64 protein-coding genes and 2 other RNA genes (2 of these 66 running past the window's edge) are annotated in these 54,047 nt (G+C 67.1%); 33 read left to right on the plus strand and 33 right to left on the minus strand.

Going from position 1 to position 54,047, the window contains the following annotated elements:
• The 9 genes from QE379_RS08065 to QE379_RS08105 all read left to right on the plus strand — a co-directional run.
• Positions 1-1,425, plus strand: the 3' portion of a protein-coding gene (locus tag QE379_RS08065) for an XrtA system polysaccharide chain length determinant (RefSeq protein WP_306999551.1). The gene continues 87 nt to the left of window position 1, outside the view; the window shows 1,425 of its 1,512 coding nt (coding positions 88-1,512); the start codon falls outside the window, past its left edge; its stop codon occupies positions 1,423-1,425.
• Positions 1,426-1,487: 62 nt separating this feature from the next.
• Positions 1,488-2,456, plus strand: a complete 969-nt coding sequence (locus tag QE379_RS08070) for an AAA family ATPase (protein ID WP_306999553.1) — start codon at positions 1,488-1,490, stop codon at positions 2,454-2,456.
• A complete protein-coding gene (locus QE379_RS08075; RefSeq protein ID WP_306999555.1) occupies positions 2,453-4,171 on the plus strand; it encodes a hypothetical protein in 1,719 nt (572 codons plus the stop codon). The genes QE379_RS08070 and QE379_RS08075 overlap by 4 nt, the downstream gene beginning before the upstream one ends.
• Before the next feature lie 19 nt (positions 4,172-4,190).
• Positions 4,191-5,546: an ExeA family protein gene (locus QE379_RS08080; protein WP_307003136.1), complete on the plus strand. Its 1,356-nt coding sequence runs from the start codon at positions 4,191-4,193 to the stop codon at positions 5,544-5,546.
• A 4-nt stretch (positions 5,547-5,550) separates the two neighbouring features.
• Complete coding sequence (locus tag QE379_RS08085; RefSeq protein ID WP_306999557.1) at positions 5,551-6,408, plus strand: XrtA system polysaccharide deacetylase; 858 nt, start codon at positions 5,551-5,553, stop codon at positions 6,406-6,408.
• Positions 6,405-7,442, plus strand: a complete 1,038-nt coding sequence (locus tag QE379_RS08090) for a FemAB family XrtA/PEP-CTERM system-associated protein (RefSeq protein WP_306999559.1) — start codon at positions 6,405-6,407, stop codon at positions 7,440-7,442. The genes QE379_RS08085 and QE379_RS08090 overlap by 4 nt, the downstream gene beginning before the upstream one ends.
• On the plus strand, positions 7,439-8,599 hold the full coding sequence (locus QE379_RS08095; protein ID WP_306999561.1) for a TIGR03087 family PEP-CTERM/XrtA system glycosyltransferase: 1,161 nt from the start codon (positions 7,439-7,441) through the stop codon (positions 8,597-8,599). Before QE379_RS08090 ends, QE379_RS08095 begins: the two co-directional genes overlap by 4 nt.
• The gene (gene xrtA, locus QE379_RS08100) at positions 8,596-10,101 is read left to right on the plus strand and encodes an exosortase A (RefSeq protein WP_306999563.1); all 1,506 of its coding nucleotides are present in this window, start codon (positions 8,596-8,598) and stop codon (positions 10,099-10,101) included. Before QE379_RS08095 ends, xrtA begins: the two co-directional genes overlap by 4 nt.
• A 6-nt stretch (positions 10,102-10,107) precedes the next feature.
• Entirely contained in the window at positions 10,108-11,991 is a 1,884-nt protein-coding gene (locus tag QE379_RS08105) for an XrtA/PEP-CTERM system amidotransferase (protein ID WP_306999565.1), read from the plus strand.
• A gap of 52 nt (positions 11,992-12,043) precedes the next feature.
• On the opposite strand, the gene QE379_RS08110 is transcribed toward QE379_RS08105, so the two are convergent.
• The 4 genes from QE379_RS08110 to QE379_RS08125 form a co-directional block, all read right to left on the minus strand.
• Positions 12,044-13,030 carry an alpha/beta hydrolase gene (locus QE379_RS08110; RefSeq protein ID WP_306999566.1) on the minus strand — a complete coding sequence of 329 codons (987 nt, stop codon included), beginning with the start codon at positions 13,028-13,030 and terminating at the stop codon, positions 12,044-12,046.
• A gap of 108 nt (positions 13,031-13,138) precedes the next feature.
• The gene (locus QE379_RS08115; protein WP_306999568.1) at positions 13,139-13,285 is read right to left on the minus strand and encodes a hypothetical protein; all 147 of its coding nucleotides are present in this window, start codon (positions 13,283-13,285) and stop codon (positions 13,139-13,141) included.
• Positions 13,285-14,334: a deoxyhypusine synthase gene (locus QE379_RS08120; protein ID WP_306999570.1), complete on the minus strand. Its 1,050-nt coding sequence runs from the start codon at positions 14,332-14,334 to the stop codon at positions 13,285-13,287. The genes QE379_RS08115 and QE379_RS08120 overlap by 1 nt, the downstream gene beginning before the upstream one ends.
• Positions 14,335-14,518: 184 nt before the next feature.
• Entirely contained in the window at positions 14,519-15,754 is a 1,236-nt protein-coding gene (locus tag QE379_RS08125; protein WP_306999572.1) for a type III PLP-dependent enzyme, read from the minus strand.
• A 195-nt stretch (positions 15,755-15,949) separates the two neighbouring features.
• Between QE379_RS08125 and QE379_RS08130 the strand changes: the two genes are divergently transcribed.
• From QE379_RS08130 to QE379_RS08145, 4 genes are all read left to right on the plus strand, one after another.
• Positions 15,950-16,858: a threonine/serine dehydratase gene (locus QE379_RS08130; RefSeq protein WP_373461851.1), complete on the plus strand. Its 909-nt coding sequence runs from the start codon at positions 15,950-15,952 to the stop codon at positions 16,856-16,858.
• Positions 16,858-17,022: a hypothetical protein gene (locus QE379_RS08135; protein WP_306999576.1), complete on the plus strand. Its 165-nt coding sequence runs from the start codon at positions 16,858-16,860 to the stop codon at positions 17,020-17,022. The genes QE379_RS08130 and QE379_RS08135 overlap by 1 nt, the downstream gene beginning before the upstream one ends.
• A gap of 179 nt (positions 17,023-17,201) precedes the next feature.
• A complete protein-coding gene (mtgA, locus tag QE379_RS08140; RefSeq protein ID WP_306999578.1) occupies positions 17,202-17,876 on the plus strand; it encodes a monofunctional biosynthetic peptidoglycan transglycosylase in 675 nt (224 codons plus the stop codon).
• Positions 17,877-18,120: 244 nt separating this feature from the next.
• Complete coding sequence (locus tag QE379_RS08145) at positions 18,121-18,525, plus strand: hypothetical protein (protein ID WP_306999580.1); 405 nt, start codon at positions 18,121-18,123, stop codon at positions 18,523-18,525.
• Between the two features lie 25 nt (positions 18,526-18,550).
• Here QE379_RS08145 and QE379_RS08150 read toward each other — a convergent pair whose 3' ends face one another.
• The 8 genes from QE379_RS08150 to QE379_RS08185 all read right to left on the minus strand — a co-directional run bounded on the left by QE379_RS08150 (position 18,551) and on the right by QE379_RS08185 (position 24,077).
• Positions 18,551-18,802, minus strand: coding sequence for a hypothetical protein (locus tag QE379_RS08150; protein WP_306999582.1), 252 nt, complete (start codon positions 18,800-18,802; stop codon positions 18,551-18,553).
• Between the two features lie 74 nt (positions 18,803-18,876).
• Positions 18,877-19,200 (minus strand): YbaB/EbfC family nucleoid-associated protein, encoded by a 324-nt coding sequence (locus QE379_RS08155; RefSeq protein ID WP_058718319.1) that lies wholly within the window; start codon positions 19,198-19,200, stop codon positions 18,877-18,879.
• A 1-nt stretch (position 19,201) separates the two neighbouring features.
• The gene (locus QE379_RS08160) at positions 19,202-20,878 is read right to left on the minus strand and encodes a DNA polymerase III subunit gamma/tau (protein ID WP_306999585.1); all 1,677 of its coding nucleotides are present in this window, start codon (positions 20,876-20,878) and stop codon (positions 19,202-19,204) included.
• A 230-nt stretch (positions 20,879-21,108) separates the two neighbouring features.
• An RNA gene (gene ffs / locus QE379_RS08165) (signal recognition particle sRNA small type) lies at positions 21,109-21,206 on the minus strand.
• A gap of 70 nt (positions 21,207-21,276) precedes the next feature.
• Positions 21,277-21,573, minus strand: a complete 297-nt coding sequence (locus QE379_RS08170) for a hypothetical protein (RefSeq protein WP_306999587.1) — start codon at positions 21,571-21,573, stop codon at positions 21,277-21,279.
• Positions 21,574-21,670: 97 nt separating this feature from the next.
• Positions 21,671-21,976, minus strand: coding sequence for a 2Fe-2S iron-sulfur cluster-binding protein (locus QE379_RS08175; RefSeq protein WP_306999589.1), 306 nt, complete (start codon positions 21,974-21,976; stop codon positions 21,671-21,673).
• Positions 21,973-23,034, minus strand: coding sequence for a cysteine desulfurase family protein (locus QE379_RS08180; RefSeq protein ID WP_306999591.1), 1,062 nt, complete (start codon positions 23,032-23,034; stop codon positions 21,973-21,975). Before QE379_RS08180 ends, QE379_RS08175 begins: the two co-directional genes overlap by 4 nt.
• On the minus strand, positions 23,031-24,077 hold the full coding sequence (locus QE379_RS08185; protein ID WP_307003137.1) for a cysteine desulfurase family protein: 1,047 nt from the start codon (positions 24,075-24,077) through the stop codon (positions 23,031-23,033). Before QE379_RS08185 ends, QE379_RS08180 begins: the two co-directional genes overlap by 4 nt.
• A 110-nt stretch (positions 24,078-24,187) precedes the next feature.
• On the opposite strand from QE379_RS08185, the gene QE379_RS08190 reads away from it, so the two are divergent.
• Complete coding sequence (locus QE379_RS08190) at positions 24,188-24,844, plus strand: alpha/beta hydrolase (RefSeq protein WP_007404127.1); 657 nt, start codon at positions 24,188-24,190, stop codon at positions 24,842-24,844.
• A gap of 117 nt (positions 24,845-24,961) precedes the next feature.
• On the opposite strand, the gene QE379_RS08195 is transcribed toward QE379_RS08190, so the two are convergent.
• From QE379_RS08195 to QE379_RS08210, 4 genes are all read right to left on the minus strand, one after another.
• Complete coding sequence (locus tag QE379_RS08195) at positions 24,962-25,396, minus strand: GNAT family N-acetyltransferase (protein WP_306999593.1); 435 nt, start codon at positions 25,394-25,396, stop codon at positions 24,962-24,964.
• A gap of 46 nt (positions 25,397-25,442) precedes the next feature.
• A complete protein-coding gene (locus QE379_RS08200) occupies positions 25,443-26,663 on the minus strand; it encodes an NAD(P)/FAD-dependent oxidoreductase (protein WP_306999595.1) in 1,221 nt (406 codons plus the stop codon).
• A 2-nt stretch (positions 26,664-26,665) separates the two neighbouring features.
• Entirely contained in the window at positions 26,666-27,571 is a 906-nt protein-coding gene (gene rpoH / locus QE379_RS08205; RefSeq protein ID WP_007404166.1) for an RNA polymerase sigma factor RpoH, read from the minus strand.
• A 68-nt stretch (positions 27,572-27,639) separates the two neighbouring features.
• Positions 27,640-28,587: an RluA family pseudouridine synthase gene (locus QE379_RS08210; protein ID WP_306999597.1), complete on the minus strand. Its 948-nt coding sequence runs from the start codon at positions 28,585-28,587 to the stop codon at positions 27,640-27,642.
• A gap of 17 nt (positions 28,588-28,604) precedes the next feature.
• Between QE379_RS08210 and QE379_RS08215 the strand changes: the two genes are divergently transcribed.
• The 10 genes from QE379_RS08215 to rnpB all read left to right on the plus strand — a co-directional run bounded on the left by QE379_RS08215 (position 28,605) and on the right by rnpB (position 36,247).
• A complete protein-coding gene (locus QE379_RS08215; RefSeq protein ID WP_306999599.1) occupies positions 28,605-29,060 on the plus strand; it encodes a M67 family metallopeptidase in 456 nt (151 codons plus the stop codon).
• Positions 29,057-29,701: a histidine phosphotransferase family protein gene (locus tag QE379_RS08220; RefSeq protein WP_306999601.1), complete on the plus strand. Its 645-nt coding sequence runs from the start codon at positions 29,057-29,059 to the stop codon at positions 29,699-29,701. The genes QE379_RS08215 and QE379_RS08220 overlap by 4 nt, the downstream gene beginning before the upstream one ends.
• Positions 29,702-29,760: 59 nt before the next feature.
• Positions 29,761-30,084, plus strand: a complete 324-nt coding sequence (locus QE379_RS08225) for an Hpt domain-containing protein (protein ID WP_306999603.1) — start codon at positions 29,761-29,763, stop codon at positions 30,082-30,084.
• A complete protein-coding gene (locus QE379_RS08230; RefSeq protein ID WP_306999606.1) occupies positions 29,981-32,089 on the plus strand; it encodes a chemotaxis protein CheA in 2,109 nt (702 codons plus the stop codon). Before QE379_RS08225 ends, QE379_RS08230 begins: the two co-directional genes overlap by 104 nt.
• Entirely contained in the window at positions 32,086-32,514 is a 429-nt protein-coding gene (locus tag QE379_RS08235) for a chemotaxis protein CheW (protein WP_306999608.1), read from the plus strand. Before QE379_RS08230 ends, QE379_RS08235 begins: the two co-directional genes overlap by 4 nt.
• A gap of 84 nt (positions 32,515-32,598) precedes the next feature.
• On the plus strand, positions 32,599-32,964 hold the full coding sequence (locus tag QE379_RS08240) for a response regulator (RefSeq protein ID WP_230481507.1): 366 nt from the start codon (positions 32,599-32,601) through the stop codon (positions 32,962-32,964).
• A gap of 38 nt (positions 32,965-33,002) precedes the next feature.
• On the plus strand, positions 33,003-34,070 hold the full coding sequence (cheB, locus tag QE379_RS08245) for a chemotaxis-specific protein-glutamate methyltransferase CheB (RefSeq protein ID WP_306999612.1): 1,068 nt from the start codon (positions 33,003-33,005) through the stop codon (positions 34,068-34,070).
• Between the two features lie 2 nt (positions 34,071-34,072).
• Positions 34,073-34,957, plus strand: a complete 885-nt coding sequence (locus QE379_RS08250; protein WP_306999614.1) for a protein-glutamate O-methyltransferase CheR — start codon at positions 34,073-34,075, stop codon at positions 34,955-34,957.
• 66 nt (positions 34,958-35,023) lie between these two features.
• Entirely contained in the window at positions 35,024-35,713 is a 690-nt protein-coding gene (locus QE379_RS08255) for an N-acetylmuramoyl-L-alanine amidase (protein WP_267433998.1), read from the plus strand.
• Between the two features lie 152 nt (positions 35,714-35,865).
• Positions 35,866-36,247, plus strand: an RNA gene (rnpB, locus tag QE379_RS08260) — RNase P RNA component class A.
• Positions 36,248-36,298: 51 nt separating this feature from the next.
• Here rnpB and QE379_RS08265 read toward each other — a convergent pair.
• Both QE379_RS08265 and QE379_RS08270 read right to left on the minus strand, forming a co-directional pair.
• A complete protein-coding gene (locus QE379_RS08265) occupies positions 36,299-36,937 on the minus strand; it encodes a carbonic anhydrase (protein ID WP_306999617.1) in 639 nt (212 codons plus the stop codon).
• Positions 36,934-38,514 (minus strand): SulP family inorganic anion transporter, encoded by a 1,581-nt coding sequence (locus tag QE379_RS08270; protein ID WP_306999619.1) that lies wholly within the window; start codon positions 38,512-38,514, stop codon positions 36,934-36,936. The genes QE379_RS08265 and QE379_RS08270 overlap by 4 nt, the downstream gene beginning before the upstream one ends.
• A gap of 185 nt (positions 38,515-38,699) precedes the next feature.
• On the opposite strand from QE379_RS08270, the gene QE379_RS08275 reads away from it, so the two are divergent.
• Positions 38,700-39,239 (plus strand): J domain-containing protein, encoded by a 540-nt coding sequence (locus tag QE379_RS08275; RefSeq protein WP_306999621.1) that lies wholly within the window; start codon positions 38,700-38,702, stop codon positions 39,237-39,239.
• Complete coding sequence (locus tag QE379_RS08280; protein WP_306999623.1) at positions 39,236-39,532, plus strand: (2Fe-2S) ferredoxin domain-containing protein; 297 nt, start codon at positions 39,236-39,238, stop codon at positions 39,530-39,532. Before QE379_RS08275 ends, QE379_RS08280 begins: the two co-directional genes overlap by 4 nt.
• 219 nt (positions 39,533-39,751) lie before the next feature.
• Here QE379_RS08280 and QE379_RS08285 read toward each other — a convergent pair whose 3' ends face one another.
• From QE379_RS08285 to QE379_RS08330, 10 genes are read right to left on the minus strand one after another with little or no spacing between them, the layout of a single operon-like run.
• Positions 39,752-40,153 carry a SufE family protein gene (locus tag QE379_RS08285; RefSeq protein WP_306999624.1) on the minus strand — a complete coding sequence of 134 codons (402 nt, stop codon included), beginning with the start codon at positions 40,151-40,153 and terminating at the stop codon, positions 39,752-39,754.
• Between the two features lie 40 nt (positions 40,154-40,193).
• The gene (locus QE379_RS08290) at positions 40,194-40,862 is read right to left on the minus strand and encodes a hypothetical protein (RefSeq protein ID WP_306999626.1); all 669 of its coding nucleotides are present in this window, start codon (positions 40,860-40,862) and stop codon (positions 40,194-40,196) included.
• Positions 40,863-40,864: 2 nt separating this feature from the next.
• Positions 40,865-41,104 (minus strand): hypothetical protein, encoded by a 240-nt coding sequence (locus tag QE379_RS08295; RefSeq protein WP_267433991.1) that lies wholly within the window; start codon positions 41,102-41,104, stop codon positions 40,865-40,867.
• A gap of 33 nt (positions 41,105-41,137) precedes the next feature.
• Entirely contained in the window at positions 41,138-41,395 is a 258-nt protein-coding gene (locus QE379_RS08300) for a hypothetical protein (protein ID WP_306999629.1), read from the minus strand.
• Between the two features lie 28 nt (positions 41,396-41,423).
• Positions 41,424-41,711 (minus strand): hypothetical protein, encoded by a 288-nt coding sequence (locus QE379_RS08305; RefSeq protein ID WP_306999631.1) that lies wholly within the window; start codon positions 41,709-41,711, stop codon positions 41,424-41,426.
• A 15-nt stretch (positions 41,712-41,726) separates the two neighbouring features.
• Positions 41,727-42,023 (minus strand): hypothetical protein, encoded by a 297-nt coding sequence (locus QE379_RS08310; RefSeq protein ID WP_306999633.1) that lies wholly within the window; start codon positions 42,021-42,023, stop codon positions 41,727-41,729.
• A 39-nt stretch (positions 42,024-42,062) separates the two neighbouring features.
• Complete coding sequence (gene pspC, locus QE379_RS08315; RefSeq protein WP_306999635.1) at positions 42,063-42,446, minus strand: envelope stress response membrane protein PspC; 384 nt, start codon at positions 42,444-42,446, stop codon at positions 42,063-42,065.
• A 1-nt stretch (position 42,447) separates the two neighbouring features.
• Entirely contained in the window at positions 42,448-42,741 is a 294-nt protein-coding gene (gene pspB / locus QE379_RS08320) for an envelope stress response membrane protein PspB (RefSeq protein ID WP_306999637.1), read from the minus strand.
• 1 nt (position 42,742) lies between these two features.
• On the minus strand, positions 42,743-43,411 hold the full coding sequence (gene pspA, locus QE379_RS08325; protein WP_306999638.1) for a phage shock protein PspA: 669 nt from the start codon (positions 43,409-43,411) through the stop codon (positions 42,743-42,745).
• A gap of 31 nt (positions 43,412-43,442) precedes the next feature.
• Entirely contained in the window at positions 43,443-43,589 is a 147-nt protein-coding gene (locus QE379_RS08330) for a hypothetical protein (RefSeq protein WP_306999639.1), read from the minus strand.
• Between the two features lie 175 nt (positions 43,590-43,764).
• Between QE379_RS08330 and pspF the strand changes: the two genes are divergently transcribed.
• Positions 43,765-44,802, plus strand: coding sequence for a phage shock protein operon transcriptional activator (pspF, locus tag QE379_RS08335; protein ID WP_306999640.1), 1,038 nt, complete (start codon positions 43,765-43,767; stop codon positions 44,800-44,802).
• 66 nt (positions 44,803-44,868) lie between these two features.
• Positions 44,869-45,480 (plus strand): superoxide dismutase, encoded by a 612-nt coding sequence (locus QE379_RS08340; protein ID WP_306999641.1) that lies wholly within the window; start codon positions 44,869-44,871, stop codon positions 45,478-45,480.
• Positions 45,481-45,650: 170 nt separating this feature from the next.
• On the opposite strand, the gene QE379_RS08345 is transcribed toward QE379_RS08340, so the two are convergent.
• From QE379_RS08345 to mtaB, 3 genes are read right to left on the minus strand one after another with little or no spacing between them, the layout of a single operon-like run.
• Entirely contained in the window at positions 45,651-46,265 is a 615-nt protein-coding gene (locus QE379_RS08345; RefSeq protein WP_306999642.1) for a septation protein A, read from the minus strand.
• On the minus strand, positions 46,262-47,197 hold the full coding sequence (gene ftsY / locus QE379_RS08350; protein WP_306999643.1) for a signal recognition particle-docking protein FtsY: 936 nt from the start codon (positions 47,195-47,197) through the stop codon (positions 46,262-46,264). Before ftsY ends, QE379_RS08345 begins: the two co-directional genes overlap by 4 nt.
• Complete coding sequence (mtaB, locus tag QE379_RS08355) at positions 47,194-48,438, minus strand: tRNA (N(6)-L-threonylcarbamoyladenosine(37)-C(2))-methylthiotransferase MtaB (RefSeq protein WP_306999644.1); 1,245 nt, start codon at positions 48,436-48,438, stop codon at positions 47,194-47,196. Before mtaB ends, ftsY begins: the two co-directional genes overlap by 4 nt.
• On the opposite strand from mtaB, the gene QE379_RS08360 reads away from it, so the two are divergent.
• Positions 48,437-49,012 carry a DUF924 family protein gene (locus QE379_RS08360; RefSeq protein WP_306999645.1) on the plus strand — a complete coding sequence of 192 codons (576 nt, stop codon included), beginning with the start codon at positions 48,437-48,439 and terminating at the stop codon, positions 49,010-49,012. The genes mtaB and QE379_RS08360 overlap by 2 nt on opposite strands.
• On the opposite strand, the gene QE379_RS08365 is transcribed toward QE379_RS08360, so the two are convergent.
• Positions 48,987-50,537: a bifunctional diguanylate cyclase/phosphodiesterase gene (locus QE379_RS08365; RefSeq protein ID WP_306999646.1), complete on the minus strand. Its 1,551-nt coding sequence runs from the start codon at positions 50,535-50,537 to the stop codon at positions 48,987-48,989. The genes QE379_RS08360 and QE379_RS08365 overlap by 26 nt on opposite strands.
• A 262-nt stretch (positions 50,538-50,799) precedes the next feature.
• Here QE379_RS08365 and ffh point away from each other — a divergent pair, with 262 nt between their 5' ends.
• The 4 genes from ffh to rimM all read left to right on the plus strand — a co-directional run bounded on the left by ffh (position 50,800) and on the right by rimM (position 53,506).
• Positions 50,800-52,323 carry a signal recognition particle protein gene (ffh, locus tag QE379_RS08370; RefSeq protein ID WP_306999647.1) on the plus strand — a complete coding sequence of 508 codons (1,524 nt, stop codon included), beginning with the start codon at positions 50,800-50,802 and terminating at the stop codon, positions 52,321-52,323.
• A gap of 57 nt (positions 52,324-52,380) precedes the next feature.
• A complete protein-coding gene (rpsP, locus tag QE379_RS08375; RefSeq protein ID WP_007404083.1) occupies positions 52,381-52,767 on the plus strand; it encodes a 30S ribosomal protein S16 in 387 nt (128 codons plus the stop codon).
• 108 nt (positions 52,768-52,875) lie between these two features.
• The gene (locus QE379_RS08380) at positions 52,876-53,040 is read left to right on the plus strand and encodes a hypothetical protein (protein WP_306999648.1); all 165 of its coding nucleotides are present in this window, start codon (positions 52,876-52,878) and stop codon (positions 53,038-53,040) included.
• Positions 53,018-53,506, plus strand: a complete 489-nt coding sequence (gene rimM, locus QE379_RS08385) for a ribosome maturation factor RimM (RefSeq protein ID WP_306999649.1) — start codon at positions 53,018-53,020, stop codon at positions 53,504-53,506. Before QE379_RS08380 ends, rimM begins: the two co-directional genes overlap by 23 nt.
• Here the strand turns inward: rimM and QE379_RS08390 are convergent.
• Positions 53,496-54,047, minus strand: partial view of an NAD(P)/FAD-dependent oxidoreductase gene (locus QE379_RS08390; protein ID WP_306999650.1) — the 3' portion only. It continues 357 nt past the right edge of the window; 552 of the gene's 909 nt are visible here — the last part of the coding sequence; the start codon falls outside the window, past its right edge; the stop codon is at positions 53,496-53,498. The genes rimM and QE379_RS08390 overlap by 11 nt on opposite strands.

The raw sequence follows: 54,047 nt of genomic DNA on the forward strand, positions 1-54,047 counted from the left end.
TGCATCGTGGGATGGCTGTTCGTCGCCCAGATCCCCAGCAAATATGAATCCCGCGCGCGCATCGCGGTCCAGAATTCGCAGATCCTGCCCGACGGCATGACGAACGGCCAGCCGAACGACATGGATTCGGTGGACCGGGTGCGCCAGACGCTGATCTCCGCGATCAATCTGCAAAAGGTGGTGCGCGGCACCGATCTGGCCAGCACGGTGTCGAGCGACGCGGATGTCGCCGCGCGCGTCTCGTCGCTGGCGCAGGCGATCAAGATCGAGAACCAGCAGGACACGATCTTCCAACTGACCGTGACCCAGTCCAGCCCCAAGCTGGCGCAGCAGGTCGCGCAGAAGCTGATCGATATCTTCGTCGAATCCAATCTGGTCGGCGATCGCAACAATACCAACCAGAGCCTCGCCTTTCTCGACAAGCAGTTGAACGACCGGCAGAAACAGCTCCAGATCGCCGAGGCGCGGCGCGCGCAATATCAGAACCAGTTCCTGGGGGGGCTGCCGGGGACCGGCTCGGTCGCGGACCGGATCGGTCTGGCCCGCTCGCAAATGGCGCAGGTGGACAGCGATCTGGCCGCCGCCCAGTCGAGCTTCGCGGCGGTGCAGGGGCAGTTGGCGGGCACCCCGCGCACGGTGAGCGAAGGCGGCGGCGTCGCGGTCAGCCCCGCCCGCGCACGGCTGACGGCCATTCAGGGCCAGCTCTCCGACGCGCGGGCGCGGGGCTATACCGAGAACCATCCCGATGTCGTCGCGCTGAAGAACCAGTTGTCGGCGGCGCAGGCGGCGGTCCGCGCCGAACCGGCGGGCGGCGCGGCGGGGGGGCAGCCCAATCCGCTCTACATGTCGCTTCAGTCGATGGCGGCGGAGAAGCAGTCTCAGCTCGCCAGCCTGAAGATCCGCAAGTCGCAGTTGCAGAACGACCTCGACCGGCTGAACGCCAGCCTGTCGAGCGATCCCGAGGCGGCGGCGGCGCAGGGCGCGAACGACCGCGATTATCAGGTGCTGAAGGACAGCTACGACCAGTTGCTTCGCCAGCGTGAACAGGTCGCGCTGCGCGGACAGGCGCAGAACCAGACGGATGCGATGCGCTTCACCCTGATCGACCCGCCGACCTATTCCCGCGCGCCGACCGCGCCCAACCGCATGTTGCTGCTGAGCATGGTGTTCGCGGCGGGGCTGGGGCTGGGCATCGGATCGGCCTTCGCCCTGTCCAAGCTGCGCCAGACCTTCACCACGCCCCAGTCGCTTCAGCGGACGATGGGCCTGCCGGTGATCGGCGCGATCGGCGAAGTGGTGACGCGCGCACAGGCGACGGCGCGGGCGCAGCGGATGAAACTGTTCCTTGGCGGGACGGCGGCGCTGGGCGGGGCCTATGTCATGGTGCTGGCGATCGAGCTATTACAACGGGGAATGGCCGCGTGAACGGAAGCGTGAAAACCCCCAGACCCCGCCGGGAACCCTCGCTGCTCGAAAGAGCGGCGAACGTGTACGATCTCCGCACCTATATGCGCGGTCCGATCCCGGACGAGTCCAGGGCGGAAGTCGTGGAGGATGCACCGGCGGCGGACGTTGCGCCCCACGAGCCGGTTGCTCCGCCGTCCATGGCGCCGGTCGAATTGCCTGCATCGCTCAGCGCCATTCCCGCCGAGTTCCTGGCCCAGCCGGGCGACGAGGAGTTTCTGGCGAGCGAATATGATCCCGGCTTTTCCGACGTCGCGATGGTCGATCGCGCGATGCTGGCGGAAAACGGGATGATCGTCCCCGGCGCGCCGATCGGTCCGCTGGCCGAGGAGTTCCGGCTGGTCAAACGCCAGCTCATCATCACCAGCCAGCGGCTCGTGGCGGGCGGCGAGGGCGACAGGGCGCGCGTCGTGCTGGTCTGTTCGGCGCGGCCGCAGGACGGCAAGACCTTCTGCTCGGTCAACCTCGCTCTGTCGCTGGCGGCGGAGCGGGATACCGAGGTGCTGCTGGTCGATGCCGATGTGGCCAAGCCCGACGTTCTGGCCCGGCTGGGGCTGGCCGAGGGGCCGGGGCTGCTCGACGCGCTGGACGACGGCAGCATCGATGTCGAGTCGCTGGTGATCCCCACCGACGTCCCGCACCTGTCGGTCCTGCCCTGCGGCACGCGGACCGCCAGCGATACCGAATTGCTGGCCTCCGCCCGGACCCGCACGGTGGTGCAGCGGCTCTTGTCCGCCAATCCGCGTCGCCTCATCATCTTCGACTCGCCGCCCGCGCTGGCCGCGTCGCCCGCCTCGGTGCTGGCGATGCTGGCGGGGCAGGTGATGATGGTCGTCCGCGCCGACCGCACGCCGGAAAGCGAAGTGTCGGCGGCGGTCGCGCTGCTCGATGCGTGCGAGCATATCCAGCTCGTCCTGAACAGCGTGGCCTTCGTCCCCGGCAGCCGCCGGTTCGGCTATTATGGCAAATATGGGAAGGACGGCGCACTGTGATCCTTCGCCGCTTCCTTCTGGCCGGTGTCGCGTGCGGGTTGGCGGCATCGCCGACCGCGCTCGCGGCACAGGTTCGGGATGGAGCGGTCGCGCCCGGCGGGGGAATGGCGGCGGGCGGGGCGGACCCGGCCCAGGCGGGTTCGGCACCTGGCGGTGCCGTCGCCAATGCCGCGCCGTCCGCCCGCCGCGCGCGGATCACCCCCTATGTCGAGGTCGGGCAACTGCTGAGCGCCGATCTCAATCGCGGCGATGTCGTGACCTATACGACGCTGGCCGCCGGGGTGAATGCGGCGGTGCAGACCGCGCGGGCAGAGGGGCAGATCAGCTATCGCTACGAACATCGCATCGGCTGGAGCGACCGCGCGGGTAGCGGCGATGTGCATAGCGGGCTGGCGCGTGGCAGCTATCGCCTGACCCGCGATCTCAGCGTCGAAGGCGGCGCACTGGCGACCCGCAGCCGCGCCGATATCCGGGGTGCAGCGCCCGGCGTGCTGGTCGGCGATATCGGCAATATCTCGCAAATCTACACCGCCTATATCGGCCCGTCTCTGGTGACGCAGGCGGGGCCGGTGCAGATCGGGGCCAATTACCGGCTGGGCTATACCCGGGTCGATACGCCGGGGCTGAGCGGCCTCGCTCCGGGCCAGCCGCGGCTCGACTATTTCAGCGACAGCGTGAACCAGCTTGCGACGTTCAGCGCGACGGCGCGGCCCGGTGCGGTCGCCCCTGTCGGCCTGTCGTTCAACGCCGCCTATGACCGCGACGATGCCGGGCAACTGGCCCAGCGTTACGAGGGGTGGTTCGTGCGCGGCGACGTGCTGAAGCCGATCTCACCCTATGTCGCGCTGACGACGGGGGTCGGCTATGAACGCATCGAGACCAGCCAGCGCGACCCCGAACGCGACGCCGCCGGTCGTCCGCTGGTCGACAGCCGGGGCCGTTTCATCACCGATCCCGACGGCCCCCGCCGCATCGCCTATCGCACCGACGGCGTCTATTACGACGCGGGCGTGATCTGGCGGCCTGATCGCCGTACCTCGGTGGAGGGGCATGTCGGCGAGCGTTACGGATCGCTCAGCCTCACCGGGCTGGCGCGCTATCAGGCGTCGCGCGGTGTCGTGATCCAGGCGGCGGTCTATGACGGTATCCAGACCTTCGGGCGGCAGCTTCGCAACGGCCTGTCCAATCTGCCGACCGACTTCATCGAGACGCGCGACGCCTTTGGCCAGCAGTTCAACGGATGCGTCTTCTCCGCCACCGGCACGACGCCGGGCGGGTGCCTGAACGACGTGCTGCAATCGGTGCAGACCTCCGTCTACCGCGCGCGGGGGGCGGATGCGACGATCGCCATGTCGCGCGGGCGCTCGACGCTGGGCTTCGGCATCGGCTATGCCAATCGGCGGCTGTTCGCGCCCGAAGGATCGCCCGGCATCATCGTCTATGGCGCCGAGGACGAGAGTTATTACGCACAGATTTTCTTCGCCCATGCGCTCGGCCTCCATTCGGGGCTTAACGTGAATGGCTTCGTTAACTATTACGCCAGTAGGTTGGCGGGGGCCGAGGACGTGGTATCGCTGGGAACGACCGCCAGCTATTACCGCAACTTCGGTCGGCTCGGAACAACCGCGTCGGTAGGATTGTATCATTTCACGGTCGGCGACCTGACCAATGCCCTGTCGGCACAGGCCCTGATCGCCGCGAGATATCAATTCTGACCGGCCGAAAGGCACGATGATGTACGAGACCCATTTCGGTCTGGGCGAACGCCCGTTTCAACTGACGCCGGACCCGCGTTTCTGGTACGAGACCACGACCCACGGCAAGGCGATGGCCTATCTGGGCTATGGCCTTGCGCAGGGTGAGGGCTTCATCGTCATCACCGGCGATGTCGGCGCGGGCAAGACGACGTTGGTCGGCCATCTGATCGAAACGCTCGACCCCCGGCGGTTGAAGGTGCTGCACATCGTGTCGACGGCGGTCGAGCCGCACGATCTGCTCCGCGTCCTGGCCGAACAGCTCAACGTCGATGCGCAGGGGCTGACCAAGGCGTCGCTGCTGTCCGGTATCGAGCGCGCGTTGCACGGCGTGGCGCGCGACGGTCGCCGCATCCTGCTGATCGTCGACGAGGCGCAGGCGCTGCCACTCGGCTCGCTCGAAGAATTGCGCATGTTGTCCAACTTCCAGGCGGGCGGCCATGCGCTGCTCCAGATCCTGCTGGTCGGACAGCCCGAATTTCGCGAACGCCTGCTGGGGTCGGCGGCGGTCGAACAGCTTCGCCAGCGGGTCATCGCCATCCACCATCTGGACCCGATGGAGGCGGACGAGGTCCCCGATTACATCGCCCATCGCCTGGCGGTCGCGGGCTGGACCGGCCGCCCCGATTTCGCCGCCGATGCCTTTGACGCGCTGTACGCCGCGTCGAACGGCGTGCCGCGCCGCCTGAACGTGCTGGCGGGGCGCGTGCTGCTGCAAGCCGCGATCGAGGGGATCGAACTGATCGGCCAGGACACGGTCGAGAGCGTCGCCGCCGACATGGCTGCCGATCTGGGCCGCGATCGCCTTTCCACGCTTCCCCCAACCGATGCCACTATCCCTGCGATCGAGGAACGTCCGATGAATGGCGCGTCGACGATGAAGTCCTTCAAGCTCAATGGTGCCACCGTTCATGTCGCGACGGACGGCAGCATGCGGTCGGCGATATTCGGCAATGGTCATGCGGCGATGCCTGTCCGCGCGGGCGACCCGATCCAGCGCACGCCCGTCACGCCGCAGGCCGAAGCGCCGCGCCACCGCGTCGTCGCGCCGCCGCCCGCACCGGAACCCGTCTCGCTTCGCCCCAAGCCCCAGGTTCAGGCAGAGCCCGAACCTCAGGTCGAGCCTGTCGCCGAAACCCCTGCCGCTACTTCGTCGGTCGCCGCGCTGGAAGACCGTGTCGCACAACTGGAAACGCGGTTGGCGCAGCAGGAGGCGGCGCTACGCCGGGTTCTGACCCTGCTGGTCGAATGGTCGGAGATCGACAATCGGGGCGGTGACGCCCGCCGGGAAGACGTCTCCACCATCCGACCGGGGGCGTGGGGCCATGCCGCCTGAGGGCATGACCGACACCCGTCGACCGATCAACGGCATGTCGGTGGATGTCGAGGAATGGTTTCAGGTCGGCGCGTTCGAAAAGACGATCGACAAGGCCGACTGGGATCGCCTCGACAGCCGGGTCGAGGCGAATACCGATGCCGTGCTGTCGCTGTTCGCGGAGACGGGCACGCGCGCGACCTTCTTCACCTTGGGTTGGGTCGCGCATCGCCACCCTTCGCTGATCCGCCGCATCGTCGATGCCGGGCATGAGATGGCGAGCCATGGCTGGGACCATCAGCGCGTCTTCACCATGACCGCCGACCAGTTTCGCGCCGACCTGGCCCGCGCGCAGGTGGCGATCGAGGATGCGAGTGGGCAGGCCGTCACCGGCTATCGCGCGCCCAGCTTCTCGATCGACCGCCGCACGCCATGGGCGCATCCGGTGCTGGCCGAGGCGGGTTATCGTTATTCCTCCAGCGTCGCGCCGCTTCGCCACGACCATTATGGCTGGGCGGAGTCGCCGCGCTATGCGTGGCGACCGGTGGCCGATTCCGACCTGATCGAGCTGCCGGTGACGGTCGCGCAGTTCGGCCAGCGGCGGCTGGCGACGGGCGGGGGCTTTTTCCGGTTGCTTCCGGCCAGGCTGACCGATGTCGCGGTCGGGCAGGTCCAGCGCGACGTGCACGGTGCGATCTTCTATTTCCACCCCTGGGAAGTCGATCCCGGCCAACCGCGCGTGGCGAACGCGCCGCTGCGCTCGCGCATCCGCCATTACAGCCGCCTGGGCGCGATGGCGGGCAAGTTGCGGGGGTTGCTGACCCGCCATGACTGGGGCCGGGTCGATCAGGTCGCGGCCGAGGAAGCGGCGCGCCTGGCATGACCACGGGCGGCCCGAATATCCGCGTCGCCGATCTGGCGCGCGAGACGGAATGCGCGCGGATCGATGCCTTCGTCACCGCCCAGGCGGAGGGAACGCCCTTCCACCTGACCGGCTGGCTGAAGGCGGGGGCGGCGGGCTGCGGACAGACGGCGCATTACCTGATCGCGGAAGGTGGCGAGGGTGCGATCACCGGCGTCCTGCCGCTCAGCGAAATCCGATCGCCCTTGTTCGGGGCGGCGATGGTGTCGACCGGCTTCGGCGTCGATGGCGGTGTGCTGGGGCAGCACGGCGATGCGCTGGCCGACGCGGCATGGGCGCTGGCGGCGGAGCGCAAGATCGGCTCGGTCGAGTTGCGCGGCGGGTCGGTTCCCGATGGCTGGACGGCGGATGCGGACAGCTATCTCGGCTTCGTCCGTCCCTTGGCGGCGGATGACGAGGCCGAGTTGAAGGCGATCCCGCGTAAGCAGCGGGCCGAGGTGCGCAAGGCGCTGTCGCAGGAACTGGAGGTGGTGACGGGCCGCGATCCGGCAATGCTGGCCGAGCATTACCGCATCTATGCCGAGTCGGTCCGCAATCTGGGGACGCCGGTCTTCCCGGCCCGGCTGTTCCGCGAGGCGGTGGCGCGGCTCGATGCCGATGTGCTGACCGTGCGGCACGGGGGACGGGCGGTGGCGAGCGTGCTGAACCTCTATCATGGCGGCACCGTCTATCCCTATTGGGGTGGGGGAACGCAGGCGGCGCGGGGGCTTCGCGCCAATGACATGATGTATTTCGCGCTGATGCGCCATGCCCGCGCGCGAGGTTGCCGCGCCTTCGATTTCGGTCGGTCGAAGGTTGGGACGGGCGCGGCGGCGTTCAAGAAGAATTGGGGGTTCGAGGGGCGGCCGCTGGTCTATGCCAGCCGCAGCGCGACGGGGCCGCGCGCGATCAATCCGCTCGACCCCAAATATGCGCTGATGATCGCGGTGTGGAAGCGCCTGCCGGTCTGGGCGGCGCGGCTGGCGGGGCCGCCGATCGCGCGGGGCCTTGGGTGAGGGACCTGCTGTTCCTGGCGCACCGCGTGCCCTTTCCCCCCGACCGTGGCGACAAGATCCGCAGCTATCACGTCCTGCGGCATCTGGCGCGCGAGTGGCGGGTGCATCTGTGCGCCTTTGCCGAGAGCGAGGCGGACTTCGATCCGCCGCCCGCGTTTCGCGCCCTGCTGGCGAGTTGCCATATCGTCCGCCGGACCAGGTCGATGCCGGTCGCGGCGATCCAGGCGCTGGCGAAGGGCAAACCCATCTCGCTCCCCGCCTTCGCCCATCCCGACATGGCGCGTGCGGCGGCGCGGGTGCGCGCCGATCACCGGGTCGCGGCGACCTATATCTTCTCCGGCCAGATGGCGCAGTATCGCGGGCCCGAGCCGACGATCATGGACATGGTCGATGTCGACTCCGCCAAATTCGCCGCCATGGCGCCAAAGGCCCGCTGGCCGATGCGCGCGATGCTGACGCGCGAGGCAAAGCGGCTGGGCGATTATGAGCGCCGGATTGCCGACGAGGTCGATGCGACGCTGTTCGTCAGCGAGGCGGAGGCGGCGCTGTTCCGCGCGGGCGGCGGGCAGGGGCGGATCGTCGCCATCGAGAACGGGATCGACGCCGCGACCTATGACCCCGATGCGATCCGCGAGGCGCGTTCGGGGGAACCCCTGATCGTCTTCACCGGGCAGATGGATTACCGCCCGAACATTGACGCGGTGACGCGCTTCGCCACGCGCATCCTGCCGCTGGTCCGCGCCGCCTGCCCGTCCGCGCGGTTCGCCATCGTCGGACGCGCGCCGACCCCGGCGGTGCGGCGTCTGGCGGGGGAGGGGGTGATCGTCACCGGCGAGGTGCCCGACACCCGCCTCTGGCTGGCCCGCGCGCATGTCTGCGTCGCACCGCTGGACCTGGCGCGGGGTATCCAGAACAAGCTGCTGGAGGCGATGGCGATGGCGCGGCCCGTCGTCGCCTCGACCGCGGCGGCGGAGGGGATCGACCATGGCGGCACCATCGCGGTGGCAGAAGGGGATCGCGACTTCGCCGACCGGGTGATCGCCGCGCTGAACGGCCCTGCCAATAATGGCGCGGCGCGCGCGCGGGTGCTGGCCCGCTATGACTGGGCGGCCCGTCTCGCGCCGCTGGACCTGTTGCTGAAGGATGTGGCGGCGTGACATTGGGGGAGAGGATGAAGTCCGGGCGCTGGACCTGGCATCTGGTGCTGCTGGGCGCGGCGGCGCTGGCGGTGCTGTTCCTCTTCCGGCGCGATGTGGCGCATCTGGTCGATATCTGGTGGACCAGCACGACCTATGGGCACTGCCTGTTCATCGGCCCGGTCGTCGGCTGGCTGATCTGGCAGCGTCGCGCGGAGCTGTCGCAACTGACCCCCGTCGCCTGGTGGCCGGGGCTGTTGCTGGTCGCGGGCGGCGGGTTGCTCTGGCTGCTGGGCGAGTCCGCCACCGTTGCGCTGGTCCGGCAATTGGGACTGGTCGCGGTGATCGAGGGACTGGTCGTCACCCTGCTCGGCCCGATGGTCGCGCGGGGGATGCTGTTCCCGCTCGCCTATGCCTGGTTCCTGGTGCCGTTCGGCGCGGAACTGGAAAAGCCGCTCCAGCAGATCACCGTGTCGATCGTCATGCCCCTGCTCGACTGGAGCGGCATCCCCGCCTCGGCGGACGGCGTGCTGATCCATGCCGGACGCTATTGGTTCGAGGTGGCGGAGGCCTGTTCGGGGTCGAAATTCGTCCTCGCCATGGTTGCCTTCGCCGCGCTGGTCGCCAATCTGTGCTTCAAGTCGCCCTGGCGGCGCGCTATATTCATGATCGTCTCGCTGATAGTGCCGGTGCTCGCCAATGGCGTGCGCGCCTGGGGGACGATCTTCGCCGCCGACAAGACCTCGATCGAGGTGGCGGGGGGCGTCGATCACATCATCTTCGGCTGGGTGTTCTTCGCGATCGTGATGGCGGCGGTGCTGGCGATCGGATGGCAGTTCTTCGACCGCTCGCCCGACGATCCCGCCTTCGATCCCCAGCGGCTCTCGGCCAGGCCGAGGTATCGGATCGACCCGTTGCTGGCGGCGGCGCTGGCGGTGACGATCACCGCACTCTATCCCAGTTGGAGCGGTTTCGCCGGATCACGCACCGCGACGCTTCCCGCCCGGATGGCACTGCCCGATGTGCCGGGCTGGAGTCCGGCGGAGCAGGTCAGCATGTGGCGGCCCTATTATCCCGGCGCGGATGCGGTGCTGATGCGCAGCTACAAGGACGCCGACGGGCATCAGGTCGATCTGGCGGTCGCGGTCTTCTCCCGCCAGCGCGAGGGGGGCAAGCTGGGCGCGTTCGGCACCGGCATCCTGCACGAGGACGATCGCTGGATCCGCGTCGCCGATCTGGGCCGGATCGCGGGCGGCGACGCGGTGCGGCTGATCACGACCGGGTCGAACGGCCAGCAGGTGCAGCGCGACGTTGCGACCTGGTACCGGATCGGCGATAGGCTGACCCCGGATATGCGACGCGTGAAGATCGAAACGATGAAGGCCCGCCTGATGGGCCAGCGCCAGACCGCGGTGGCAATTCATGTCGCGAGTGAGGGGGACGATCCCGCCGCGATCCAGGCCTTTGTCCGCGCACTCGGCCCGGTGGATGCGTTCGCCGACCGGCTGACCGGGGCACGCTGACCGCGCATGTGCGGGATCGCCGGTCTCTTCCACCCCGCCACGCCCAAGCCGGTCGATCCCGCCCGGTTGCGGGCGATGATCGGGGCGCAGGCGCATCGCGGCCCGGACGGGCAGGGGATATGGACCGCACCGGGCGTCGGCTTCGCCCATGCGCGGCTGTCGATCATCGACATCGAGGGATCGCCCCAGCCGATGGTCGAGGACGAGGTCGCCGTCTGCTTCAACGGCGAAATCTACAACTACCGCGAATTGCGCGAGGAATTGCGTGCGCGCGGCGCGGTGTTCCACACCGATGGTGATACCGAGGTATTGCTGCATGGCTGGCGGCATTGGGGGCCGTCGATGCTCCACCGGCTGGTCGGCATGTTCGCCTTCGCGATCCATGATGCCAAGGCGGGATCGCTGTTCCTGGCGCGCGATCGGCTGGGGGTGAAGCCGCTGCACTGGGCGGAACTGCCCGATGGCGCGGTCGCCTTCGCCTCCGAGATGAAGGGGGTGCTGGCGCATCCGCTGTTCCGCTGCCGGCCGGACATCCGCGCGGTCGAGGATTATCTGGCGCTGGGTTATGTGCCCGACGATGCCAGCATCGTCGCGAGCGTCAACAAGCTGGCCGCCGGGCATTTCCTGTTGATCGAGCGAGGGCGGGGCGTTCCCCGGCCGCGCCTGTGGTGGGACGTGGACTTCTCCCACCGCGACAGCGGCACGGCGGCGCAACTGGGCGAGGGGCTGCTCGACCGGATGCGCGAGGGGGTGACCAGCCGGATGGTCGCCGATGTGCCGCTGGGCGCGTTCCTGTCGGGCGGGGTGGACAGTTCGGGCGTCGTCGCGCTGATGGCGGAGGCGTCCCCCCGCGCCGTCCGCACCTGCACCATCGGTTTCGAGGAAGCAGGCCATGACGAGCGCGGCTATGCGCAGGCGATCGCCCGCCGCTTCGCCACCGACCATGTCGAGCGGGTGGTCCGGGCGGACGATTTCTCGCTGATCGACACGCTGGTCGCGCAGTTCGACGAGCCCTTTGCCGATGCCTCCGCACTAGCGACCTATCGGCTGTGCCAATTGGCGCGCGAGCATGTGACGGTCGCGTTGTCGGGTGACGGCGCGGACGAGGCGATGGCGGGCTATCGCCGCCATGTCTTCCATGCGGGCGAGGAGCGGGTGCGCGGTCTGTTCCCGGCGGATCTGCGCGCCGGGCTGTTCGGAACGCTGGGCCGTTTTTACCCCAAGGCGGATTGGGCACCGCGTCCGCTCCGCGCCAAGACCACGCTGCTCGCGCTGGGGATGGACGGGGCGGAGGCCTATGCCCGCGCGGTCGGTGTCACCAGTCCCGAATGGCGGGCGCGGTTGTTCTCGAAGGAGGCGAAGGTGGCGCTGGGCGGGCACCGGGCCGAGGATCGCTATGTCGCCGCGATGCGCGCCGCGCCCGCGCGCGATGCGATCGACCGGGCGCAATATGCCGACCTGAAGATCTGGCTGCCCGGCGATATCCTGACCAAGACCGACCGAACCTCGATGGCGGTGGGACTGGAGGCGCGGGAGCCGCTGCTCGACCACCGGCTGGTCGAATATGTCGCGCGCCTGCCCGCCGCGATGCGGATACGTGGCGGGCAGGGCAAATGGCTGATGAAGAAGGCGCTGGAGCCCTATCTGCCCCGCGACATTCTCTATCGCCCCAAAATGGGGTTCGTGACGCCGATCAGCGCGTGGTTCCGGGGCGCGCTGGCCGAGGACGCCGCGCGGCTGGAGCATAGCGGCCTGCTGCGCGAGACGGGGTGGTTCGAGATGGCCGAACTGGGCCTCATGGCAGCGGATCACCGGGCGGGCCGGGCGGATCATGGCCGCACGCTGTGGCAGATGCTGATGCTGGAGCGGAGCCTGACGCGGTTGTTCTGAGGGGAGCACATCCCGCCCTCCGTTCAGCGCGAACGGAGGATGGGAAGGGGCATCACCCCTTCAACGACTGCGTGATCCAGCGATCGAACAGATCCGGCCACAGCCGCTCCGGCGACCCCTCGGGCGCACTCAGCGCCCCGAAGCCATGGCCGCCGCGCTCGAAGAAATGCGCCTCGACCGGCACCTTTGCCGTGCGCGCTTGGGTCAGCACGTCGAGCGACTGGTCGATCGGCACCAGCCCGTCATCGATCGCATGGACCAGGAACAGCGGCGGCGTGCTCGCCTCGATCCGGCGCGGCGTGTCGTAGCGGGCCTTGGTCGCTGCGTCGGGATCGGGTCCGAGCAGATTGTCGCGCGACCCGGCATGGGTGGTCGGGGTCGACAGGCTCGCGACCGGATAGACCAGGCCCGAAAAGCGCGGCTTCGCCGATTGCCGGTCGGCGGCGTCGATGGCGGCATAGACCTTGTCGTCATGGCCGACCGTCAACGAGGCGGCGAGATGCCCACCCGCCGAAAAGCCGACAATGCCCAGATTGGCCGCGTCGATGCCATAGCGCCCCGCATTGGCGCGGATCAGCCGCATCGCCCGCTGCGCATCCTGAAGCGGCACGTCGGCCTGACGGTCCCAGCCTTCCGAGGGCAGGCGATAGGATAGCGCGAACACGGTGATGCCATGCGGATTGAGCGTCCGGGCGACGTCGATCCCCTCATTCTGGATCGACACGAAGCCATAGCCGCCACCGGGGATGGTCAGGACCGCGCGACCATCGGGGCGTTCGGGGCGGAAGACGGCGACGATCGGATTGGCGGTGCCGCGCAGCCGCAGATCCTGTCGTCCGGCGGGGCCGTTCATCGAGGGATTGGGGGTGGGCATCTTGGCCCGGGCCCCTGGCGGGCGGCCGGGCCAGAGCGGGAAATGTTCGGCAGGAGGCCAGGGCGTCATCGCTCCGGCGGAGGTCGTGGGCGTGGCTTGCGCGGTCGCCCGTGTCGTCAGCGGTGCTGCGGCCATCGCCCCGATCAGGGTGCGTCGATCGATCACTGTCTTCCCCTCCGTATCGCGCATGGCAGCGCTATGGCATGGAGGGTGCCGGGGCGCGGCGGGCCAGGCAAGTGAAAAGGGCGGAACCCTTCGGTCCCGCCCCCTCACTCAATGACCGTATTTCTTGATCCCGCGACGGCGCAGCTTTTCGCGCTTGCGCCGACGCATATAGGGGATCGCGAAGGCCACGACCGACAGCAACACTGCCCCAATAATCAGATAGGCAAGCTGCTCTCGTTCAAGAAACTCTAACATCAGTCGAAAATCGCTCCCCAACGACGCTTGGCGCGCTCACGCCAATGGCCGCGATGATAAGCGTCCGAGGCAAGGAGCGGCATGACAGAACCGGCTTCGGCGAATACCATCTGTTCGAGGGTCGTGTCCACCTTGCCCCAGCTTGCCGCTTCTTTCAGCGTCGAAGACGAGCAGGCACCGTCGCGAACATCGGCGACGGTGATCTGCACCGCATATTTATGCATTTCAACATCGTCATGACCCAGGATTTCCGCGCAAACCACGGTATCTTGGACGAAATTCTTGGGAACGCCGCCGCCGATCATCAGCAGGCCGGTGGTGCCGGCCTTGATCTTGATATCCGTCAATTCGCGGAAATCGGCGATGGCATCGAGCACCATATAGGGCTGATTATTTTTCATCCGCTCGACCTGATGCTTCACCAGACCGAAGCCCGCCGACGAATCGACGAAGGCCGGGCAGAAGATCGGCACGTCATGCTCATAGGCTAACTTGACGAGGCTGTTTTCTTTCTTTCCGTTTTCGGACAGATACTTGCCCATCTCACGGATGAAGGCGCGGCTCGAATAGGCCTTCGGCTCCAACGAATCGGCGATCTTGCCGATCGTGTGGTCGCAATCTTGAAGCTGCTCTTCGTCGATATAGGTGTCGTAGATGCGGTCGATGTAGAGCGAACGCAGCGTGTTGTCGTCCGGCACTTCCAGCGCCTGATAATGCTTGTGGCCCAGGCCCTCGAAGAAATCCATGTCGACGATCGACGCGCCGGTCGCGACCACGCCGTCGATCATGTTCGAGCGGAGCAGCTCGGCATAGAGGTCCATGCAGCCGCCCGCCGAGGTCGACCCCGCGATGACGAGGAAGATCGAGCAGTCCTTGTCGGCCAGCATCTGGTTATAGATGCCCGTCGCGCGCGCCAGGTCGCGGCTGGTGAAGCTCATCTTGCCCATCGAATCGATGATCGGGCGGGCGTCGAACTTGGTGATGTCGATATGCTCGACCACGCTGGAGAGCAGCTCGGCCTTACGGTTGTCGTTGATCGTGTCGGTCATGATGGTTCCATCATCATCGAGAAGCCGCCGTCGTTATTGGGGACGCGGTAACCCGGCTGGCCCGGACCTGCGGCATGCGCGGGACCGGAATGGGAAGGGGCCTTATCGCGGTGAACGCCGCAATGCCACCCCATTCCCCTCCCGCCGAAGCGGAAGGGGATAAAGGCGTGCTAAAGTCGCTGGGTTACAGCTTGACGACGTTGGCGGGCAGGGCCTGCTCGACATCGTCGCGATAGACCGAGAACATCGGCTCATCGTCGGTCACCACGAATTCGTGGCAGGTGAAGCCGTTGAACTGCGTCCGCATCGCCTGGCCATACGCGCCGAGCATCCCGATCTCGAAATAATCGCCGGTGCTCGTGTCCGCGGGCAGCGGGAACGGACCCTGCATATAGTCGAGATCGTCGCAGGTCGGGCCCCAGAAGCTGAAGTCCATGTCGCGCGCGTCCGAGTCCGGCTCGCGCAGCAACTGGACCGGATACTTCCACCCGATATGCGCCGCATCGAACAGCGCGCCATAAGCACCATCGTTGATATACAGTTCGTTGCCGCGGCGACGCTCGACGCGCACCACGACGGACGAATATTCCGCGCACAGCGCCCGACCCGGTTCGGCCCAGAGTTCGGCCGAATAGGACACCGGCAGGCTCTCGAACGCGCGGTGGATCGTCTCGAAGAAACGCTCCAGCGGCGGCGGGGTCATGCCCGGATAGGCCGAGGGGAAGCCGCCGCCGACATCGATCACGTCGACCGTGACGGCCGCCGCGACGATCGCCGCACGCACCCGCTCCATCGCCGCCGAATAGGCGTCGGGGGTCATGGTCTGGCTGCCGACATGGAAGCAGATGCCCAGCGCATCGGCGACCTGGCGGGTCGCGATCAGCAGATCCTTCGACTCTTCCAGGCTGACGCCGAACTTCGAACCCAGGCTCAGCTTCGCATATTCCGACGACACGCGCATGCGGACGCACAGGGTCAGGTCGGTCGCGCCCTTGGTCGCGCGCACGATCTTGTCCAGTTCTTCCAGGCAATCGAGCGAATAGGTGCGGACGCCGTGCACGAAATAGGCCTCGGCGATCGCCTCTTCCGACTTCACCGGATGCATGAAGCAGCAGACGGCCTGCGGGGCGACCGACTTCACCATCCGCACTTCCGCGATCGAGGCGGTGTCGAAATGGGTGATGCCATTGTCCCACAGGATCTGGATCAGATCCGGCGACGGATTCGCCTTCACCGCATACATCGGCCTGCCCGGAAACTTCTCGACGAAGAATCGGGCGGCGCGCGCAGCGGCGTGCGGGCGAAGCAGCGTGACCGGATCAGCCGGGCGACGCTTGGCGATGTCGATGCCGCGCTCCAGGTTGGAGGGAACGGCGGTCGAGTGGGCAGCTAGCCCCAGCGCGCGATGATTCTGGTGCAACTCAAGGGACCTCCAATTGCCTGACGGCATACGGTGACAAAAAGCTGCCTTGCGGTTGGAAGTCCCATGGGGCAGCGGAGGCGCGAAATAGGGTCCGCTTTTTCGAATGTAAAGCGGTAGAAAGGGCGTCGGAGATAAAAAGTGACAATCTTAAGACAGCCGACAAAAGCAGGGGTCCGCGATGCGGCCGAAAAGATCGCGCGCGTGTTGTCGCAATCGCCGATTTTCCCTTTTTCTATCAATGGGAAAGCGGTGGTTTTCAAGGCGGAATGCTTGCAGCCCATCGGTGCGTTCAAATTGCGCGGCGCGTGGCATCGTTTGACCGCATTGGACGCGCAATCGCGGGCGCGTGGCGTCGTCGCCTTCTCTTCGGGCAATCATGCGCAGGGAATCGCCTGGGCCGCGCGGCGGTTGGGAATCGCCGCGACGATCGTGATGCCCGCTGACGCGCCCCCCTCCAAGCGAGAGGGCACCTTGGCACTGGGAGCGGAGATCGTAGACTACGACCGCGCGACCGAGAGCCGGGAACTGATCGCCCGCCGACTCGCCGAGGCGCGGGGCGCGACGCTGGTGCCCAGCTTCGATGACCCCTGGGTGATCGAGGGGCAGGGCTCGGCCGGGATCGAGGCGGCGGCGCAGATGGCCGCGCTCGGGCTGGGCGTGCCGGGACATGTCGTGACGCCCTGTGGCGGCGGTGGGCTGGCGGCGGGGCTGACCCTGGCCCTGCCCGACGCGAAGGTGACGGTGGTCGAGCCCGAAGGCTGGGACGATATGCGCCGCTCGCTGGAGGCGGGGTGGATCGAGCCGGTCGGGGACAATCCGCCGCCGACCGCCTGCGACTCGCTCCAGACGACGCGCGTGTCGCCGCTGACCTTCGAGGTGCTGGCGCGGCGCGGGGCGGAGGGCGTCGCGGTCAGCGAGGCGGAAGTCGCGGCGGCGCAGCGCTTCGCGGCGGAACGGTTGCGGCTGGTGGTCGAGCCGGGCGGGGCGGTGGCGCTCGCGGCGCTGCTGGCGGGCAAGGTCGCGGTAGAGGAGGGGATGCTGGTCATCCTGTCGGGTGGTAATGTCGACCGTGCCGCCTATGCGCGGGTGCTGGCGGGCTGATGGAGGGGATCGCACAGGCCGCGCCGGCACTCGCGATGCTGGCGGCCTTCGCCTGTGTCGCTGGCGGAATCGTCACCATCCGACGCGGGGATGGGTTGAAGGGGGCGCTGATGCTGGTGATGGCGGTGGTGCTGGTGGGGAATGTCCTGATCTGGACGATGTAGCGATCCTCCCCGGTACGGGGAGGTGGCAGGGCGTAGCCCTGACGGAGGGGGGCTTCCCCAGGGGACATGGCTTGCCGCACGCCCCCTCCACCACCGCTTCGCGGCGGTCCCTCTCCCCGTGCCGGGGAGGATCGTTGAGGGAAGTGACCTCATCACCAAACCCCGCTAAGACCCAGCCCATGTTCCGCATCGCTCGCTGGGCCCTGAAGGCCGTGCTCGCCTTTGTGATCCTCAGTGTCGTCTGGGTCGGCATATATCGCTTCGTGCCGCCGCCCTATACCTTCACCATGATGGGCGACGCGCTGGGCGGGCATGAGGTGACGAAGGACTGGATGCCGCTGTCCGAGATGGACCCGGACATGGCGCGCGCCGCCATCGCGGGTGAGGATGCGCGCTTCTGTTCGCATCATGGCTTTGATTTCAAGGCGATGGCCAGCGCCGCCTATCGCAACGCCGAGGGCGGCCGGATCCGGGGCGGTTCGACGATCAGCCAGCAGACCGCGAAGAACGCCTTCCTGTTCCAGGGCGGCGGCTATGTCCGCAAGGTGTTCGAGGCGTGGTTCACCTTCCTGATCGAAACGCTGTGGGGCAAAAGGCGGATCATGGAGGTCTATCTCAACATCGCCGAGACGGGGATCGGTACGTACGGCGCGAATGCCGGGGCGATGCGCTATTTCGGGCATGACGCCTCGCATCTGTCCCCCACCGAAGCGGCGCGGATCGCCGCCGTCCTGCCGCTCCCGAAGAAGCGCGCGGCGGTGGCGCCGACCGGGTTCGTGCGGCGGCATGGCAATGTGATCGCGCGCTATGTCGGCGTTGTGCGGCGGCAGGGATTGGATGCCTGTATCCGGTAGGGGGCGGTCTCGGTGAGACACCTTTCCCTCCCCCATCCCCTCCCGCCTGCGGGAGGGGGGCGCTTTGGTCGGATCGAGGCCCCCAAAACGCATGGAGTGGCGCGTGTCAGCCGCCCCGAACACGCCCCTCCCGCAAGCGGGAGGGGGTGGGGGAGGGCTTCCCGGTCTGGAACAAGCACCCCGACCGCCCTGCAAAAGCCACGATCATACCGGACCATCATCGACTTCTGCTGGAGAGGATTGGATGCACGCAGCAATCGCGTTGATCCTGATGTTGCAGACGGTGCCCGCGACGGTGCCGCTGCCGCGCATCACACCGCGTAGCTATTGTCCGCAGGGGATACCGGGTGAGGTGGTCGTCTGCGGGCGTCGCGATGGTGGCGAGCAATACCGCCTGCCCCCCTCGACCAGAGGCCAGTCGACTGAGATCGAGGAAACAGGTTCGGGCGCGAGTGGTGCGCAAATTCTGGCAGGGTCGGGGCCCTGTGGCATCCATGCCGGGCAGAGACGCTGCGCGCATGGTGAGGCTGGGCGCGCCGGCTATGGAGGCGGGCGTGATCCGTTGACGATGGGGCGGAAAATCTTGACGCGGCTGATTGATGCCGATGCGGAGATCGACCCGCCGCCTTCGCCACCGGCCGGACGTTGATCGACCAGGCCGGTAGCGCGCGAACTTACTTCCCGTCACCTGAAATCGCGTCGCCCGCCTTCTTGGCGGTATCGCCGACGCTCTGGGCCGCCGAGGTCACGGCCGCATCGCGCCGGTTCTCCGCGCCACCCCTGCTGAACAGATAGAAGCCACCGATCAACACCGCGACCAGCAGGACGATCGCGATCGCCATGCCGCCACCGCCGCTGCGACGCTCGATCACCGTGGTATGGGGCCGCTGATTGCCATAGGTTTCGGTCACACGTTCGTCGGCCATGACATTCCCTCCTCTTATAGTGAGGCCAGCAACGTCATGACCGCGATACCGTTCCACAAGCGCCGGAAAGCGGATCAGAAGGGCAGCTTGAACCCCGGCGGCAGCGGCAGGCCGCTGGTCATCTTGGACATTTCGCTGCCCGAGGCGGCATCCGCCTTGGTGCGCGCGTCGTTGATTGCGGCGGCCAGCAGATCCTCCAGCATCCCCTTTTCCGACGGCTGCATCAGCGAGTCGTCGATGGTGATGCCGATGATCCGGCCCTTGGCCGATGCCTTCACCTTGACCAGACCGCCGCCCGAGACGCCCTCGACCTCGATATTGTCGAGATTGGCCTGCGCCTTTTCCAGTTCGTTCTGGACGTTCTGGGCCATCGCCAGGATTTCGTCGAGATTCTTCACATCATGCTCCGTTCATACTGCGTTTGCCGGGCCATTCCATCAGTTCGGCCTCGGGGAAAGCCTCGCGGGCGGCGCGGACCATGTCCGATTCCCACGCGGCGGTCTTGATCGCTTCCTCGGCCGCCATCTGCTGTTCGTGCAGCGTGGGCTGGCCGGGCATGTCCTCCATCGTGATGCGCCAGACCTGGCCGGTCGCGGATTTCAAGGCCGCCACCAACTCGCTCAGCGTATCGGCCGCGATGGGGCGTGATCCGCTGAACACGACCTCCGGTGGCGCATAACGCACGAGACGCGCGCCGTGGCGCAACCGCGCCGCCAGCGCCAATTGCCCCATATCGTCCAGCCGGTCGATCATCGCGACGAAGCTGTCGGGCAGCTTGGGCGGCTCGGGCTCGGCGGGTGGCGGGGGAGGGGCGAGGGAGACCGGAGCGGGCGTGGGAGCCGCCTGATGCGTCACCGCGGGAGCAGTCGGGGCGGAGACGCCGCCATCGCGAATCTGCCGCGCCAATTCACCCGGATCGGGCAGCGTCGAGGCATGGATCGCGCGGAGCAGTGCCATTTCCGCCGCCTCGATGGGCAGGGCGGCGCGCGCGACCTCGTCATGCCCCTTCAGGAACAATTGCCATAACCGGTGCAGCGCCGGGAAGCTGAGCGACCCCGCCCATTCCTCGCGCGCGGCCCGCTCCTCCAGCGGCTGGGCGGCGTCAGGCGGCGTGCCGACCTTGGTCAGGGTGATGCCGTGCACCGTCTCCAGCAAGGACCGCAGCACCGATTGCGGGTCGACGCCATAATCATATTGCCGCCGAAGCGACGCCAACGCCCCCGCGCCGTCGCCGTTCAGGATCAGCCCCAGAAGGTCGCGCACCGCGCCGCGATCCGACAGGCCCAGCATCTCGCGCACGGCGGCCGCCGTGACGCCGCCGCCCTCCAGATCGGCATGGGCGATCGCCTGGTCCAGGATCGACAGGCCGTCGCGCGCCGAGCCTTCCGCCGCGCGCGCGACCAGCATCAGCGCTTCTTCCTCCGCGCTGACGCCTTCCTTGACGCAGATGTCGGCGAAATGCGCGGCCAGCTTGTCCGCCGTGATCCGCCGCAGGTCGAAACGCTGGCAGCGCGACAGGACGGTGATCGGAACCTTGTTCACTTCCGTGGTGGCGAACAGGAATTTCACATGGGCGGGCGGCTCCTCCAGCGTCTTCAACAGCGCGTTGAAGGCGTTCTTGGAGAGCATATGGACTTCGTCGACGATGTAGATCTTGAACCGCGCCGACACGGCGGCATAGCGCGACGCCTCGATGATCTCGCGTACATCGTCCACGCCGGTATGGCTGGCGGCGTCCATCTCGATCACGTCGATATGGCGGCCTTCCGCGATGGCGCGGCAGGGCTCGCACTGCCCGCACGGGCTGATCGTCGGGCCGCCGGTGCCGTCGGGGCCGACGCAATTCAGCGCCTTGGCGATCAGCCGCGCGGTCGAGGTCTTGCCCACTCCGCGCACGCCGGTCATCAGGAACGCATGGGCCAGCCGGTCACGCTTGATCGCATTGCCCAGCGTCTGGACCATCGCATCCTGCCCGATCAGCGCATCGAAAGTCTGCGGCCGGTATTTGCGCGCGAGGACGCGATACGCCTCCGCCTTGGGTTGGGGCGGTTCGCCCAGGTCGAACGAATCAGCCATGCCGGGCCGTGAGGATCGGGGTGTTGGAAAGCATCGCGGACCAACATAGGCGCTCCGACCCGCGCCGTCAGGTGGAATCGTAATAACCGTCAGTAGCGTCAGTACCGGCAGCGCCGTCATCCCAGCACCGTCATTACCGTCATCCCAGCGAAGGCTGGGATCTCTCACGAGCGGGCCAACACACGGCGAAAGGCTCCAGCCTGCACTGGGGCGACGAATGTCTGATGTCGGAGGGTGGGAGCCGGGACGACCCGCAGCGAAATCGTTGCGGCTGCTTCCGTCAGGACCTGACCGGGTTGGCGATGACTACGTCCGCCCGACTCCCGCCGCGCATATGGCGAAACGGGGCCGGGGGATCAAGTCCTTATCCCACCGGCCCCGTCGGTCATGTCATCGCCTCAGCGACGGAAGCACTGGCGTTGCGGCCCGTTCCAGGTCCGCACCCAGCGGCAGGTCACGCGCGGACGGCCATAGCCGCGCCAGCCCGGACCACGCTCGTAACCGCCGCGATGCCAGCCGGGGCCACGGTCCCAGCCACGTCCGCGATCCCAACCCGGTCCGCGATGGGGTCCGCCCGGCCCGCGATCCCAGCCGGGGCCCCGGCCCCAGCGATCATGCGGCGCGGCTTCGGCGGGGGCGGCGGCGATGCCGCTGACAGCGATCAGACCGGCGCCCAAGACAGCAAGAAGTTTCATAACGCTTTACTCCCGGTGAACCCGCCCTTCGGCGAGCATGGGAGAAGAATGCCGAATCGCCGATGATTGCGTGCTGAACCAACTCGTTATCGGGTGTTCAGGGAAGCCGGGCGGTCAATCCGTCCAATCGGTCGTCCATGACGATCTGGCAGGCGAGACGGCTGAAGCGTGTCGCATCGGGCACCAGATCCAGCATATCCTCCTCCTCGGGCGAGGGCGGGGCGAGGAGGTCGATATAGGCCGGATCGATCAGCACATGGCAGGTCGCGCAGGACATTTGCCCACCGCAGGTGCCCTCCATCGGCTGGCCCGCCCGTTGTCCGGCGCGGAGCAGCGTCTCGCCGGGCGAGGCCTCGGCGGGGAGGGCATGACCGTCGCGGCCGATGAAGCTCAGGGCGATCACGGACGCTGCACCTTGGCCGCCGTCACCAACTGGTCGAGGGCTTGGAGCAATTCGGCCTCCGTCGTGTAGCGCCCGAAGCCCAGCCGGATCGAGGATTTCGCCTGCGCGCCGTTCAGGCCTAGCGCGGTCAGGACATGGCTGGTCCGTCCCGATCCGCTGGCACAGGCGCTGCCGGCGGAAAAGGCGATGTCGCGGCAATCGGACATGAGCCGCGCCACGTCCAGCCCTTCGCGACGGACGTTGAGGTTGCCGTGATAGCGCCGGGTGGTCGAGCCGTTGACCGTCCAGTCCGGGCCGAGCCGCTCCACCGCCAGCGTCCACAACCGCTCGACATGCACGCGATCCGCCTCGGCGTGCGTCGCCATCAGCCTCGCCGCCGCGCCGAACCCGGCACAGAGCGCGGGGCTGAGCGTGCCCGAGCGACCGCCCTCCTGATCCCCGCCATGAAGCAGCGGGGGCAGGGTGATGCCGTCGCGTATCCACAATGCGCCGATACCTTTGGGGCCATGGATCTTGTGCGCCGACAGCGCGACCAGATCGACGCCATCGGGAATGGCGATCCGGCCATAGCCCTGCACCGCGTCGCACAGCATCCAGGCACCTACGCGATGGGCGTGTCCGGCCAGCGCCGCGATGGGCTGGATCGTGCCGATCTCGTTGTTGACCAGCATGGCGGCGACCAGAGCCGTGCCCTCCGCCATGGATTCCGGCGTGACCAGACCCTCGCCATCGACCGGCAGCACGGTCAACGGTCGTCCGGTCGCGCGTGCGGTGTCGAGAACGGCGGCATGTTCGATGGCGGTGGTGACGATGCCGCCGCTCACGCCCTTGATCGCCCAGTTGAGCGCCTCTGTCGCACCGCTGGTAAAGACCACCCGCCCGCCCGTGGGGAGTAGCGCCGCCACCTGATCGCGCGCCACCTCCACCGCCGCGCGCGCCTGTCGTCCGGCGCGGTGGGGGGAATGGGGATTGGCATGACCCTGTTCCAGCCAGGGGAGCATCGCCTTCAACGCTTCGGGGGCGAGCGGGGTCGTCGCCTGATAGTCGAGATAGATCATGCCGCCCGCTGACCCCGCGATATGGCGCGCCAGGCGGTGACGAAGCGATCGACATCCTGGCGCGTCGTGGTGCGGCCGAAGCTGACCCGCACCACCTCGCGCCCCGCCTCCACGCTCCAGCCGAGGGCGGACAGGACATGGCTGGGCTTCAGGCTGCCGCTGGCGCAGGCGCTACCCGCCGATACCGAGATTTGCGCGAGATCGAACTGGATCAACTGTGCGGCGGAGGGCTTGCCGGGCATATGATAGCTGGCGATGGCGGGATGGCGGCGGCTGGCGTCCGCGACGACGATCCCGCCCGAACGACGGATCGCATCGTCGAGGTGCGCGCGCAGGTCGCAATGATCCGGCTCGGGCTCGGCCAGCGCGGCGGCATAGCCCAGCACGCCCGGCATATTCTCGGTGCCGGGGCGATAGCCGCGCTCCTGCCCGCCGGTGGGGGCCAGCAGGCTCAGGTCGCGGACCAGCAACGCGCCGATCCCCGGCGGTCCGCCGCGCTTGTGCGCCGACAGGGCGACCAGATCGGCATGGTCGATCACCTCCGGGTCGGCCCCCGCAGGCATTTGCGCGGCATCGACCAGCAGGATGTGCCCGGCGGCGTGAATGACCTCCGCCAGTTGCGCGATGGGCTGGCGCACACCCGTTTCGCTATTGGCCCATTGCACCGTCACGACCGCGCGGGGGCCATCGAGGTAGGGCAGGCGCAGCACGCCATCGACCCCGACCGGCATGACGATCGCCTCCGGGGCGGCGCGCAGCACCGCGTCATGGTCGATCGCCCCGACGAAGCGCCGCTCCGCCATCGTGCGGGTCAGCGCGATGGACAGGGATTCGCTCGCCCCGCTGGTGAACAGGATGTCGTGCCGCCAGCCCAGCGAACGGGCGATGCTGCCCCGCGCATCCTCCAGCGCGCGCTTGGCGGCACGCCCTTCGGCATGGGGGGAGGAAGGATTCGCCCAGATCGCGCAGCCCTCCGCCAGCGCGGCGCGCGCCGCGTCGGTCATCGGGGTGGTGGCGGCATGATCGAGATAAAGACGGGACAGGGTTCGTTGCCTAACTGGAATGATCGAACAATTGCGAAAATGACGCTTCGGCCTATATAGCGCAACGTTCCGGGTGCTCCACCAGCGCCCTTCCAGATCGGCGAGTTTTGATGCCCGAAGTCATTTTCCCCGGCCCCGAAGGCCGCCTCGAAGGCCGTTTCGCTCCCGCTCCGCGTCCGCGCGCGCCCGTCGCGATGATCCTGCACCCCCATCCCAATGCGGGCGGCACGATGAACAACCGGATCGTGCAGGAACTCTACAAGACCTTCCAGCGGCGCGGCTTCGCGACGCTGCGCTTCAACTTCCGGGGTGTGGGCAAGAGCCAGGGCACGTTCGACAACGGTATCGGCGAACTGTCCGACGCGGCCTCGGCGCTCGACTGGGTGCAAAGCTTTCACCCGGAAGCGTCGACCACCTGGATCGCGGGCGTCAGCTTCGGTGCGTGGATCGGCATGCAGTTGCTGATGCGCCGCCCGGAGATTCGCGGCTTCATCTCGGTCGCGCCGCCCGCCAACATGTACGACTTCACCTTCCTCGCGCCGTGCCCCTCCTCGGGCATCATCATCCAGGGCGAGGCCGACGAGGTCGCGACCCCGGCGGCGACCCAGAAGCTGGTCGACAAGCTGCGCACCCAGAAGCACATCACCATCCACCACGACACCATCCCCAAGGCCAACCACTTCTTCGAGCATGAGATGCCCGAGCTGATGGGGTCGGTGGACCGGTATCTGGACATGCGGCTGGATCCGAACTCGCCGATCCGGTGAGGAGTGCGGGACGAAGGATCGAATACCCCCTGCGAGGATCGGGGGCTTTCGTCATGGGGCGAGGAGTCCGGCATTGCTTGCCTCCTCGCCGATGGCGCGCGGCCGTGACGGGGCCTGTCAGGATGGGGTGATCCAAACCGCCATGCCTTGCGAGGCGGGCGCGACGGGTTCGAAGCCGAATTGCGCATAGAGGCGGTGCGCCTCGCCATCGGCGATCAGATTGACATAGGTCTCGGCGGGAACATGCGCTGCGATATAGGCCATCAGCGCGGCCATGACCGACTTGCCCAGTCCGCGTCCCTGATGCTCGGGATCGACCGCAATGTCGGCGATGTGCAGGCATAGCGCGCCGTCACCGATGACCCGGCCCATGCCGATCGCGCGGCCGTCATGCTCGATCGTCACGCCAAAGATCGATCGCGGCAAACCGGCCTCGGCGGCGCCGGTGCTGCGTGGGGTCAGCCCGGCGATCCGGCGAAGGCGAAGATAGTCCGCGATCTCCGGTATGGCATGGCGCAGCGTATAGCCTGGAGGAAGATCGGGCGCGGTCATCTCGTTCCTGTCCTGTGTCGTCCCATCGGGATGCAGTGATGGCGGGTCAGGACGATGCCAGTATCGCCCGCGCCATCGCAAGACCGGTCGTATAGGCGCCGTGTGCGGTCGAGAAATCCTCACGCGAACAGGCCTCGCCTGCGAAAAACAGGCGGTTGTCGACCGGTTCGGCCAGCTTTTGGCGCGCCTCAGCGTGGCCGACCCTGGCATGGCTGTAGCTGCCGCCGATCAGCGGTGCATGCCGCCAGCGTGTTGCGTCCAATGGGGTAAACCGCCGTCGCCAGTCGTTGCCGAGCAATTTGACCAGTTCGTCGACGGCGAATTGCGCCGCCGCGCCTTCTTCCTCCAGCGCTTCGGCGCAAGGGCCGCCGAAGAAGCTTTCGACAATCGGCCAGCCGAAGGGCGAAAGGCGGTGGCTGGCGGTGCAGGCGGAATGCGGATCACCGGTCAGATGCGCATGCGCGGGCCAGGGCAGGGGGCCTTCGACCGACAGGAAGACCTTATCCGCGATCCCCAGCGGCAGGGCGGCGGCGGCTTCCTGCTTGGCGGGCAAAGGTGGATCGAAGGTGAGTTTGCCTTCCGCCAGCACGGTGGTGGGGACGGCGATCATGACGTGCTCCGCCTCAAGCACACCCTGCGAGGTTTCGATGCGGATGGTCTTGCCGCGATGGTCGATCCGGCTCGCGGTCACGCCGGTGCGCACCGGCACGCGGCCCGCGTGGTTCACGATGACCGTGCCATAGCCTTCGACCACCGCCCAATTGTCGTCGGTCGCGGCCTCCTCATAGGTCGCCCAGTCGTGCAGCGACACGTCGGTGAGTGGCGCGCCGTTGGCGTAGCCCGAAATCGCGTCGATCATCGGCCGCCACGGATCGTCCGCCGCCACGAAATCGGACAGCGGCCGGTCGGGCCGGTCGAGCGCGGCCATCGCGGCTTCCTCGAACCGGGCATAGGCCTGACCCGAGGCGCGCTTCCCATCCGGGGGAAAGCCCAGGTCGTTCCACTGGACCTGCCAGTTGGGCGAGCGGCGGTCGATGGTGAAGCCTGCCTGTTCGGCAATGGCCGTCCAGGGGTTACGCTTGGCGGAATGAAGCCAGCCACAGCCATGGTCGACGATATGGCCAGTCGGCAACCGAACGCTACGCGCCCGCCCGCCAAGCCGGTCCGCTGCCTCGATCAGCAGGACATCCCGCCCCGCCTCATGCAGCGTCCGTGCCGCCGCGATCCCGGCCGCGCCGCCGCCGATGACGACGGTGCGGCCGGTCATGCTCAGGCGGCCGCCAGCAGCCGCTTTTCACCGGCGATGCGCATCATCGCCTTTTGCAGTTTCTCGAACGCGCGCACCTCGATCTGGCGGACGCGCTCGCGGCTGACGCCGTAAACCTGGCTGAGTTCTTCCAGCGTCTTGGGATCGTCGGTCAGGCGGCGTTCGGTCAGGATGTGCTTCTCGCGGTCGTTCAGGTCGTCCATCGCGCTGACCAGCATGTCGTGGCGGACATCCGCCTCCTGCTGCTCGGCGACGACCGAGTCCTGGAGCGGCGCGTCATCGGCCAGCCAGTCCTGCCACTGGCCCTCGCCATCCTCGCGCATCGAGACGTTGAGCGAGGTGTCGCCCCCCATCGCCATGCGGCGGTTCATGCTGATGACCTCGTCCTCGTTGACGCCCAGATCGGTGGCGATCTTGGTCACGTCCTCGGGGCGCAGATCGCCGTCCTCGAAGGCGTCGAGCTTCGACTTCATCCGGCGCAGGTTGAAGAACAGCTTCTTCTGAGCCGCCGTGGTGCCCATCTTCACGAGGCTCCACGAGCGCAGGATATATTCCTGGATCGAAGCGCGGATCCACCACATCGCATAGGTGGCCAGGCGGAAGCCGCGATCCGGCTCGAACTTCTTCACGCCCTGCATCAGGCCGATATTGCCCTCCGAGATCAGCTCGGAGGTGGGCAGGCCATAGCCACGATAGCCCATCGCGATCTTGGCCACGAGACGCAGGTGCGAGGTGACGAGCTGGGCCGCCGCCTCCGGGTCGCCATGCTCCTGGAAGCGCTTGGCGAGCATATATTCCTGCTCCGGGGCAAGGATCGGGAATTTCTTGATCTCGGCCAGATAGCGGTTGAGCGACTGCTCCCCGCCGAGCGCAGGAATCGTCGCCGGGACGTTGCTGCCTTTTGCCATGATCCTTATCTCCCTTTCTGGAGCTTCATTCCGTCTGGCCCGTCGCTCGGGCGCGAGGCGGTCTTCTGCTATACGTGAAGCCGACTGAACAGTTCCTGCATATCGGCGGGCATCGGGCTCTCAAACGCCAAAGCGTTACCGCTTATGGGATGAATAAAGCCCAGATGCGCCGCGTGCAGGGCTTGGCGCCGGAAATCGAGCGATTCGAGCAGGGCTTTTTGAGCACCCTTTGTTCTACCATAGACCGGATCGCCCAGCAAGGCGTGACCCAGCGATTGCATATGCACCCGCACCTGATGCGTGCGTCCCGTCTCCAACCGGCATTCGACCAAAGCGGCGTTGTTCAGCTTTTCAATGGTGCGATAATGGGTGACGGCGCGCTTGCCGCTCTGGACGATCGCCACCTTCTTGCGGTTCTGCGGGCTGCGCGCGAGCGGTGCATCGACGGTGCCGTCGGCGGGGCGGGGAATGCCGCCGGTGATCGCGCGGTAGCGGCGGTCGATCGAATGCGCCGCGAACTGCTTGGCGAGCCCTTCGTGGGTACGGTCGGTCTTCGCCGCGACCATCAGGCCGGAGGTGTCCTTGTCGATCCGGTGGACGATCCCCGGCCGCGCGACTCCGCCGATGCCCGACAGCGATCCGCCGCAATGATGGAGCAGCGCGTTGACCAAAGTCCCGTCCAGATTGCCCGCGGCGGGATGGACGACCAGCCCGGCCGGCTTGTCGATGACGATCAGATGCTCGTCTTCATAAGCGATGACTAGCGGGATATCCTGCGGTTCGTTATGCGCCGGGGTCGGGGCGGGTACGGCGACCTGAAAGACGTCGCCCGCCGCCGCGCGCTTGGCCGGGTCGCGCGCCATCGTGCCGTCGCGGGTGACCGCACCGCTGGCGATCAGCACCTTCAGCCGTTCGCGCGACAGGGTCGGCACCGCATCGGCCAGCGCGCGGTCCAACCGCCAGCCATCCGCTGTGGGCGCGATCCGCGCATCGATGATGGAAACCCCCCGGTCCATGGCCTAGTAAATTGGGCATGACCGTGACGATTTCAAGCGACGCGCTGGATTTGATCGACAAAAGCGCCGCCACCTCGCCCGATCGCGAAATCTGCGGACTGCTGCTTGGGCAGGGCGCGCATATCGCCGTCGCCTTGCCCTGTGCAAACGTCGCCGCCGAACCCTGGCACAGGTTCGAGATCGATCCGGCGGCGCTGATCGCGGCGCACCGGGCGGCGCGGGGCGGCGGTCCGGCGGTGATCGGGCATTATCATTCGCATCCGACGGGGCTTGCCGAGCCATCACCCCGCGATGCCGCCGACGCCGCGCCGGACGGGATGATCTGGCTGATCGCGGGGCCCGCTGGTACGATCACCGCCTGGCGCGCAGTGGCGGCGGGTCGGCGTCATGGTCGGTTCGATCCGCTCGACCTTGCTTGCGTCGATGTGACAGCCGCGCCACAAGGGGGCCATTCGTCGAGGGATTTTACATGAACGTCAGCCCGGTGGATTTCGCGAGCCTGTTGTGTTCGCGACTGTGCCACGATCTTTTGTCGCCGGTGGGGGCGCTCAACAACGGGCTGGAGCTGCTCGCCGACGAGACCGATCCGGCGATGCGCGAACGCTGCATGGAATTGCTGGCGGACAGCGCGCGCGCCTCGGCCAACAAGCTGAAATTCTTTCGTCTGGCCTTCGGCGCGGGTGGCGGCTTTGCCGACCGGGTCGACATGGGCGAGGCGAAGGCGGCGATCGAGGGGCTGCTGGTCGACAATCGCCGCACGACGCTGGGCTGGCTGGTCGAGCAGCCCAGCCTGCCCAAGCCCGCGGTCCGCATTCTGATGAACCTGGCGCTGATCGCGACCGAGGCGCTGGCGCGCGGCGGCACGATCGATATCGGCGCGGAGGCCGGCCGCGAGGCGATCGAGATCGCGATCCGGATCGAGGGGCCGCGCATCCTGCTCGATCCCGAAATCCGCCGGACGCTGATGGAAGGGCAGGGGACAGAGCCGCTGGCGTCGCGCACCGCGCCCGCTTTCCTGGTCCATACGCTGACCACCGAGCATGGCGGCATGACGCTGGTCACCGAACCGGCCCCCAATACCATGATCCTGGGGGCGGCGATCCGCGCGGGGTAAACACCCTTTTAATCTTGTAGCGCCATGAGGGAGCATAATTTTCGCTCCCTCGGGGATTTATGGACGACCTGCTGCAGGAATTCATTGCCGAGACTCGCGAAACGCTGGAGGCGCTTTCCGGCGAGATCGTCGCGTGGGAAGCCGCCCCCGCCGACCGGGCACGGCTGGATGCGATCTTCCGCTTCGTTCATACCGTGAAGGGAAGCTGCGGCTTTCTCGACCTGCCGCGCCTGGCCCGGCTCAGCCATGCGGCGGAGGATGTGCTGGCCGCCGTGCGCGATGGCGAGCGGATGCCGGGACACCGCGCTGGTCGATGCCGTGCTGGCGATCGTCGACCGGATCGGTGCGATCGTCGAGGCGATCGCGGCGGGCACGCCCCATGACGATTCGGACGATGTCGCGCTGATCGAGGCGCTGTCGCAAAAGCCGACCGCACCGGTCGCCCCGGCGGCGCGCACCGTCGCCGCGCCGCGCATCGCACCGCGCAGCGTGCGGCTGAATGTCGATCTGCTCGACCGGATGATGAGCGGTATGTCGGACATGGTGCTCGCCCGCAACGAACTGGCGCGGCGGCTTCGCGACGATGTGCTGGACCCGCGCGTCGAGGCGGCGCTGGACCGGCTGTCGCTGACCGTCGCCGACATGCGCGACACGGTGACGCGCAGCCGGATGCAGACCGTCGACGGCCTGTTCTCCGCGCTGCCCCGCATGGTGCGCGACGTGGCGGCGGAATTGGGCAAGGCGGTGGCGCTGCGTATCGAGGGCGCGGATGTCGAGCTGGACCGCGAGATGATCGAGATGATGCGCGACCCGATGGTCCATATCATCCGCAACGCGATCGACCATGGCATCGAGCCGCCCGCCGAACGCCGCCGCCTGGGCAAGCCGCCGACCGGCCAGATCCGGGTCAGCGCGCGCCAGTCGGGCAACCAGATCCTGATCGAGGTCGAGGATGACGGCGCCGGGATCGACGTCGCGCGCATCGCGGCCAAGGCGGTGGCAAGCGAACGCCGCACCGCCGCCGAGGTAGCCGCGATGACCCCGGCGGAAAAGCTGAAGCTGATCTTCGAGCCGGGGCTGTCGAGCCGCGACACCGTGTCCGCCACCTCGGGTCGCGGGGTCGGGATGGACGTGGTCCATGCCAATATCGAGCATGTCGGCGGTCGCGTCGCGCTCGACAACCGGCCGGGGCAGGGGCTGACCATCACGGTCCAGGTGCCGCTCACCCTGTCGATCATGTCGACCATCGTCGTGTCGGTCGGCGACCAGCGCTTCGGCATCGCGCGCCAGACGATCGAGGAGATCGTGAAGGTGCGCGGGGATCAGGTGCGGATCGATCCTGTCGGCGACATTCGCATCGCCACGGTGCGCGGGCGTCGCCTGCCCATGCTGCCGCTGGGGCCGTTCCTGGAACTGGGGCGGGGCGATCCGGCGACGCTGGTGATCGTCGCGACCCGCGACGGCGATTATGCGCTGGGCGTCGACGATGTGCTCGATACCGAGGAAGTGGTGGTGAAGCCCGCCGCACCCGCCGTGATGGCGACCGGGCTCTATGCCGGACAGACCCTGCCCGACAGCGGCCTGCCGATGCTGCTGCTCGATGGCGGTGGGCTGGCGCAGGCGGCGGGCTTGCGCTTCCAGCGCGCAGCAATCGCCGCCGTCGCCGAGGTCGAGGAGGAAGCGGATGCCCCGGCCTTGCTGTTCGAGGATCTGGACGGCATGTACCGCGCCATTCCGCTGGGCGCGATCGACCGTGTCGAAAAGGTCGCCGCCGATGCCGTGCACCATCTGGGCGGACGGGTCCGACTGGTGGTGGGCGAGACGACGATCGCGCTTCACCATAGCGATGCGGTCGCCCCGACCGATCTGTCGTCGGGCGGCGAGGTCGAGGTGATCCGCCTGACCGATGGCGAGACCGAATGCGCCTATGCCATTCGCGGCGCGCTGGAGATCATTCAACTGCCCGCCGAGATCACGCCCGCCGCCGGTGCGGGACCGATATTGGGGATCGCGGTGTGCGATGGGCGACCGATCGAGATCCTCGATCCTCTCGCGCTGTTCCTCGACACCGCACCCATCGGGGAGGGCGCACGGTCGCCGCTCTGCCTGCTCGACGGGGCGGGGGCGGCGTGGATGGATCGTTTCCTCCGTCCGGTGCTGGAGGCGAACGGCTATCGCTGCGTCCTGCAACCGCCCAAGGATGAAGCGCCCGCCGTGCGGCTGATGATGGAGGACGATGCGGCGCCGGGCGAGGCTTTGGGTGCGCCCGTGGTCCGGTTGCGGCGGGAGCGGGACATGGCCGCCGACCCGGACAGCATCTATCGTTACGACCGGTCCGCGCTGATCGCGGCGGTGGCGGGCCATGCCCGGCGTGGAGATGGCCGATGACCCTGTTCCTGATCGCCAGCATCGCCGGGCAGGGCGTCGTCTTCGATGCCGATCAGGTCGACTCGGTGGTCGATATCGGCGATGTCGTGGCCGTACCCCGCGCCGAGCCTTCCGTCCGGGGGCTGACCGCGCTCCGCAGCCGGGTCGTCACGGTGGTCGATACCCGACGCGCGCTGGGGCTGGAGCCGATGCCGCCGCATGTCCGCCGCGCGGTCATCACCCGGCAGGACGGCCATTATTACGCGATGTTAGTCGACGCGCTGGAGGATATCGAGACGTTCGAGACCAGCCCGATGCCGCATGTCCCGCCCGGCGGCGGCGCCTGGTCGCGCGCGGCGAACGGCATGGTCGTGCGCGACGGCGAGCCGTTGCTGATCCTCGACCTGTCCCGGCTGGTCCCGCATCCCACGCCGATCCTGGCATAGCGGATTAACCCGCCTGTTACCTTTCGATCGCTATCAACACGGCCTGGGTCCCGGCTGGACCGCAGTAGTAGCAAGGCGTGCCGCATGAAAACCTGTCTCGTGGTCGATGACTCCAAGGTGATCCGAAAGGTTGCCCGGCACATATTGGAAACGCTGGACCTTCAGGTGCGCGAGGCCGGGGACGGTCGCGAGGCGTTGGAGGCGTGCCTGGAATCGGTGCCCGACGTCATCCTGCTCGACTGGAACATGCCGGTGATGAGCGGCATGGATTTCCTGCGTGCCCTGCGCGAGGCCAATCTGCCGCAGCGTCCGCGCATCGTGTTCTGCACCACCGAAAACGGCATGGCGCATATCCGTGCGGCGATCGATGCCGGGGCGGACGAATATATCATGAAGCCGTTCGACCGCGACACGCTGGAAAGCAAGCTCCAGCTCGTCGGTATGATCTGACCCCGGCGAAGCCGATGGCGCCTGGGGATCATAGCGGCATGGTGCCGCCCGCCGCGCCAGGGGCTTTCCCCCTCGCGCGGCGTGGGGGGGCGACGCGCATCCTGATCGTCGACGATTCCGCCGTCGCGCGCGCCCTGATCGCCCGTCAGATCGAGCCGCATGCCCGGTTCGCGGTGGTCGGCGCGGTCAGTCATGTCGATGCCGCGCTCGCCTTTCTGGCGTCCGATCGCGCCGACATCATCCTGCTCGACGTCGCCATGCCGGGCATGGACGGGATCACCGCCTTGCCCAGCCTGTTGGCAGCGGGACAGGGGGCGCGGATCATCATCGTATCCTCCTCCACCCCGACCGGCGGCGCGGCGGCGGTGCAGGCGCTGGCGCACGGGGCGGCCGACACGCTGGTCAAACCCCGGCCGCAGGGGCTGTCCGACTTCGCCCAGGCCCTGCTCCACAAGCTCGACGCGCTTGCGCTGTCCGATGAGCGTGCCGCACCGCTACCCAGTGTGCCGCTGCTGCCCATCGGTCATGCCCGGCCGGAAATCATCGCGATCGGCGCGTCGACCGGCGGTATCCATGCGCTGGCCCAATTGCTGGCCCCGCTTCCCGCCACGATGACGGTGCCGATCGTCGTGACGCAGCATCTCCCGGCCTCTTTCATGCCCTTTTTCGCGGCGCAACTGACCGCCGTCGCGCGCCGTCCCTGCGACGTGGCGGAGGACCGGATGCGCGTGCGGCCCGGTCGGATCATCGTCGCGCCGGGCGATGCGCATATCACCTTCATCCCGCTGGCCGATGGCGGTGCCGCGATCCGATTGCGACACGACCGGGCGAGCAGCGGCTGCCTGCCCTCGGTCGATCCGATGTTCGCCTCCATCGCGGAGGTTTGGGGAACCCGCGCCTGGGGGATCGTCCTGACGGGCATGGGGCGCGATGGCATGGAAGGGGCGCGCGTGTTGAAGGCGGCAGGGGGTACGATCATCGCCCAGGACCGCGAAAGCTCGGTCGTATGGGGCATGCCGGGCGCGATCGTGTCCAACGATCTGGCCGACATTGTCCTGCCGCCCGGTGCGATCGGCACGATGATCATCACCGGGGCGATGGCCTGACCATGCCGGGTGCTTTCTGCCCTCCCGCCCTTGCCGAGCGTTCCGCGACGCTCCCCGCCGCATCCGGACAGGCGCTGGCCGTGCTGGCCGCCCTGCTGGAAGCGCGGACCGGGCAGCAGATCGTCAGCCATCGCTCGACGCGGGTCGATACGGTGTTGCTGCCGCTGATGCGCGAACGGCATTTCGATACGCTCGACCAGCTGGTGTCCGCCATGCTCGACGGGCGCGATGCTTCGCTGGCGGGCCGCGTGGTCGATGCGCTGGTCAATGGCGAGACATCCTTCTTCCGCGACCCGCATGTGTTCGACCATGTTCTGGCGATCGTCGCGGAGGTAGAGCGTACCGGTCGCCGGCCGCGTATCTGGAGCGCGGGCTGTTCGTCGGGGCAGGAGCCGCTGTCGATCGCGATGCTCTTTGCCGAGCGGCATCAGGCATCGGGCATGGCGGTGCCCGAAATCGTCGCGACCGACGTATCCGAAGCGGCGCTGGCCCGGGCGCGGAGCGGCTGCTTCACCCAGTTCGAGGTGCAGCGCGGCCTGCCGATCCGCCAGATGGTCCACTGGTTCGAAGGGCGGCCCGGCAACGAATGGGCCGTCCGGCCCGAATTGCTGCGGCATGTCAGCTTTCGCCAGATGAACCTGGTGTCCGACCCCGCGCCGGGCGGCCCGTTCGATCTGGTGCTGTGCCGCAACGTCATGCTCTATCTCGCCCCCGAGCCCAAGCGGCGCGCCTTCCAGACCATCTCCGACGCGATGCGGCCCTCCGCCGGACTGATCCTGGGCGCGGGCGAGACGGTGATCGGCCAGACCGACCTGTTCCAGCTCGCTCCCGTCGGGCGCGGGGTGTACGAGAAATGTGTCGCGGACGATCCCCTTCGCCGCGCATGAGGGCGTATCCTTGCGACCACGATGCCGCTAACAGGGGCGGCGAACGGAGGTCGTTCAGGAGGTTGCATGACGATCGTCGAAACGCCGTCACCCAATTTCGACGCGCGAACCCTGCCCATCACGATGATCGTATTGCACTATACGGGAATGCAGGATGCCGAGTCCGCGATCGCGCGGCTATGCGACCCGGAGGCCAAGGTATCCTGCCACTATCTCGTCACCGAGGACGGCACCGTCCTGCGCCTGGTCGATGAGGAGAACCGGGCCTGGCATGCCGGACGCTCGCACTGGCGTTCGATCGAGGACGTCAATTCGGCGAGCATCGGGATTGAGATCGTCAATCCCGGCCATGACTGGGGCTATCGTCCCTTTCCCGACGAACAGATCGCGGCGGTGATGGAACTGGTCGCCGACATCCAGAAGCGCCATGGCATCACGCGGGGCAATATCGTCGGCCATTCCGACATCGCCCCTGCCCGCAAGCGTGACCCGGGCGAGCTGTTTCCCTGGGGCGCGCTGGCCCGGCGACGTCTGGCCCTGCCGCGCCCGACCAAGAATCTGATGGACCCGATGTGGACCGAGGCGGGCTTCTGCCTGGCGCTGGAGCGGTTCGGCTATGACGTGACCGACCGGATGGCGGCGATCATGGCGTTCCAGCGGCGCTTCCGCCCCGAACTGATCGATGGAGAGATCGATGCGGAGTGCCGGATGATCCTGCTCGCGCTGTTGCTGCCCCGGCCGCAGGGGGATGACTGAGGGCGGGGCGTGGGCTTCGACTTCGCTCAGCCCGAACGGAGCGAGGGGCTGGATACCGAAATCCGTTCAGCCTGAGCGAAGTCGAAGGCCACGCCCCACCGTCCACACAAACCCCTTGCCCTCCCCACCAATCCGTCTACATCGCCCAGCAGTCAGAGGGCCGGGCGGCCGCGGCCTCGGGAAACCGGGGGCGAGGAAAGTCCGGGCTCCACGGAATAACGGTGCCGGGTAACGCCCGGCGGGGGTGACCCCAGGGACAGTGCCACAGAGAGCAGACGGCCACGGCTTCGGCCAGGTCAGGGTGAAAGGGTGCGGTAAAAGCGCACCGCGGTCCCGGTAACGGGAACGGCATGGCAAACCCCACCGGGAGCAAGACCGAATAGGGATGGCATGGCGCGCAAGCGTCGGGGCGTGTTCCCGCCCGCCATCCGGGTTGGTTGCTTGAGGCGATGTGCAAGCATCGTCCTAGAAGAATGGTCGCCCATCCGGCTTTGCGCCGGTGGACAGAACCCGGCTTACAGGCCCTCTGGCTCATTCCCATCCACCGCGCGCCGCACCGTTACGGCGCGCGCGCAGGATCGCGGATCACATCAGAACCTTGTCCGGTCGCGCCAGCGCGTCGAGATCGGTGGTCGCGTCGATTTCCAGCAGGGTTTTGATATGCCCGTCGCGAATGTCATAGACCCAGCCGTGGAGCCAGAGTTCCCGACCCGAAGCGAACGCCTTCTGGATGGTGTCGAGCCGGGCGAGGTGGCGGAGCTGCTCCATCACGTTCACCTCGACCAGCCGGTTGACCTTGGCCTCCTGGTTCGGCTGAGCGTCGATTTCGTCGCGGTGGCGGTGGAGCACGTCGCGGGCATTGGCCAGCCACTGATCGACCGGCCCCTCCGTCCCGCCGTCGAGTGTGGCGAGCACCCCGCCACAGCCATGATGGCCGCACAGGATGACGTGCCGCACTTCCAGCACGTCGACCGCATATTGCACGACCGACAACAGGTTCAGGTCGTCGTCATGGACCAGATTGGCGATGTTGCGGTGCAGGAACATGCCGCCCGGCGGCGTCATGGTCAGTTGTTCGGGCGTCACCCGGCTGTCGGAACATCCGATCCAGAGGAAGTCGGGTTTCTGCCCCGCGGTCTGGCGCTGGAAGAAGTCGGTCTTCTCCTCGAGCAGTTCGGCGGCCCAGGCCTTATTGGCGAGCAGGAGTTGCTTATATTCCCTCATGCGTAGCGCACTCCCGTCGAAGGGGCCTTGATCATCGGCGCGGTCCGTTCCGCGACGTCGCTGCGCACGATCACGTCGATCCCGCGATACTCCGCGCCTTTGATGAAGGCGTTGATGATGTCGATATTGTCGAGATCGACATAGGAGGTCGAGGACAGGTCGATCAGCAGGTTGGCGCCGTCCGGCACCTTGGCCAGCGACTTCTGCAACTCATATTTGTGGATGAAATACAGGTTGCGCCGCGCCCGGATCAGGCAGTCCTCGTCGTCGGAAGCGAAGGTCAGCGCCGGGCGGAAATTGCGCGCCACGACGAAGACGAAGCCGACGGCCAGGCCGACCAGGATGCCGATCAGCAGGTCGGTGCGCAGGATCGCCAGGATGGTGACGATGAACGGGATGAACTGGGTCCAGCCCTGTTTGTACCGCTCGGTGAACAGCTTGGGCTTGCACAGCTTGTAGCCGGTGGCGATCAGCACGGCGGCGAGCGCGGCCAGGGGGATCTGGTTCAGCACCACCGGAATCAGCGCGACCGACAGCAACAGCCAGGTGGCGTGGAGCATGGTCGACAGCTTGCTCTCCGCGCCCGCATCGACATTGGCCGAGGAGCGGACGATGACCGAGGTGACCGGCAGGCCGCCGAGCAGGCCGGAGACGATGTTGCCGCCGCCCTGCGCCATCAATTCCCAATTCTTGTCGGTCGTGCGGCGGCGCGGGTCGAGTTCGTCCACCGCCTTGACGCTGAGCAGCGATTCCAGGCTGGCGACGATGGCGAGCGTGATCGCGGTCGTCCACACCGCGCCAGTGCCGATCGCGGTGAAGTCGGGCAACTGGAACTGGCCGACGAATTCCGACGCGCTGCCCGCGACCGGCACCTGCACCAGATGCGCGCCCGCCAATTGCCATTCGGGCCGCAGCGAGCCCAGGATCATGTTGCCGACCACGCCGATCACCACGACGACCAGCGGGCCGGGCAGGAGCCGCAGCGGGCCCTGCTTGGGCTTGGCGTGATCCCACCAGAAGAGGAAGGCGAGCGAGATCGCGCCGATCAGCACCGCACCGGGGGCGATATCGCGGCTGACGCTGGCCCACAGGTCGGTGAAGGTGTTGCCGCCCGCGCGGCTGGCATATTCGAAGCTGCCCTCGAAATCGCCGTCATAGCCGATGGCATGGGGGATCTGCTTCAGGATCAGGATCAGGCCGATCGCCGCCAGCATGCCGGTGATGACGGAGGAGGGCACGAACTCGGCCAGCACGCCCGCGCGAGTCAGGGAAAAGCCGAGTTGAAGCACACCCGCCAGCGTCACGGCGAGCAGGAAGACCTGGAAACTCGGCAACCTCTCGATCGCTTCGAACACGATGACGGTCAGCCCTGCGGCGGGGCCGGATACCGACAAGGGCGATTTGGAGAGGAAGCCGACGACGAGCCCGCCGACGATCCCGGCGATCATGCCCGCGAAGGGCGGCGCGCCGGAGGCGACCGCGACGCCGAGGCAGAGCGGCAGCGCGACGAGCGCCACCACGATCGAGGCGGGCACGTCCGCTCTAGCGGTAGCCAGGAAGGAACGGTTTTGGGCCATGGCGGCTCCTGACTCGCTTGCGTCCGCATATGTCCGGTACGGACATGAATATATGATGACCGATAATTCATGAACGAGTGGCTGGCCGCGGGTCAAGCGTTTCGAAGTGCCATTTTCACAGCCGTTCCGGGAAAGCATTCGCCTCTATGCTTGCGCCCGCGCCGAAGTCGCTTAAATCGAGCGGCGTGGCGCGTTCTACTACCCGATCCAACGACTGGGGCTTTCCTCGCTGGCGCAGCTATGGCGCGGCGCGGGAGGCCAAGCCCGTGCGAATCTGCGACCGGCATGGCTGCGACCAGCCGGGCAATTGTCCCGCGCCCAAGTCGCCGAACAGCCCCGACCGCTGGTATTTCTGCGAGACCCACGCCGCCGAATATAATCGCGGCTGGGACTATTTTCAGGGTCTGAGCGCCGAGGAAGCCGCCGCGCGCGAAGCATCGGAGCGACGGACCAGCGCGGGCTATGCGCAGTCCAAGCATCAGGCCTGGGCGGGGCCGGGTGACGGTAGCCGTTCACGCGACGAAATGCGCGCGCTCGACGCGCTGGGGCTGGAGCCGGATGCCGAGTTCGACCTGATCCGCGCGACCTGGCGCGGGCTGGCCAAGGCGAACCATCCCGACATCCGCCCCAACGACCCCGAGGCGGCGACGAAGTTCCAACAGGTTCAGGCGGCCTATGAAGTGCTGCGCGCCGCCGAGGAGCGGCGGAGCTGGAAGCCCGAATGATCCGCCGCGCCAAGGTGGAGTGGGAAGCGACGGTCCTGGTTTGCGGCAAATGCTCGAAAAAGGTCGGCGGCGGGTTCGGGCCGAAGGGCAAGACGCCATTGGCCAAGGCGCTCAGGCGGATGTTCGGCAAGGGGCGCAAGGCGTCGGTCGGGGTGATCGAAACCAAGTGCCTGGGGCTGTGTCCGAAGAATGCGGTGACCTTAGTGGACGGGCGTCGGCCGGGGGAGTGGCTGGTCGTGACGCCGGATGAGGATGTCGAGGCGATCGCCGCGCGGTTGGGGCGGGGGGCTTAAGTTACGTGGGTTAGTCTCGGTGAGACTCCAAACCCTCCCCCATCCCCTCCCGCTTGCGGGAGGGGAGCGGCCAGAGGCGCGGGCAAGTCTCTTTGTCGATCGTCAGGGATGGGGCAGACGTTGCTGAAGTAGGCTCGGGTCAGCCAAGAAGCACGCCCCTCCCGCAGGCGGGAGGGGATGGGGGAGGGCAAGGTGTCTCACCGAGCCCACCCCCGAACCTCAATACCGCCCCGCCGTCTCCCGGATCAGCGCGATCATGTTGGGAATCCCCTGAGTCCGGTTGGAACTCAACTGGTTCCTCAGATCGAACGGCGCGAGTTCGCCTTCAATATCGGTCGCCAGTATTTCAGCAGGCGTCTTGTCCTGCACCGTCTTCAGGACCAGCGCGATGATCCCCTTGGTGATCGCCGCGTTCGAGTCCGCCAGGAAGTGCAGCGCCTCGCCATCCCCCTTGGTCGGATAGACCCAGACCGAAGCCGAGCACCCCCGCACCAGCGTCGCATCGGTCTTCAACGCCTCGGGCATCGGCTCCAGCGCGCGGCCCAGATCGATCAGCAGGCGATAGCGATCGTCGGCGTCGAGAAATTCATATTCGTCGCGGATTTCGGCAAGATCGGACATGGGCCCCGCGCTACCGTTGTTCGCGCGCGACGACAACCGGTCAGTCCTTGAGCAGCGCGTCCACCGATCCGCCGTTGCGCGCCAGTTCCGCGGCGACGCGGCGGCGGCCTTCATAATAGGTCAGCACCGGCGCGGTCGGGTCGAGCCTGCGGATCAGCGCCTCGTCGCCGGGGCGGATGCTGGTTTCCCCCGCGACATAGTCGGGATAGCCTTCGCGCTTCCAGGCGGGCAGGCGAAGGGCGGCCCATTCGCCGATATGGTCGGCGACCAGCCGGTGGGTCGTCTCATGCGCGATGGTGCCCGACAGCGTGCGCACCCCGCCCAGCGGTGCGCCGTTGGTCACCCGGTCCGTCGCGACCGAACTGCGGTTGAAAACCAGCGCATGGGCGAAGGGGCGGCGAAAGGCGATCGCGTTCCGCACGCCGATCGACAGCACGTCCCAGCGCCAGCCGCCATCGGTCAGCACCACCTGCCGCGACAGCCCCGTCCGGTAGAGCGGGCTCGTCGCCAGCAGCCCGTCGGCACGGGCCAGTACCCGGCCCATCGCGGCCCGGTCGATCGGCTGCTCGGACAGCACCGTGGTCGAGCCGAAATCGGCGCGATAGGGAAAGGCGAGCGCGGCGGGGACATGCACCACCCCGGCGATGACGACCGCGCCGCCACAGGCGACCCGGGCCGTCCATCGGCGAAGGCGGGCGAGGCGCGCCATGGTTACAGGTCCACCCCGGCGGCTATGGCCTCGAGCTTGCGAATGCGCTCCTTCAGATCGGCCATTTCGATCCGCGCCGCGGCAGACGTGGCGGGCGGGTAGGGCATGTCGTGGCTGCGGTCATATTCGCGGCTTTTCAGCTGCAACCATCCGCGCCACCCCGCCAGCCCGGCGGTGACGATCATCGCCAGACCGGCCAGGCCGGCGGTCGCGATGACGATATAGAGATTGGTGTCGGTCATGATCCGGGCTCCCTGTCCGTATCAACGGTTGGCTTAACGGTCGCGCAGACGCTCGATTTCGCGGTCGAGGTCGATGCTCTTGTGCTGGTCGGTGATGACGCGCTCCAGCACCTGGATGCGGTCCTTCAACTGCTGAACCTCGGCGCGGAGCGCCTGGGTGTCGCGACTGCCCTCGCCACGCAAATGCTCGATCATGTCGAGGCCGGGCGAGCGGCGATGCTTGGCCTTGAAGATGCTGGCGATCATGACGATCGCGACGATCATGACGACCATGAACTGTGAACCGGACATGGTGGTAATTCCCCTCTAAAATCTTGTGTCAGTGCTCGATGCGGGCGGGCGTTTCGCCCAGCACACGCAGGCTGTCGATTTCGTCGCTGAGCGCCAGGCCGCGATCGGTGATGATCCGCTCCAGCACCCGGACCCGCTGTTCCAGCTTTTCGGTCTGGGCCGCATATTGCGCCGCCTTTTCCGCGACCATCGAGGCTTCGGTGGCCAGCCGCTTTTCGCGGTAAGCGAACCAGGGCCGGACGAAGACGCCGCCGATGATCGCGACCAGGCCGCAGCTGATGCCCATGATCGGGATCAGAAGAGCGATATTGTTCATCCTGTCTCTCCGGGATCAGCGATCGCGCAGCGCGTCGATTTCGCGCGCGGTCCGCTCGGCGGGGTCGGTGGCGATCCGCTCCAGAACGGCGATCCGCTCTTCCAGTCGAGAGACCTGGCCGACCAGCTTCTGGTTCTCGGCGGTCAGCAATTCGACCTTGCGTTCATCGGCCATGCCGGTCTTGCCGACGGTGCCGCCCCAGTCATTGTCCAGGCTATAGCCGTGCTTCGCACGGATCCAGGTGGTGACCACCCAGCCGATCGTCGACATCGCGATCATCGCCAGGACGAAACCCGGTCCTCCCCAAGACATGATCCTTACTCCCCTTCAGATGTGGCGTTGGCCGGGCGATCAGCGCAAGCTGTCGATCTCGTCGGCCAGTTGGCGGTTGCGGCTGGTATAGTGCAGTTCGATATCGGCGAGGCGGCGGTCGATGTCGCGGAAGGTCGAGCGGACCTCGGCGGTCGAGCGGCGCGGATTGCTGCGCACGCCCTGCCAGAACTTGGCGTCCTCGTCCGACTGGTAGAGCCCGATCGGCTTGGCCGTCGCCATCCAGGCGACCAGGATGTAAGCGAGCGGAACCCAGGGCATACCCACCCCGGTGACGGTCAGCAGGACCGCGGCGATGCGGACCCACAGGACGTCGACCCCGGTATAGTCGGCGATGCCCGAGCACACGCCCTTGAACTTGGCATTCTGCTTGTCGAGATAGAATTGGGTGCGGCTGGCGGACATGTCAGTTCCTCCGATCGAGGCTGTAGTCGGTGCGGCCGAGGCGACCTTCCGGGCGCCATTCGGGCTGCGACAGGCTGGGCTTGAAGTCGGGATTGTCGGCGGCGACGATCCGTTCGACCGTGTTCAGCCGGTCCTCCAGCCGCCGGGCGAGCAGATGAAGCTCGTCGAGCAATTGCTCGTCCTCCTGCGTGATCTTCGGCGCCTGCTTCCACTTGGTCATATAGTGGAGGAACAACCATGGCAGTGCGATGAAGATCGAGACGATGGGGACGGCGATGTTGAAGAAATCCTCCATCTCACTCCCCCTTTTTCAGGCGCGCCTTGAGCGCGGCGAGTTCGGCATCCACCCGGTCGGAGGTGCGCAGTTCGGCGATTTCCTCTTCCAGCGTCTTGGGCGAGGCGCCCAGGCCCAGCGCTTCGGCGCGGCCCTCGGCCTCGTCCACCTTGCGCTCCAGCATGTCGAAGCGGCTGAACGCGTCATGCGTCTTCGACCCGTTCCACATCTCGCGCAGGCGATAGCGGTTGTTCGCGCTTTCCAGACGGGTCTGGACCGCATTCTGCTTGGTCCGCGCCTCGCGCAGCTTGTTCTGCAACTTGGCGATGTCCTCTTCCGAGGCGCGCAGCGCATCGTCGAGCACCTGGACTTCGGCCTTCAACTGGTCGGCCATGTCGGCGGCCTTCTGGCGCTCGATCAGCGCGGCCTTGGCCAGGTCCTCGCGGTCCTTGGACAGCGCCAGTTCGGCCTTTTCCGTCCAGCTTTCCTGAAGCTGGTCCAGCTTCAGGATGTGGCGGCGGATTTCCTTCTGGTCGGCGATCGTGCGGGCGGCGGAGGCGCGCACCTCGACAAGCGTCTCCTCCATTTCGAGGATGATCATGCGGATCATCTTCGCGGGGTCTTCCGCCTTGTCGAGCAGGTCGGCGAAATTGGCGGCGACGATGTCGCGGGTGCGGGAGAAAATGCCCATCGGAGACTCCTTGATGGCGGCTATTCGGGGATTATGCGGTCGGTGCCTCGATCGCCGCAACCTGGGCCGTGCTGGTGGCGACATGCGCGGGGGCGAGGGCGCCCATCAGGCAGGTGGCGCTCATCACGACGGTGCAGGCGATGGCGGCGATCTGGCGGGTCAGGTTGGTGGCGAACATGGTGGAAACTCCCTGAATTCTATGTTTCGGTCCGCTCATTGGCGGGATGTCGACAGCATTGCAGGAGCCGTGCCAACTTTAAAAATGACGTAAATACAGGCACTTATGAAATAGTTGCGATGAGCCAACGATTGCGCCCTTGCCAAGCCTTGGCAAAATCCGCCACCTGTTGGGAATGGAGCGGACGAGTCAGGTCATCGGCCAGTCGGGGGCCTTTCTGGATACGCTGGAACGCGCCAGCCGCGCCGCGGCTCTGGATCGCCCGGTGCTGGTCATCGGCGAGCGCGGGACCGGTAAGGAACTGGTCGCCGAACGCCTCCACCGGCTGAGCGGGCGGTGGGACCAGCCCCTGGTCATCATGAACTGTGCCGCGCTCCCCGAGACGCTGATCGAGGCCGAACTCTTCGGGCATGAGGCGGGCGCGTTCACCGGCGCGACCAAGGCGCGGGCGGGGCGGTTCGAGGAAGCCAATGGCGGCACGCTGTTCCTCGACGAACTGGGCACGCTGTCGATGGCGGCGCAGGACCGGCTGCTCCGCGCGGTCGAATATGGCGAGGTGACGCGGATCGGCTCGTCGCGGCCCTTGCGTGTCGATGTGCGCATCGTCGCGGCGACAAACGAGCATCTGCCCGACAAGGTCGCCGCGCACCAGTTTCGCGCCGACCTGCTCGACCGGTTGTGTTTCGAGGTCGTCACCCTGCCGCCGCTCCGCGCGCGCAAGAGCGATATCATGCTGCTCGCCAATCATTTCGGGCGGCGGATGGCGGCGGAGATCGGGTGGCAGGACTGGCCCGGCTTCGGTCCCGCCGCGACGGATGCGCTGATGGAGCATCGCTGGCCCGGCAATGTCCGCGAATTGCGCAACGTGGTCGAGCGCGCGGTCTATCGCTGGGACCGGGAAGGGCCGGTGGATGCGATCGAGATCGATCCCTTCCGCTCGCCCTATCGCCCGCAGGGCCAGTCCCCCGCCGCCGCGAAAAGCGATCAGGCCAGCGCGCCTGCTCCCATGAGCGACGGCGATGAGGTGGCGGCCTGCGATGTCGGGCCGTCCGACTTCAAATCGCGCGTCGCCCGGTTCGAGCGCGAATTGCTGACCAAGGCGCTGGCCGAGAATCGCTTCAACCAGCGGACCACGGCGGAGGCGCTGGGGCTGAGCTATGACCAGCTTCGTCACGCGCTTCGTCGCCATGATCTGATCGGAACGGTTGCGTAACCGCGTTCGGGGAGCCATTTGAGGCGTCCGGCGTTGCCACAGGCAAACCCCAAAGGAGCAATTACGATGGCTTTCGAACTGCCGCCCCTCCCGTACGACTATGATGCGCTGGAGCCGGTCATCTCCAAGGAGACGATGACCTTCCACCATGACAAGCATCATGCCGCCTACACCAACAAGCTGAACGAGGCGGTCGAGGCGGATTCGTCGCTTCAGGGCAAGTCGATCGAGGACATTCTGGCGAACATCTCGTCGGCCCCGGCGGTCGTCCGCAACAATGGCGGCGGCTATTGGAACCATGACTTCTTCTGGAAGATCATGACCAAGCCCGGCACCACCCAGCCCTCGGGCAAGCTTGCGCAAGCGATCGAGGCGTTCGGCGGTCTCGACAAGCTGAAGGACGAATTCAACACCAAGGGTGCGGGCCAGTTCGGTTCGGGTTGGGCCTGGGTCATCGCGGATGCCGAGGGCAAGCTGAAGGTCACCTCGACCCCGAACCAGGACAATCCCCTGATGGACGTCGTCGCCGACAAGGGCACGCCGATCCTGGGTAACGACGTGTGGGAGCACGCCTATTACCTGACCTATATGAACGACCGTCCGGGCTATCTGAAGGCCTGGTGGGACGTGGTGAACTGGGACGAAGCCGGTCGCCGGTACGAGGCGGCGGTCGCGTAATCTCGCGCTGATCCGGTTCGGATAAGGGAAGGGCGGCTCCGTGCGGGGCCGCCCTTTTTCATTTCGTCATCCCGGCGTTTTTCATTCGTCATCCCAGCGAAGGCTGGGATCTCTGGCAACGGACAAGCGCCATCGTGAAAGGCCCCAGCCTTCGCTGGGGCGACGGCCCGTTACTCCACAGGCGGGTCTTGCACCTTCGCCTCATCGGCGTTCAGCCCATGCTTCATCAGCATCGGAATATTCGCAATGGCGAAGCCCAGGGTCAGCGGCATCGCCCCCCACAGCTTGAACCCCACCCAGAAATCCCAGGTCGAGTTGCGCCACACCGCCTCGTTCAACACCGCCATCAGCGCGAAGAAGATCGCCCAGTTGCGGGTCAGCTTGCGCCAGCCCTCCGGGGTGAGCCCCGAATAGACGCTGCCCAGCACCAACTGGATCAACGGTCGCCCGGTCGCCAGCCCGAAGAACAGCAGCGCGGAGAACATCGCATAGACGATGGTCGGCTTCATCTTGATGAAGCGTTCGTCGTGGAAATACAGGGTCAGCCCGCCGAACACGACGACCAGGATGCCCGACATCCACAGCATCGGCGAGATGCGGCCCATCTTCACCCGGCTGACAATCATCGCGATGACGGTCGCCACCATGAACGCGCCGGTCGCGACCAGCACGCGGGTCAGCGGGCCCATGGGCGCGAGGAAATTGACCGCGAAGAACAGGACCAGTGGACCATATTCGATCCCGGCCTTCAGCGCTGCACTCGCTTCTTTCTGTTGCGTACTCACTTCCGGCCTCCTTCGATCCCGGCAATGATCCGGCTGACTTCGTTGGCGTCGAAGGGGCGCAGGTCGGTCATGCCCTCGCCGACGCCGATGGCATGGATGGGCAGGCCGTATTTCTCCGCCGCCGCGACCAGCACGCCGCCGCGCGCGGTGCCGTCCAGCTTGGTCATGACCAGACCGGTGACGCCCGCCACGTCCTTGAACACCTCGATCTGGTTGAGCGCGTTCTGGCCCGTCGTCGCGTCGAGCACCAGCAGGATGTCATGCGGCGCCTCGGGGTTCAGGCGGCCGAGCACGCGGCGGATCTTGGACAGCTCGTCCATCAGTTCGCGCTTGTTCTGGAGCCGACCGGCGGTGTCGACGATCAGCACGTCGATGCCGGTCGCGGTCGCCTGTTTCACCGCTTCATAGACGATGCCCGCCGCGTCGCCGCCTTCCTTGCCCGAGACGATCGGCACGCCGACCCGCTCGGCCCAGGTCGCAAGCTGGCCGATCGCGGCGGCGCGGAAGGTGTCGCCCGCCGCCAGCATCACGCCGTAATCCTGCTCCATGAAGAGGTGGGCGAGCTTGGCGATGGTGGTCGTCTTGCCCGATCCGTTGACGCCGATGACCAGGATCACCTGTGGCCGGGGAAAGGCGTCGATCTCCAGCGGGGTGGCGACCTTGGCCAGCGCCTTCTCCACCTCTTCGGCGACGACCAGGCGGATACCCAGTTCCTCCATGTTCCGCTCGAAGCTGCCCTCGGCCAGCCGGGTGCGGATATGGCCCGCCGTCTCGGGACCGAGGTCGGAGGCGATCAGCGCTTCCTCGATCTCGTCCAGCGTGCCCTCGTCGAGCCGCGCGGTGCCGAGGCCCGCCAGATTGCCGACCAGCCGGTCCGAGGTGCGACGGAAACCGCCGAGCAGCTTGTCGTGCCAGGAGGAGGAAGAACTCATGCCAATTGTCCGATCAGATGGGTTTCGGTCGCCGCCGTGACCCGAACGCGGGCGATGCTGCCCGGTTCGGCGGCGGGGGAAAAATGAATGTCGGCGAAGTCGGGCGCATGGCCGCGCGTGCCGGGCCGCTCGACCAGCACCTCGCGGGTTTCCCCGACTTGGGCTGCCAACCAGTCGCGACGGCGACGAGCGGCGGCTTCGCGCAGTCTGGCCGCTCGCTCGCGGCGGAGGGGATGGGGAACCTGCGGCATCCGCGCGGCGGGGGTGCCGTCGCGCGCCGAATAGGGGAAGATGTGCGCGTGGACGATATGACAATCGTCGATCAGCGCCAGCGTATCCGCTGCCATCGCTTCGTCCTCGGTCGGGAAGCCCGCGATCAGGTCCGCGCCGATGGCGATGTCGGGCCGGGCGGCCAGCAGGCGTTCGACGATCGCGACCGACTGCGCGCGGCTGTGGCGGCGCTTCATCCGCTTGAGGATCAGGTCGTTGCCCGCCTGGAGCGAGAGGTGGAGATGCGGCATCACCCGCGCCTCGCCCGTCACCAATTCGAACAAGCGGTCGTCGATCTCGATCGAATCGAGCGAGGACAGCCGCAGCCGGGGCAAGGCGGGGACATGGGTCAGGATACGCTCGACCAACAGGCCCAGGCTGGGCGCGCCGGGCAGGTCGTGGCCGTAACTGGTCAGGTCGACGCCGGTCAGCACCACTTCCCTGTGCCCCAGTTCGACCGCGCGCACGATCCGCTCGATGACCAGTCCGGCGGGGACCGAGCGGCTGGGCCCTCGTCCGGTCGGGATGATGCAGAAGGTGCAGCTATGGTCGCAGCCATTCTGCACCTCGACAAAGGCACGGGCATGGCCCGCAAAGGCCGACACCAGATGCGGCGCGGTCTCGACCACGCGCGACAGGTCGGCGACCAGCATCGGTTCGGCGGAGGCCCAGCTTTCGGGGCGCAGCTTGTCGGCATTGCCCAGCACGCGCGCGACTTCGGGCATGGCGGCGAAGCTGGCCGGATCGATCTGCGCCGCGCATCCCGTCACGACGATCTGCGCATCGGGCCGCGCCCTGGCGGCGCGGCGGATCGCGGCGCGGGTCTGCTTGACGGCTTCGTTGGTGACGGCACAGCTATTGACGACGACCATGTCCTCCCGCCCGGCGGCCAGCGCGCGGATCGTTTCGCTCTCGGCGATGTTCAGGCGGCAGCCCAAACTGATAATCTCGGGTCCAGGGAGGGACGACATGACCGCCGATCTAGGGATGGATGAACGACGTGTCCACGCGGACGCGAAGGCCGTGCTCGACTTCTGGTTCGGACTGGCGCCAGAACGGCATTTCGCCAAGGACGATGCGCTCGACCGCGAGATTGCCGAGCGGTTCGGGGCGCTTCGCGATCAGGTGCTGGCGACCGGGGCGATCGGCTGGCGCGACGATCCCGACACGCTGCTCGCGGCGATCCTGTTGCTCGACCAGTTTTCGCGCAATCTGCACCGGGGATCGGCGCAAGGCTATGCGGCCGATCCGCTCGCGCTGGAACTGTGCCTGTCGGCGATCGATGCGGGATGGGAATATCGCTATCCGCCCGAGCGGCTGGCCTTTGTCTATATGCCGCTGATGCACGCCGAGTCGCGGGCGATGCAGGATCTGAGCGTCGCCAAGTTCGCCGAACTGGGCCGCGAGGACAATCTCGCCTTCGCGCGCGATCACCGTGACGTCATCCGGCTTCATGGTCGGTATCCCAGCCGCAACGAAGCGCTTGGCCGGGCATCGACCGAGGCGGAGCGCGTCTATCTCAGCCGGCCAGACGCGGGCTGGTGAACGGCGGGGCGGGCGCGGCCGCACCCGCCAGCAGGCGCTTTTCGGCCAGCATCTGGCGCACCTGTGCCAGGTCCAGCATCGGGCCGTAGAGCGGTCCCTGTCCGTGCGAACAGCCGATCTCGCGCAGCCGCGCCTCCGTCTCCGCGTCGCGCAGGCCCTTGGCGGCGATCGGCAGGTGCAGATTGTCGCCCAGTTGGACGATGGCCGACACGATCGCGCTGCAATCCGGGTCGGCGCTCATGTTGCGGATGAAATCGGGATCGATCCGCACGCGGTCGAAGGGCAGGACGCGCAGATGCGCCAGGCTGGACTGGCCGCTGCCGAAATGGTCGAGCGCCAGGGAAATGCCCTGGTTCTTCAGGCTGGTGACGATCGACTGCGCCAGCGCCAGATTGGCGAACAGCGCATTCTCGGTGATCTCGATCTCCAGGCGGTGCGCCGGAAAGCCGCATTCGGTCAGCGTCTTGATGATCTTCTGCGCCAGCCAGGCATCCTGAAACTGCGACGCGACCATCGGCACGGACAGGATGATCGACGGGTCCCAGTCACGCGCACCCGCCATCGCCTGTCGCATCAGGCTGAGCGTCACTTCGCCCGACAGGCCGCACGCCTCCGCCACCGGCAGGAAGCGATCGGCGGCGATCGGGCCCAGCGTCGGATGCTCCCAATGGCCCGATACCTCGAACCCGGTCAGGCGTCCGGTGCCCAGATCGACCTGCGGCTGGAAGCGGGGGCAGATATCGCTATCCGCCAGAGCGGCACGCAAATCGGTAATGATGACGTTGCGCTCGGCCATCGCGTTTTCCATCGCGGGCTCGAACCACAGGGGCTTGCCGTCGCCTCGCGTCTTGGCGGTGATCAGCGCCAGATCGGCCTGGCGGACCAGCTGGTCGATGGTCGCCTCGCCATGTTCGATCCGGGTCAGGGCGATGGCGGTGCGCGGCGCGAATTCCTGATCGGCGAAGCGAATGGGCTGGCCCAGGCGGATGGCGAGCCGATCCGCCAGCCGGTCGATCCGGTCGCGCGCGCGCGGGTCGAAGGAGAGAAGGCAGCCGAAGCAGTCGCTCTCGAACCGCGCGACGATCGCCTCGGACGGGGCCTCGGCGCGGATCGTCTTGGCGACATGCTGGAGCAGGCTGTCCCCGGCCTCATGGCCGAACGATCCGGCGAAGGCGCGGAACCGGTCGATGTCGAGCAGCAGCAGGGCGACGCCGCGCTTGCGACGCTGCATCGCGTCGATCATCGACTGCCCGCTGTCATGGAAGAAACGCCGGTTGACCAGGCCGGTCAGCGGATCGCGCTGATCCGGGGCGGCCCGGTGGCGCAGTTGAAGCGCGGGCAAACGCCAATAGACGACGGTGGACGCGGTCGCGGCGGTAAAGAGCAATAGTTTGGCGGGTAGATCGAATCCAAGCTCGATCAACAGGATAGCGGCAGCCAATAAGAAGGTGCCGCCCGCCACCGCAACGCCGAGCAGGCGTGCGGAAACATCGGTGTTGGCATCGTTCTCGTGCGACCCGGACATAGGGGAAACGGGTCGCATGCAAGGTGTGTACAAGCCGTTAACGGCGCGTCCTGCCGCCCCGTCTCCGCGCCGAGTTGCGGGGTGCGCGGCGGACTTGCGCCGGGCGACCTTTTGCCATAAGGGCCTTCCCCAAGTTCCGTTTCGGAATGTGAAGGTGAAGCGCCCAAGGGTGCACGCTGGCCGGCGAGGTTTCGCCCGCCGGCGCTTTTGCGTTTGGCGGTGCGTCGTTGGCCTTCGGGCCGGGTTTTGACGAGGTAAGGCGATGTTCGACAGCTTGAGCGATCGGCTTGGCGGCGTATTCGACCGCCTCCGCGGCCGTGGCGCGCTGACCGAGGCGGATGTCCGCACCGCGATGCGCGAGGTGCGCGTCGCGCTCTTGGAAGCCGACGTCGCGCTGCCCGTAGCGCGCGACTTCGTCGACAAGGTCACCGAACAGGCGATCGGCCAGAACGTCCTGCGCTCGATCACGCCGGGGCAGCAGGTCGTCAAGATCGTCCATGACGCGCTGATCGCGATGCTGGGCGCGGATGCCAGCGAGTTGCTGCTCGACGTCACCCCGCCCGCAGTGGTGATGATGGTCGGCCTACAGGGTTCGGGCAAGACCACGACCACCGCCAAGATCGCCAAGCGGCTGTCGAGCGGGGCGATGGGCCGCGAGCGCAAGAAGGTGCTGATGGCGTCGCTCGACGTCAATCGCCCGGCGGCACAGGAACAGCTTGCCACGCTGGGCGCGCAGGTCGAGGTGTCGACCCTGCCGATTATCGCCGGCCAGCAGCCGGTCGAGATCGCGCGTCGCGCGATGCAGGCCGCCAAGCTCCAGGGCTATGACGTATTGATGCTCGACACCGCCGGTCGTCTGCACGTCGACCAGGCGCTGATGGACGAGATGAAGGCGGTGGCGGAGATCGCCCAGCCTCAGGAAATCCTGCTCGTCGTCGACTCTCTGACCGGCCAGGACGCGGTGAACGTCGCGACCAGCTTCTCGGAGCAGGTGCCGCTGACCGGCGTGGTGCTGACCCGGATGGACGGCGATGCGCGCGGTGGTGCGGCGCTGTCGATGCGTGCGGTCACCGGCAAGCCCATCAAGTTCGCCGGTGTCGGCGAAAAGATGGATGCGCTGGAGGCCTTTCATCCTGAACGGGTCGCGGGTCGCATCCTCGGCATGGGCGACGTGGTGTCGCTGGTCGAGCGCGCGGCGGAGTCGATCCAGCAGGAAGACGCCGAGCGCATGGCCAAGAAGATGGCCAAGGGTCAGTTCGACATGGACGACCTGCGTGGCCAGCTTCAGCAGATGCGCCGGATGGGCGGCCTGGGTGCGCTGGCGGGCATGATGCCGGGCATGAAGAAGGCGCAGAACGCGCTGGCCGATGCCGGTGGCGACAAGATCCTGCTCCGCATGGATGCGATCATCACCTCGATGACGCCCAAGGAGCGCGGAAAGCCCGAACTGATCAACGCCAAGCGCAAGATCCGCATCGCCAAGGGCTCCGGCACCACGGTGCAGGACGTGAACAAGCTCCTGAAGATGCATCAGGAAATGTCCACGGCGATGAAGAAGATCAAGAAGATGGGCGGCATCAAGGGCATGATGTCCATGCTTGGCAAGGGCGGCCTCGGCGGCCTAGGCAATGCGCTGGGCGGTCCGCAGATGGGCGAAATGCTCAACAAGGCGGGCGGCGGTGGCGGGCTTCCCGGCCTTGGCGGCATGGGCGCGGGCGGCGGCAAGCTGCCCGACGGCATGCCCAAGCTGCCCCCCGGCTTCGAAAATCTCCTGAAGAAGAAATAACCCCCGCGCCGGACGGAATGCCGGTGATTTTGAACGTTTTACATCAAGGACTAGAATATGGCTCTCAGCATTCGTCTGTCGCGTGGTGGCTCAAAGAAGCGCCCTTACTACCGCATCGTGGTGGCCGACGCCCGTGCGCCGCGCGACGGCAAGTTCATCGAGAAGATCGGCAACTACAACCCGCTGCTCGCCAAGGACAATGACCAGCGCGTGCAGCTCGACGCCGAGCGCGCGAAGCACTGGCTGGCCAATGGCGCGCAGCCGACCGACCGCGTCGCCCGCTTCCTGGACGCCGCCGGTGTCCGTGAGCGCGCCGCGCGCAACAACCCGAACAAGGCGAAGCCCGGCGAAAAGGCCACCGAGCGCGCCGAAGAGCGTGCCGAGAAGCTGAAGGCCGCTCAGGAAGCCGCCAACGCTCCGGCCGAAGAAACGGCCGAGGCGTAATCGCTTCTCGCCTTGTGCGGGGCCCGGTCGATCGCGATCGGGCTCACGCAAGGCACCGGAACAGGGGTCATGCGTTTCTTCAAGTCATTGGCTTGAGAGGATAAGCGCATGACCCCGCCGACCGAACCCGATCCCCGGACCGCACCCGACGATCATGACGACGCGACCAACCAAGGCGTCTCCGCGCCAGACCCCGCCGAAGGCGCAGACGACGCGCCCGACGAAGGCGGCGGCGACAGCCCCGACGGGGATGGCGACTCGCCCAACGGGTGAACCACGCGTCACGCTGGCCGTCATCATCGGTGCGCATGGCATTGCGGGCGAGGTTCGGCTCAAGGTTTTTGCCGACGATCTGTCGGACTATCGCTCGTTCAATGACGGCGCGCTGACGATGAAGTCGGCGCGTGATGGCTCGAATGGCGTCATCGCGCGCTTCGCCGAGGTGACCGATCGCAATGCCGCCGAGGCGCTGCGGGGTACGGAATTGACCGTGCCGCGCTCAGCGCTCCCTCCTCTCGAAGAGGGGGAATATTATCATGCCGACATCATCGGTCTGCCCGCCATTGCCAGCGACGGCGAGGAATTGGGCCATGTCGCCCTGATCGAGAATTTCGGCGCGGGCGACGTGCTCGAGATCGAACGCCCCGATGGTCGCCGCTTCATGGTGCCGATGAATGCGCAGGCGGTTCCCGAATGGGATCGGGACCGTTTGATCGTGGAGCGTGCCTTCATCGCCTGATCGGGCGTTGCTCGTTCAACAGGTTGCGGATCGTCGTCGCGGCGACGCCTGCCTCGCCCATGGCGTGGCTGATCTGGTCCAGCCCCTTCACCACATCCCCAGCCGCGAACAGGCCGGGGACGGACGTCCGCTGGTGGTCGTCCACCTCCAGGCATCCGCTGGGGTCCGCCTTCGCCCCCGCCGACACCGCCAGTTCCGACCGGATGCGCGACCCCATCGCCGGATAGACGCTGTCGAAATCCATCCGCCCGCTCGCGGTGTCGAGCGCGATCCGATCACCCTCGATCGCCCAGCCGCCGCAGGGGCCGTCGACCCGGCCTATGCCCGCTTCATCCAAGGCTCTCGCGCATCCGGGATCGAGGTCGTGGGCCGCATCGGGCGCGATCAGCGTCACGTCGCGAGTATAGCCGCGCAGAAACAGCGCCTCCCGCATGCCATGGTCGCTGGTGCCGATCACCCCGACCCGCTTGTCGGTGACCTCATAGCCGTCGCAGACCGGGCAATAGCGGATCAGCCCGCGCTCCAGCGCCGGGTCGTGCAC

Origin of the sequence: Sphingomonas sp. SORGH_AS_0879, from assembly GCF_030819175.1 — a bacterium.
Taxonomy (GTDB): domain Bacteria; phylum Pseudomonadota; class Alphaproteobacteria; order Sphingomonadales; family Sphingomonadaceae; genus Sphingomonas.

Bases quoted from the DNA above. Each gene is read 5' to 3' on its own strand.
- cheB (WP_306999612.1), top strand. From the start codon at position 33,003: ATGGTGCCGCCCGCCGCGCCAGGGGCTTTCCCCCTCGCGCGGCGTGGG.
- QE379_RS08105 (WP_306999565.1), top strand. From the start codon at position 10,108: ATGTGCGGGATCGCCGGTCTCTTCCACCCCGCCACGCCCAAGCCGGTC.
- ftsY (WP_306999643.1), bottom strand. From the start codon at position 47,197: ATGAGTTCTTCCTCCTCCTGGCACGACAAGCTGCTCGGCGGTTTCCGT.
- QE379_RS08340 (WP_306999641.1), top strand. From the start codon at position 44,869: ATGGCTTTCGAACTGCCGCCCCTCCCGTACGACTATGATGCGCTGGAG.
- QE379_RS08380 (WP_306999648.1), top strand. From the start codon at position 52,876: ATGACCCCGCCGACCGAACCCGATCCCCGGACCGCACCCGACGATCAT.
- pspF (WP_306999640.1), top strand. From the start codon at position 43,765: ATGGAGCGGACGAGTCAGGTCATCGGCCAGTCGGGGGCCTTTCTGGAT.
- QE379_RS08160 (WP_306999585.1), bottom strand. From the start codon at position 20,878: ATGGCTGATTCGTTCGACCTGGGCGAACCGCCCCAACCCAAGGCGGAG.
- mtaB (WP_306999644.1), bottom strand. From the start codon at position 48,438: ATGTCGTCCCTCCCTGGACCCGAGATTATCAGTTTGGGCTGCCGCCTG.
- QE379_RS08365 (WP_306999646.1), bottom strand. From the start codon at position 50,537: ATGTCCGGGTCGCACGAGAACGATGCCAACACCGATGTTTCCGCACGC.
- QE379_RS08215 (WP_306999599.1), top strand. From the start codon at position 28,605: ATGACCGTGACGATTTCAAGCGACGCGCTGGATTTGATCGACAAAAGC.
- QE379_RS08230 (WP_306999606.1), top strand. From the start codon at position 29,981: ATGGCGAGCGGATGCCGGGACACCGCGCTGGTCGATGCCGTGCTGGCG.
- QE379_RS08210 (WP_306999597.1), bottom strand. From the start codon at position 28,587: ATGGACCGGGGGGTTTCCATCATCGATGCGCGGATCGCGCCCACAGCG.
- QE379_RS08085 (WP_306999557.1), top strand. From the start codon at position 5,551: ATGACCGACACCCGTCGACCGATCAACGGCATGTCGGTGGATGTCGAG.
- pspA (WP_306999638.1), bottom strand. From the start codon at position 43,411: ATGGGCATTTTCTCCCGCACCCGCGACATCGTCGCCGCCAATTTCGCC.
- QE379_RS08265 (WP_306999617.1), bottom strand. From the start codon at position 36,937: ATGAGGGAATATAAGCAACTCCTGCTCGCCAATAAGGCCTGGGCCGCC.
- QE379_RS08250 (WP_306999614.1), top strand. From the start codon at position 34,073: ATGCCGGGTGCTTTCTGCCCTCCCGCCCTTGCCGAGCGTTCCGCGACG.
- QE379_RS08090 (WP_306999559.1), top strand. From the start codon at position 6,405: ATGACCACGGGCGGCCCGAATATCCGCGTCGCCGATCTGGCGCGCGAG.
- QE379_RS08295 (WP_267433991.1), bottom strand. From the start codon at position 41,104: ATGACCGACACCAATCTCTATATCGTCATCGCGACCGCCGGCCTGGCC.
- QE379_RS08170 (WP_306999587.1), bottom strand. From the start codon at position 21,573: ATGAAACTTCTTGCTGTCTTGGGCGCCGGTCTGATCGCTGTCAGCGGC.
- QE379_RS08150 (WP_306999582.1), bottom strand. From the start codon at position 18,802: ATGGCCGACGAACGTGTGACCGAAACCTATGGCAATCAGCGGCCCCAT.
- QE379_RS08145 (WP_306999580.1), top strand. From the start codon at position 18,121: ATGCACGCAGCAATCGCGTTGATCCTGATGTTGCAGACGGTGCCCGCG.
- QE379_RS08360 (WP_306999645.1), top strand. From the start codon at position 48,437: ATGACCGCCGATCTAGGGATGGATGAACGACGTGTCCACGCGGACGCG.
- QE379_RS08270 (WP_306999619.1), bottom strand. From the start codon at position 38,514: ATGGCCCAAAACCGTTCCTTCCTGGCTACCGCTAGAGCGGACGTGCCC.
- pspB (WP_306999637.1), bottom strand. From the start codon at position 42,741: ATGGAGGATTTCTTCAACATCGCCGTCCCCATCGTCTCGATCTTCATC.
- QE379_RS08190 (WP_007404127.1), top strand. From the start codon at position 24,188: ATGCCCGAAGTCATTTTCCCCGGCCCCGAAGGCCGCCTCGAAGGCCGT.
- rpsP (WP_007404083.1), top strand. From the start codon at position 52,381: ATGGCTCTCAGCATTCGTCTGTCGCGTGGTGGCTCAAAGAAGCGCCCT.
- QE379_RS08330 (WP_306999639.1), bottom strand. From the start codon at position 43,589: ATGTTCGCCACCAACCTGACCCGCCAGATCGCCGCCATCGCCTGCACC.
- QE379_RS08200 (WP_306999595.1), bottom strand. From the start codon at position 26,663: ATGACCGGCCGCACCGTCGTCATCGGCGGCGGCGCGGCCGGGATCGCG.
- QE379_RS08195 (WP_306999593.1), bottom strand. From the start codon at position 25,396: ATGACCGCGCCCGATCTTCCTCCAGGCTATACGCTGCGCCATGCCATA.
- QE379_RS08255 (WP_267433998.1), top strand. From the start codon at position 35,024: ATGACGATCGTCGAAACGCCGTCACCCAATTTCGACGCGCGAACCCTG.
- pspC (WP_306999635.1), bottom strand. From the start codon at position 42,446: ATGTCCGCCAGCCGCACCCAATTCTATCTCGACAAGCAGAATGCCAAG.
- QE379_RS08235 (WP_306999608.1), top strand. From the start codon at position 32,086: ATGACCCTGTTCCTGATCGCCAGCATCGCCGGGCAGGGCGTCGTCTTC.
- QE379_RS08080 (WP_307003136.1), top strand. From the start codon at position 4,191: ATGTACGAGACCCATTTCGGTCTGGGCGAACGCCCGTTTCAACTGACG.
- QE379_RS08300 (WP_306999629.1), bottom strand. From the start codon at position 41,395: ATGTCCGGTTCACAGTTCATGGTCGTCATGATCGTCGCGATCGTCATG.
- QE379_RS08115 (WP_306999568.1), bottom strand. From the start codon at position 13,285: ATGTTAGAGTTTCTTGAACGAGAGCAGCTTGCCTATCTGATTATTGGG.
- QE379_RS08120 (WP_306999570.1), bottom strand. From the start codon at position 14,334: ATGACCGACACGATCAACGACAACCGTAAGGCCGAGCTGCTCTCCAGC.
- QE379_RS08305 (WP_306999631.1), bottom strand. From the start codon at position 41,711: ATGAACAATATCGCTCTTCTGATCCCGATCATGGGCATCAGCTGCGGC.
- QE379_RS08135 (WP_306999576.1), top strand. From the start codon at position 16,858: ATGGAGGGGATCGCACAGGCCGCGCCGGCACTCGCGATGCTGGCGGCC.
- QE379_RS08280 (WP_306999623.1), top strand. From the start codon at position 39,236: ATGATCCGCCGCGCCAAGGTGGAGTGGGAAGCGACGGTCCTGGTTTGC.
- QE379_RS08220 (WP_306999601.1), top strand. From the start codon at position 29,057: ATGAACGTCAGCCCGGTGGATTTCGCGAGCCTGTTGTGTTCGCGACTG.
- mtgA (WP_306999578.1), top strand. From the start codon at position 17,202: ATGTTCCGCATCGCTCGCTGGGCCCTGAAGGCCGTGCTCGCCTTTGTG.
- QE379_RS08285 (WP_306999624.1), bottom strand. From the start codon at position 40,153: ATGTCCGATCTTGCCGAAATCCGCGACGAATATGAATTTCTCGACGCC.
- QE379_RS08240 (WP_230481507.1), top strand. From the start codon at position 32,599: ATGAAAACCTGTCTCGTGGTCGATGACTCCAAGGTGATCCGAAAGGTT.
- rimM (WP_306999649.1), top strand. From the start codon at position 53,018: ATGGCGACTCGCCCAACGGGTGAACCACGCGTCACGCTGGCCGTCATC.
- rpoH (WP_007404166.1), bottom strand. From the start codon at position 27,571: ATGGCAAAAGGCAGCAACGTCCCGGCGACGATTCCTGCGCTCGGCGGG.
- QE379_RS08290 (WP_306999626.1), bottom strand. From the start codon at position 40,862: ATGGCGCGCCTCGCCCGCCTTCGCCGATGGACGGCCCGGGTCGCCTGT.
- QE379_RS08225 (WP_306999603.1), top strand. From the start codon at position 29,761: ATGGACGACCTGCTGCAGGAATTCATTGCCGAGACTCGCGAAACGCTG.
- QE379_RS08310 (WP_306999633.1), bottom strand. From the start codon at position 42,023: ATGTCTTGGGGAGGACCGGGTTTCGTCCTGGCGATGATCGCGATGTCG.
- ffh (WP_306999647.1), top strand. From the start codon at position 50,800: ATGTTCGACAGCTTGAGCGATCGGCTTGGCGGCGTATTCGACCGCCTC.
- QE379_RS08180 (WP_306999591.1), bottom strand. From the start codon at position 23,034: ATGATCTATCTCGACTATCAGGCGACGACCCCGCTCGCCCCCGAAGCG.